General features: G+C 71.1%; 62 protein-coding genes, 1 pseudogene and 1 riboswitch (1 of these 64 only partly in view). Of the genes and pseudogenes, 36 read left to right on the top strand and 27 right to left on the bottom strand.

What is annotated here, in order from left to right; translation table 11 throughout:
• From ACFY1S_RS28435 to ACFY1S_RS28405, 7 genes are all read left to right on the top strand, one after another.
• On the top strand, positions 1-201 hold the 3' portion of the coding sequence (locus ACFY1S_RS28435) for a DUF4240 domain-containing protein (RefSeq protein ID WP_387123874.1). The gene continues 336 nt to the left of window position 1, outside the view; 201 of the gene's 537 nt are visible here — the last part of the coding sequence; the start codon falls outside the window, past its left edge; the stop codon is at positions 199-201.
• 115 nt (positions 202-316) lie between these two features.
• Complete coding sequence (gene lepA, locus ACFY1S_RS28430; protein WP_364362265.1) at positions 317-2,194, top strand: translation elongation factor 4; 1,878 nt, start codon at positions 317-319, stop codon at positions 2,192-2,194.
• Between the two features lie 446 nt (positions 2,195-2,640).
• Positions 2,641-2,925, top strand: a complete 285-nt coding sequence (locus tag ACFY1S_RS28425; protein ID WP_151488701.1) for a GlsB/YeaQ/YmgE family stress response membrane protein — start codon at positions 2,641-2,643, stop codon at positions 2,923-2,925.
• Between the two features lie 408 nt (positions 2,926-3,333).
• Positions 3,334-3,618 (top strand): GlsB/YeaQ/YmgE family stress response membrane protein, encoded by a 285-nt coding sequence (locus ACFY1S_RS28420; RefSeq protein ID WP_387123872.1) that lies wholly within the window; start codon positions 3,334-3,336, stop codon positions 3,616-3,618.
• A 223-nt stretch (positions 3,619-3,841) separates the two neighbouring features.
• On the top strand, positions 3,842-5,128 hold the full coding sequence (locus ACFY1S_RS28415; RefSeq protein ID WP_364362267.1) for a sugar ABC transporter substrate-binding protein: 1,287 nt from the start codon (positions 3,842-3,844) through the stop codon (positions 5,126-5,128).
• A complete protein-coding gene (locus tag ACFY1S_RS28410; protein WP_364362268.1) occupies positions 5,125-6,111 on the top strand; it encodes a sugar ABC transporter permease in 987 nt (328 codons plus the stop codon). Before ACFY1S_RS28415 ends, ACFY1S_RS28410 begins: the two co-directional genes overlap by 4 nt.
• Positions 6,108-6,938 (top strand): carbohydrate ABC transporter permease, encoded by an 831-nt coding sequence (locus ACFY1S_RS28405; RefSeq protein WP_357993125.1) that lies wholly within the window; start codon positions 6,108-6,110, stop codon positions 6,936-6,938. The genes ACFY1S_RS28410 and ACFY1S_RS28405 overlap by 4 nt, the downstream gene beginning before the upstream one ends.
• A gap of 22 nt (positions 6,939-6,960) precedes the next feature.
• On the opposite strand, the gene ACFY1S_RS28400 is transcribed toward ACFY1S_RS28405, so the two are convergent.
• Genes ACFY1S_RS28400 through ACFY1S_RS28390 form a run of 3 tightly spaced genes read right to left on the bottom strand, consistent with a single transcriptional unit; the run spans position 6,961 to position 9,340 of the window.
• On the bottom strand, positions 6,961-7,740 hold the full coding sequence (locus ACFY1S_RS28400; RefSeq protein ID WP_387123868.1) for a MerR family transcriptional regulator: 780 nt from the start codon (positions 7,738-7,740) through the stop codon (positions 6,961-6,963).
• 44 nt (positions 7,741-7,784) lie between these two features.
• A complete protein-coding gene (locus ACFY1S_RS28395) occupies positions 7,785-8,546 on the bottom strand; it encodes an ABC transporter permease (RefSeq protein WP_387123866.1) in 762 nt (253 codons plus the stop codon).
• Positions 8,543-9,340 (bottom strand): ABC transporter ATP-binding protein, encoded by a 798-nt coding sequence (locus ACFY1S_RS28390; protein ID WP_387123864.1) that lies wholly within the window; start codon positions 9,338-9,340, stop codon positions 8,543-8,545. The genes ACFY1S_RS28395 and ACFY1S_RS28390 overlap by 4 nt, the downstream gene beginning before the upstream one ends.
• Before the next feature lie 72 nt (positions 9,341-9,412).
• On the opposite strand from ACFY1S_RS28390, the gene ACFY1S_RS28385 reads away from it, so the two are divergent.
• Positions 9,413-10,054, top strand: coding sequence for an MOSC domain-containing protein (locus ACFY1S_RS28385; protein WP_387123862.1), 642 nt, complete (start codon positions 9,413-9,415; stop codon positions 10,052-10,054).
• 50 nt (positions 10,055-10,104) lie between these two features.
• Here the strand turns inward: ACFY1S_RS28385 and ACFY1S_RS28380 are convergent, their stop codons facing one another.
• From ACFY1S_RS28380 to ACFY1S_RS28370, 3 genes are all read right to left on the bottom strand, one after another.
• A complete protein-coding gene (locus tag ACFY1S_RS28380) occupies positions 10,105-11,007 on the bottom strand; it encodes a phytanoyl-CoA dioxygenase family protein (RefSeq protein WP_088988074.1) in 903 nt (300 codons plus the stop codon).
• Between the two features lie 220 nt (positions 11,008-11,227).
• Positions 11,228-12,079, bottom strand: a complete 852-nt coding sequence (locus ACFY1S_RS28375) for a hypothetical protein (protein ID WP_387123860.1) — start codon at positions 12,077-12,079, stop codon at positions 11,228-11,230.
• Between the two features lie 218 nt (positions 12,080-12,297).
• Positions 12,298-13,098 carry an enoyl-CoA hydratase-related protein gene (locus ACFY1S_RS28370; protein ID WP_387123858.1) on the bottom strand — a complete coding sequence of 267 codons (801 nt, stop codon included), beginning with the start codon at positions 13,096-13,098 and terminating at the stop codon, positions 12,298-12,300.
• A 19-nt stretch (positions 13,099-13,117) separates the two neighbouring features.
• Here ACFY1S_RS28370 and hemW point away from each other — a divergent pair, with 19 nt between their 5' ends.
• Positions 13,118-14,341, top strand: coding sequence for a radical SAM family heme chaperone HemW (gene hemW / locus ACFY1S_RS28365; protein WP_387123957.1), 1,224 nt, complete (start codon positions 13,118-13,120; stop codon positions 14,339-14,341).
• Between the two features lie 66 nt (positions 14,342-14,407).
• On the opposite strand, the gene ACFY1S_RS28360 is transcribed toward hemW, so the two are convergent.
• Positions 14,408-15,049, bottom strand: coding sequence for a DUF4870 domain-containing protein (locus ACFY1S_RS28360; RefSeq protein ID WP_387123856.1), 642 nt, complete (start codon positions 15,047-15,049; stop codon positions 14,408-14,410).
• Between ACFY1S_RS28360 and ACFY1S_RS28355 the strand changes: the two genes are divergently transcribed.
• From ACFY1S_RS28355 to ACFY1S_RS28340, 4 genes are all read left to right on the top strand, one after another.
• Positions 15,048-15,191: a hypothetical protein gene (locus tag ACFY1S_RS28355; RefSeq protein ID WP_387123854.1), complete on the top strand. Its 144-nt coding sequence runs from the start codon at positions 15,048-15,050 to the stop codon at positions 15,189-15,191. The two genes, ACFY1S_RS28360 and ACFY1S_RS28355, sit on opposite strands and share 2 nt — an antisense overlap.
• An 86-nt stretch (positions 15,192-15,277) precedes the next feature.
• Positions 15,278-16,300, top strand: a complete 1,023-nt coding sequence (gene hrcA, locus ACFY1S_RS28350; RefSeq protein WP_387123852.1) for a heat-inducible transcriptional repressor HrcA — start codon at positions 15,278-15,280, stop codon at positions 16,298-16,300.
• Between the two features lie 73 nt (positions 16,301-16,373).
• Positions 16,374-17,519, top strand: a complete 1,146-nt coding sequence (dnaJ, locus tag ACFY1S_RS28345; protein WP_192580165.1) for a molecular chaperone DnaJ — start codon at positions 16,374-16,376, stop codon at positions 17,517-17,519.
• A gap of 1 nt (position 17,520) precedes the next feature.
• Entirely contained in the window at positions 17,521-18,255 is a 735-nt protein-coding gene (locus ACFY1S_RS28340) for a 16S rRNA (uracil(1498)-N(3))-methyltransferase (RefSeq protein ID WP_387123850.1), read from the top strand.
• 4 nt (positions 18,256-18,259) lie between these two features.
• Here ACFY1S_RS28340 and ppk2 read toward each other — a convergent pair whose 3' ends face one another.
• A complete protein-coding gene (gene ppk2, locus ACFY1S_RS28335; protein ID WP_387123848.1) occupies positions 18,260-19,171 on the bottom strand; it encodes a polyphosphate kinase 2 in 912 nt (303 codons plus the stop codon).
• A 58-nt stretch (positions 19,172-19,229) separates the two neighbouring features.
• Positions 19,230-19,991, bottom strand: coding sequence for an SDR family NAD(P)-dependent oxidoreductase (locus tag ACFY1S_RS28330; protein WP_387123846.1), 762 nt, complete (start codon positions 19,989-19,991; stop codon positions 19,230-19,232).
• A 43-nt stretch (positions 19,992-20,034) separates the two neighbouring features.
• On the opposite strand from ACFY1S_RS28330, the gene ACFY1S_RS28325 reads away from it, so the two are divergent.
• The 8 genes from ACFY1S_RS28325 to ACFY1S_RS28290 all read left to right on the top strand — a co-directional run bounded on the left by ACFY1S_RS28325 (position 20,035) and on the right by ACFY1S_RS28290 (position 27,454).
• Entirely contained in the window at positions 20,035-20,394 is a 360-nt protein-coding gene (locus ACFY1S_RS28325) for a histidine triad nucleotide-binding protein (protein ID WP_387123844.1), read from the top strand.
• Positions 20,391-21,767, top strand: a complete 1,377-nt coding sequence (locus ACFY1S_RS28320) for a serine hydrolase domain-containing protein (protein WP_387123842.1) — start codon at positions 20,391-20,393, stop codon at positions 21,765-21,767. The genes ACFY1S_RS28325 and ACFY1S_RS28320 overlap by 4 nt, the downstream gene beginning before the upstream one ends.
• Positions 21,768-21,899: 132 nt before the next feature.
• Positions 21,900-22,958 (top strand): PhoH family protein, encoded by a 1,059-nt coding sequence (locus ACFY1S_RS28315; protein ID WP_364362282.1) that lies wholly within the window; start codon positions 21,900-21,902, stop codon positions 22,956-22,958.
• 15 nt (positions 22,959-22,973) lie between these two features.
• The gene (gene ybeY, locus ACFY1S_RS28310; protein ID WP_355009276.1) at positions 22,974-23,447 is read left to right on the top strand and encodes an rRNA maturation RNase YbeY; all 474 of its coding nucleotides are present in this window, start codon (positions 22,974-22,976) and stop codon (positions 23,445-23,447) included.
• Complete coding sequence (locus ACFY1S_RS28305) at positions 23,423-24,838, top strand: hemolysin family protein (protein ID WP_364365904.1); 1,416 nt, start codon at positions 23,423-23,425, stop codon at positions 24,836-24,838. Before ybeY ends, ACFY1S_RS28305 begins: the two co-directional genes overlap by 25 nt.
• On the top strand, positions 24,831-25,214 hold the full coding sequence (locus ACFY1S_RS28300; protein ID WP_387123840.1) for a cytidine deaminase: 384 nt from the start codon (positions 24,831-24,833) through the stop codon (positions 25,212-25,214). Before ACFY1S_RS28305 ends, ACFY1S_RS28300 begins: the two co-directional genes overlap by 8 nt.
• Positions 25,215-25,219: 5 nt before the next feature.
• Entirely contained in the window at positions 25,220-26,116 is an 897-nt protein-coding gene (gene era, locus ACFY1S_RS28295) for a GTPase Era (protein WP_387123954.1), read from the top strand.
• Positions 26,117-26,281: 165 nt separating this feature from the next.
• Positions 26,282-27,454: an acyltransferase gene (locus tag ACFY1S_RS28290; RefSeq protein ID WP_387123838.1), complete on the top strand. Its 1,173-nt coding sequence runs from the start codon at positions 26,282-26,284 to the stop codon at positions 27,452-27,454.
• On the opposite strand, the gene ACFY1S_RS28285 is transcribed toward ACFY1S_RS28290, so the two are convergent.
• Positions 27,441-28,247 (bottom strand): DUF4097 domain-containing protein, encoded by an 807-nt coding sequence (locus ACFY1S_RS28285; RefSeq protein WP_387123836.1) that lies wholly within the window; start codon positions 28,245-28,247, stop codon positions 27,441-27,443. The two genes, ACFY1S_RS28290 and ACFY1S_RS28285, sit on opposite strands and share 14 nt — an antisense overlap.
• Before the next feature lie 102 nt (positions 28,248-28,349).
• Here ACFY1S_RS28285 and recO point away from each other — a divergent pair, with 102 nt between their 5' ends.
• The 5 genes from recO (at position 28,350) to ACFY1S_RS28260 (ending at position 31,420) form a co-directional block, all read left to right on the top strand.
• A complete protein-coding gene (gene recO / locus ACFY1S_RS28280; protein WP_364362287.1) occupies positions 28,350-29,225 on the top strand; it encodes a DNA repair protein RecO in 876 nt (291 codons plus the stop codon).
• Complete coding sequence (locus ACFY1S_RS28275) at positions 29,225-30,037, top strand: isoprenyl transferase (RefSeq protein ID WP_387123952.1); 813 nt, start codon at positions 29,225-29,227, stop codon at positions 30,035-30,037. The genes recO and ACFY1S_RS28275 overlap by 1 nt, the downstream gene beginning before the upstream one ends.
• A 64-nt stretch (positions 30,038-30,101) precedes the next feature.
• On the top strand, positions 30,102-30,287 hold the full coding sequence (locus ACFY1S_RS28270; RefSeq protein WP_387123833.1) for a hypothetical protein: 186 nt from the start codon (positions 30,102-30,104) through the stop codon (positions 30,285-30,287).
• A gap of 147 nt (positions 30,288-30,434) precedes the next feature.
• Positions 30,435-30,662 (top strand): thioredoxin reductase, encoded by a 228-nt coding sequence (locus tag ACFY1S_RS28265; protein WP_364362288.1) that lies wholly within the window; start codon positions 30,435-30,437, stop codon positions 30,660-30,662.
• Positions 30,659-31,420 carry a pirin family protein gene (locus ACFY1S_RS28260; protein WP_357994322.1) on the top strand — a complete coding sequence of 254 codons (762 nt, stop codon included), beginning with the start codon at positions 30,659-30,661 and terminating at the stop codon, positions 31,418-31,420. The genes ACFY1S_RS28265 and ACFY1S_RS28260 overlap by 4 nt, the downstream gene beginning before the upstream one ends.
• A 110-nt stretch (positions 31,421-31,530) precedes the next feature.
• Here ACFY1S_RS28260 and gndA read toward each other — a convergent pair whose 3' ends face one another.
• Together gndA and ACFY1S_RS28250 are read right to left on the bottom strand one after the other, a co-directional pair.
• Positions 31,531-32,973, bottom strand: coding sequence for an NADP-dependent phosphogluconate dehydrogenase (gene gndA, locus ACFY1S_RS28255; RefSeq protein ID WP_387123830.1), 1,443 nt, complete (start codon positions 32,971-32,973; stop codon positions 31,531-31,533).
• A gap of 121 nt (positions 32,974-33,094) precedes the next feature.
• The gene (locus ACFY1S_RS28250) at positions 33,095-33,391 is read right to left on the bottom strand and encodes an MTH1187 family thiamine-binding protein (protein ID WP_364362291.1); all 297 of its coding nucleotides are present in this window, start codon (positions 33,389-33,391) and stop codon (positions 33,095-33,097) included.
• 289 nt (positions 33,392-33,680) lie between these two features.
• Here ACFY1S_RS28250 and ACFY1S_RS28245 point away from each other — a divergent pair, with 289 nt between their 5' ends.
• Positions 33,681-34,103: a hypothetical protein gene (locus ACFY1S_RS28245; RefSeq protein WP_387123827.1), complete on the top strand. Its 423-nt coding sequence runs from the start codon at positions 33,681-33,683 to the stop codon at positions 34,101-34,103.
• A 187-nt stretch (positions 34,104-34,290) separates the two neighbouring features.
• Here ACFY1S_RS28245 and ACFY1S_RS28240 read toward each other — a convergent pair whose 3' ends face one another.
• The 3 genes from ACFY1S_RS28240 to ACFY1S_RS28230 all read right to left on the bottom strand — a co-directional run bounded on the left by ACFY1S_RS28240 (position 34,291) and on the right by ACFY1S_RS28230 (position 37,243).
• Positions 34,291-35,091: an energy-coupling factor transporter transmembrane protein EcfT gene (locus tag ACFY1S_RS28240; protein WP_139581956.1), complete on the bottom strand. Its 801-nt coding sequence runs from the start codon at positions 35,089-35,091 to the stop codon at positions 34,291-34,293.
• The gene (locus ACFY1S_RS28235) at positions 35,088-36,518 is read right to left on the bottom strand and encodes an ABC transporter ATP-binding protein (protein ID WP_387123825.1); all 1,431 of its coding nucleotides are present in this window, start codon (positions 36,516-36,518) and stop codon (positions 35,088-35,090) included. The genes ACFY1S_RS28240 and ACFY1S_RS28235 overlap by 4 nt, the downstream gene beginning before the upstream one ends.
• A gap of 137 nt (positions 36,519-36,655) precedes the next feature.
• Positions 36,656-37,243 carry an ECF transporter S component gene (locus ACFY1S_RS28230; RefSeq protein ID WP_139587406.1) on the bottom strand — a complete coding sequence of 196 codons (588 nt, stop codon included), beginning with the start codon at positions 37,241-37,243 and terminating at the stop codon, positions 36,656-36,658.
• A gap of 73 nt (positions 37,244-37,316) precedes the next feature.
• A riboswitch (TPP riboswitch) is annotated at positions 37,317-37,421 on the bottom strand.
• 74 nt (positions 37,422-37,495) lie between these two features.
• Between ACFY1S_RS28230 and ACFY1S_RS28225 the strand changes: the two genes are divergently transcribed.
• The 4 genes from ACFY1S_RS28225 (at position 37,496) to ACFY1S_RS28210 (ending at position 41,848) form a co-directional block, all read left to right on the top strand.
• A complete protein-coding gene (locus ACFY1S_RS28225) occupies positions 37,496-38,326 on the top strand; it encodes an alpha/beta fold hydrolase (protein WP_387123823.1) in 831 nt (276 codons plus the stop codon).
• A 29-nt stretch (positions 38,327-38,355) separates the two neighbouring features.
• Complete coding sequence (locus ACFY1S_RS28220) at positions 38,356-39,105, top strand: sugar isomerase domain-containing protein (RefSeq protein WP_387123821.1); 750 nt, start codon at positions 38,356-38,358, stop codon at positions 39,103-39,105.
• A 122-nt stretch (positions 39,106-39,227) separates the two neighbouring features.
• A complete protein-coding gene (locus tag ACFY1S_RS28215; protein WP_357985988.1) occupies positions 39,228-39,731 on the top strand; it encodes a DUF6328 family protein in 504 nt (167 codons plus the stop codon).
• Between the two features lie 119 nt (positions 39,732-39,850).
• The gene (locus ACFY1S_RS28210) at positions 39,851-41,848 is read left to right on the top strand and encodes an acyl-CoA dehydrogenase family protein (RefSeq protein ID WP_387123819.1); all 1,998 of its coding nucleotides are present in this window, start codon (positions 39,851-39,853) and stop codon (positions 41,846-41,848) included.
• Between the two features lie 170 nt (positions 41,849-42,018).
• Here the strand turns inward: ACFY1S_RS28210 and ACFY1S_RS28205 are convergent, their stop codons facing one another.
• The 3 genes from ACFY1S_RS28205 to ACFY1S_RS28195 form a co-directional block, all read right to left on the bottom strand.
• Positions 42,019-42,186 (bottom strand): hypothetical protein, encoded by a 168-nt coding sequence (locus tag ACFY1S_RS28205; RefSeq protein WP_387123817.1) that lies wholly within the window; start codon positions 42,184-42,186, stop codon positions 42,019-42,021.
• 118 nt (positions 42,187-42,304) lie between these two features.
• Positions 42,305-42,448, bottom strand: a complete 144-nt coding sequence (locus tag ACFY1S_RS28200; protein WP_387123815.1) for a hypothetical protein — start codon at positions 42,446-42,448, stop codon at positions 42,305-42,307.
• A gap of 200 nt (positions 42,449-42,648) precedes the next feature.
• On the bottom strand, positions 42,649-43,542 hold the full coding sequence (locus tag ACFY1S_RS28195) for a LysR substrate-binding domain-containing protein (protein ID WP_387123813.1): 894 nt from the start codon (positions 43,540-43,542) through the stop codon (positions 42,649-42,651).
• Positions 43,543-43,672: 130 nt separating this feature from the next.
• On the opposite strand from ACFY1S_RS28195, the gene ACFY1S_RS28190 reads away from it, so the two are divergent.
• Complete coding sequence (locus tag ACFY1S_RS28190) at positions 43,673-44,575, top strand: DMT family transporter (protein ID WP_387123811.1); 903 nt, start codon at positions 43,673-43,675, stop codon at positions 44,573-44,575.
• Here the strand turns inward: ACFY1S_RS28190 and ACFY1S_RS28185 are convergent.
• The 8 genes and pseudogenes from ACFY1S_RS28185 to ACFY1S_RS28150 all read right to left on the bottom strand — a co-directional run.
• A pseudogene (locus tag ACFY1S_RS28185) lies at positions 44,522-44,731 on the bottom strand (hypothetical protein); the annotation flags it as partial. The gene ACFY1S_RS28190 and the pseudogene ACFY1S_RS28185 overlap by 54 nt on opposite strands.
• Before the next feature lie 98 nt (positions 44,732-44,829).
• A complete protein-coding gene (locus ACFY1S_RS28180; protein WP_364362300.1) occupies positions 44,830-45,438 on the bottom strand; it encodes a hypothetical protein in 609 nt (202 codons plus the stop codon).
• Between the two features lie 39 nt (positions 45,439-45,477).
• Positions 45,478-45,876, bottom strand: a complete 399-nt coding sequence (locus ACFY1S_RS28175) for a Fur family transcriptional regulator (protein ID WP_357985976.1) — start codon at positions 45,874-45,876, stop codon at positions 45,478-45,480.
• Positions 45,873-46,172, bottom strand: coding sequence for an ArsR/SmtB family transcription factor (locus ACFY1S_RS28170; RefSeq protein ID WP_387123809.1), 300 nt, complete (start codon positions 46,170-46,172; stop codon positions 45,873-45,875). Before ACFY1S_RS28170 ends, ACFY1S_RS28175 begins: the two co-directional genes overlap by 4 nt.
• 43 nt (positions 46,173-46,215) lie before the next feature.
• Positions 46,216-47,082 carry a metal ABC transporter permease gene (locus ACFY1S_RS28165; protein WP_387123807.1) on the bottom strand — a complete coding sequence of 289 codons (867 nt, stop codon included), beginning with the start codon at positions 47,080-47,082 and terminating at the stop codon, positions 46,216-46,218.
• Positions 47,083-47,085: 3 nt separating this feature from the next.
• Positions 47,086-47,847 carry a metal ABC transporter ATP-binding protein gene (locus ACFY1S_RS28160; protein ID WP_387123805.1) on the bottom strand — a complete coding sequence of 254 codons (762 nt, stop codon included), beginning with the start codon at positions 47,845-47,847 and terminating at the stop codon, positions 47,086-47,088.
• On the bottom strand, positions 47,844-48,794 hold the full coding sequence (locus ACFY1S_RS28155; protein ID WP_387123803.1) for a metal ABC transporter substrate-binding protein: 951 nt from the start codon (positions 48,792-48,794) through the stop codon (positions 47,844-47,846). Before ACFY1S_RS28155 ends, ACFY1S_RS28160 begins: the two co-directional genes overlap by 4 nt.
• A 54-nt stretch (positions 48,795-48,848) precedes the next feature.
• Positions 48,849-49,106 carry a hypothetical protein gene (locus ACFY1S_RS28150; RefSeq protein ID WP_364362304.1) on the bottom strand — a complete coding sequence of 86 codons (258 nt, stop codon included), beginning with the start codon at positions 49,104-49,106 and terminating at the stop codon, positions 48,849-48,851.
• Positions 49,107-49,135: 29 nt separating this feature from the next.
• Between ACFY1S_RS28150 and ACFY1S_RS28145 the strand changes: the two genes are divergently transcribed.
• The 3 genes from ACFY1S_RS28145 (at position 49,136) to ACFY1S_RS28135 (ending at position 51,476) form a co-directional block, all read left to right on the top strand.
• On the top strand, positions 49,136-49,477 hold the full coding sequence (locus tag ACFY1S_RS28145) for an antibiotic biosynthesis monooxygenase family protein (RefSeq protein WP_387123801.1): 342 nt from the start codon (positions 49,136-49,138) through the stop codon (positions 49,475-49,477).
• Positions 49,478-49,501: 24 nt separating this feature from the next.
• Complete coding sequence (locus tag ACFY1S_RS28140; protein WP_387123799.1) at positions 49,502-49,981, top strand: hypothetical protein; 480 nt, start codon at positions 49,502-49,504, stop codon at positions 49,979-49,981.
• Between the two features lie 115 nt (positions 49,982-50,096).
• On the top strand, positions 50,097-51,476 hold the full coding sequence (locus ACFY1S_RS28135) for a glycine--tRNA ligase (protein WP_387123797.1): 1,380 nt from the start codon (positions 50,097-50,099) through the stop codon (positions 51,474-51,476).
• Between the two features lie 139 nt (positions 51,477-51,615).
• On the opposite strand, the gene ACFY1S_RS28130 is transcribed toward ACFY1S_RS28135, so the two are convergent.
• A complete protein-coding gene (locus ACFY1S_RS28130) occupies positions 51,616-52,590 on the bottom strand; it encodes a type IV toxin-antitoxin system AbiEi family antitoxin domain-containing protein (protein WP_387123795.1) in 975 nt (324 codons plus the stop codon).
• A gap of 177 nt (positions 52,591-52,767) precedes the next feature.
• Between ACFY1S_RS28130 and dusB the strand changes: the two genes are divergently transcribed.
• Complete coding sequence (dusB, locus tag ACFY1S_RS28125) at positions 52,768-53,940, top strand: tRNA dihydrouridine synthase DusB (RefSeq protein WP_387123793.1); 1,173 nt, start codon at positions 52,768-52,770, stop codon at positions 53,938-53,940.
• Positions 53,941-54,375: the final 435 nt, after the last annotated feature.

The raw sequence follows: 54,375 nt of genomic DNA, 5'->3' as shown, positions 1-54,375 counted from the left end.
GGGGAGGAGTTCTCCGCCGAGCAGATGCTGGCGGTGCCCTGGGACGCGTACCGCAAGGCCACCGCGACGGAGCTGCCGGCGGACCGCGACCCGGTGCGGACCCCCGACCTCAACGACTTCTGGGACTTCGACGACGAGGAGGAGGCCCGCCGACGACTGCCCCGGCTGGCCGCGCTCTTCGTGGAGCCGCCGCCGGAGTGAGGGTTCCCCGGCCGATCCGTCGCCCGCGCAGCGGGCGTACCCCGGCGGCGTGGGAACATGGAGGGGGTCGGCGGCGCGCCGGCCTGTTCACGTCAGCCGACCAGAACGGACCGCTGTGCCACCGAAGCTCGATCCCGGCGCGAACGCCCCTGGTGCCACCGACCCCGGTCGCATCCGGAACTTCGGCATCATCGCCCACATCGACCACGGGAAGTCGACCCTGGCCGACCGGATGTTGCAGCTCACCGGTGTGGTCGACCCACGGCAGATGCGCGCGCAGTACCTGGACCGGATGGACATCGAGCGCGAGCGCGGCATCACCATCAAGAGCCAGGCCGTCCGCATGCCGTGGACGATCGCCGAGGGTGAGCGGGCCGGTGAACACGCCGTCCTCAACATGATCGACACCCCGGGGCACGTGGACTTCACCTACGAGGTGTCCCGGTCGCTGGCCGCCTGCGAGGGTGCCGTGCTGCTCGTCGACGCCGCGCAGGGCATCGAGGCGCAGACCCTGGCCAACCTCTACCTGGCCCTCGAGAACGACCTGCGCATCATCCCGGTGCTCAACAAGATCGACCTGCCGGCCGCGCAGCCGGAGAAGTACGCCGAGGAGCTGGCCCACCTGATCGGCGGTGACCCGGCCGACTGCATCCGGGTCTCCGGCAAGACCGGTGAGGGAGTGCCGCACCTGCTCGACGAGATCGTCAGGCAGTTCATTCCGCCGGTCGGCGACGCCGAGGCACCCGCCCGGGCGATGATCTTCGACTCGGTGTACGACGTGTACCGCGGCGTCGTCACGTACGTCCGGGTCATCGACGGGCGGATCAGCGCCCGCGAGCGGATCAAGATGATGTCCACGGGCGCGGTGCACGAGCTGCTGGAGATCGGTGTCATCTCACCCGAGATGGTCAAGGCCGACGCGCTCGGCGTCGGCGAGGTCGGCTACCTGATCACCGGTGTGAAGGACGTCCGCCAGTCCCGGGTCGGTGACACGGTCACCATCAACAGCCGGCCTGCTGCCGAGGCGCTGGGCGGCTACAAGGACCCGAAGCCGATGGTCTACTCCGGCCTCTACCCGATCGACGGGTCCGACTACCCCAACCTGCGTGAGGCACTGGACAAGCTCAAGCTCAACGACGCCGCCCTGGACTACGAGCCGGAGACCTCAGGCGCGCTCGGGTTCGGCTTCCGCTGCGGCTTCCTCGGCCTGCTCCACCTGGAGATCATCCGGGAGCGCCTCGAGCGCGAGTACAACCTCGACCTCATCTCCACCGCGCCCAACGTGGTCTACCGGGCCATCCAGGACGACGGCGCCGAGATCGTCGTCACCAACCCCAGCGAGTACCCCACCGGCAAGATCGCTGAGGTGTACGAGCCGGTGGTCCGTGCCACCGTCCTGACGCCGAACGACTACGTGGGCGCCGTGATGGAGCTGTGCCAGGGCCGGCGCGGCACCCTGCTCGGCATGGACTACCTCTCCGCCGACCGGGTGGAGCTGCGCTACACGCTGCCGCTCGCGGAGATCATCTACGACTTCTTCGACCAGTTGAAGAGCCGTACCAAGGGCTACGCCTCGCTCGACTACGAGCCCTCCGGCGAGCAGGCGTCCGACCTGGTGAAGGTCGACATCCTGCTGCACGGCGAGCCGGTGGACGCGTTCAGCGCCATCGTGCACAAGGACAAGGCGTACAACTACGGCGTCACCATCGCCGCGAAGCTGCGCACCCTGATCCCGCGCCAGCAGTTCGAGGTGCCGATCCAGGCGGCCATCGGCAGCCGGGTCATCGCCCGCGAGACGATCCGGGCGATCCGCAAGGACGTGCTCGCCAAGTGCTACGGCGGTGACATCAGCCGTAAGCGCAAGCTGCTGGAGAAGCAGAAGGAGGGCAAGAAGCGGATGAAGATGGTCGGCCGGGTCGAGGTGCCGCAGGAGGCCTTCATCGCCGCCCTCTCCTCCGACTCCGGCGACGGCAAGGCCGCCGGAAAGAAGTAGTCCCGGCGCTGGTGGGCCTCACCGGGTCATCAGGATCCGCGCACCTTCGGGGGTGCTGGTGCCCGCGACCACGTCGAGGCACCTGCTTCCCTGTCGTCGCGCGGATGCTGTCGTGTCGCCTGCCGGCGTGGCGGACCGCCCCCAGGCGGGTGCCCGCGCCCCCTCGTCGTGGTCGCCGGCGTGGTGTGGACGTCCGGTGGGGTGCTGGCGTCCGGTGGTGTGGAGAGATTTTTCGGCAGCCGCCGAGGGAGTGGCGGTCCCGGCGAGAAGGCCTCCCACCTGTGCGGATGCGTGTGTCGCCAATCGACGCAGTCCTCGGGCATTGACGGCGGGCGCTGTCTTTTGCCATGAGTCGGTTTGGATTTTTGACCCGTCGGGCACTTAGCGGTCACGACAGGAAACACACACAACACCGTGTGGCAGACATTCTTCGAAGGAGGGCGACCGTGGAGCTCACCGTGTGGGGCATCATCACTGCGCTCGTTGTTGGTCTCATCGTCGGCGCGCTCGGCCGCCTGGTCGTCCCGGGCCGGCAGAACATGCCCATGTGGCTGCACATGCTGATCGGTGTCGGTGCGGCCCTGCTGGGCACCGTGCTGGCGCGGGCGATCGGCATCGCCACCGAGACCAACGGCATCGACTGGGGCGAGCTGCTGGTGCAGGTCGTCGTGGCGGCCATCGCGGTCGCGCTGGTGGCTGGCGTGGGTCGCCGCCGCAGCGTCACCCACTGACACCCGCATCACAGGTAACACCGCGACATCTCGATGGGCGCCCGACCGACAGGTCGGGCGCCCATCGGCGTTCCTGCGGCGCCAACCCCCTGGAGCCACGCCAGAGAGCCGTACGGGAGGGCGGCCGACGGGGGCGCGACCCGGCTGACGATCGTGCTGGAACCCTGAAGTAGTGGCCTCGGTGGATGGACGAGGCCACTACTTCCGTGTTCGAGCGCGATCTTGGGCGGTGACCAGAACGGCGCGTCCAGGCGTCCGCACGGCGAGCGCGGAACCTGCGCAGGTAGACCAAGTCGTGATCGTCTGGTGGAGAAAGTCGGTTTGGTTTTTCGGCCGGTCGGGCACTTAGCGGTCACGACAGGAAGCACACAACTTCGTGTGTCAGACATTCTTTGGAGGAGGGCGACCGTGGAGCTCACCGTGTGGGGCATCATCACTGCGCTCGTTGTTGGTCTCATCGTCGGCGCGCTCGGCCGCCTGGTCGTCCCGGGCCGGCAGAACATGCCGATCTGGCTGCACCTGCTGATCGGTGTGGGCGCGGCCCTGCTGGGCACCGTGCTGGCGCGGGCGATCGGCATCGCCACCGAGACCAACGGCATCGACTGGGGCGAGCTGCTGGTGCAGGTCGTCGTGGCGGCCATCGCGGTCGCGCTGGTGGCTGGCGTGGGTCGCCGCCGCAGCGTCACCCGATAACAACCCGGTATCACCTGGTTGCACAGCACCGCTTGGAAAGAGCGCCCGGCCATCGGCCGGGCGCTCTTTCGTGCTGGAGTGCCCGACTTCGGCCCGGTGCCACGCCGTCCCGGCTCCGGCGGCTGCGGTACGGTCGCGGCACCTCCCACTGTCGTAAAGGAATTCTTCGTACTAAGGTGCGGCGGAGAAGGTTAGTTCCAGGCGGCGCGAGGGGAGAACTGGCGTGAACAGGTGGAAGCGGCTGGCCCCGGTCACCGCCATGGTGGCCTCGGCCGCGATGGTGCTGACCGGCTGCGGAGGCTCCGGTGACGAGGCGTCCGACGACAGCAAACTCACGGTCTGGATGATGGGCGAGGGCGGCGACGCCCAGAACAAGTTCCTCGACTCCGTCGAGACGGAGTTCCGCCAGAAGCACCCCGACACCGACGTGGTCGTGCAGTACATTCCCTGGCTCGAGGCGCCCAAGAAGTTCCAGGCCGCGCTCGCCGGTGGCGAGGGGCCGGACATCACCGAGCTGGGCAACACCGAGACCCAGGGCTGGGCGGCCCAGGAGGCGCTCGCCGACGTGAGCGGCCGGATGGGCGGCTGGGCCGAGAGCAAGGACCTGCTGCCCGACCTCGTGAAGAACGCGCAGCTCGACGGCAAGCAGTACGGCGTGCCCTGGTACGCGGGCGTGCGGGCGATCTACTACCGCACCGACTGGTTCGCCGAGGCCGGCGTGCAGCCGCCGAAGACCTGGGACGACCTGGTCACCGTCGCGAAGACGGTGCAGGCGAAGAAGCCTGGCACGTACGGCATCGCGCTTCCGGGCAACTCCGAGCTGCCGTTCTACTCCTTCCTCTGGGGTGCCGGCGGGGAGATCGCCACCGATCAGGGCGGCACCTGGAAGTCCGGTTACACGACTCCTGAGGCGCAGCGGGCCGTCAAGTACTGGACCGACCTGGTGACCGTGCACAAGGTGGCGCCGCCGGCCGCCGCCGGTTGGAACGAGATCGACGCCCGCACCCAGTTCGCCACAGGCAAGGCAGCGATGGCGTTCGCCGGCAGCTGGCAGCAGGGCGCCATGAAGAAGGACAACCCCGAGATCGAGAAGGTCTGGGGTACGTTCCCGATCCCCGGCCCGGACGGCAAGGCCGCGCCCGGTTTCGCGGGTGGTTCGGACGTGGCGATCTGGAAGGACAGCGAGCGTCAGGACCTCGCCTGGGACTACCTGACCGTGCTGCTGAACAAGAAGAACTCGCAGGCCTTCGCCAGCAGCCTCGGCTTCTTCCCGGTCTACCAGGATCTGGTCGCCGGTGACACGTACGCCAACGACAAGGTGATGTCGGCGTTCGCCACGACCATGCAGAACACCAAGCTCACGCCGCTCAGCCCGAAGTGGGTGGAGGTCAGCCGGACCAAGACGGTGACCCAGGCGATGAACAGCTCGGTCATGAAGGGTCAGAAGACGGTCGAGAAGGCTACCGCCGATGCGGCCGGTGAGATGGAAAGCATCCTCAACGCCAAGTGACCACGCTGACCGAGGTGCCGGAGACGGCCGCCGCGCGGGAGAACCCCGCGCGGCGGCGTCGCCGGGTGGACCGCCTGCCCTACCTGCTGCTCCTGCCCGCCCTGGTGATCATCGGGGTGTTGCTGCTCTGGCCGCTCGGTCAGGTCGTGGCGATGTCCTTCTACCGCCTCAACAGCGTCCGGCAGTTGCGCGGCGACCGGGAGTGGCCGTGGGTGGGGCTCGGCAACTACACGGACATCCTGTCCGATCCGTTCTTCCTGACGGTGCTGCGCAACACGGTCCTGTTCGCCGCTGCGAACGTGCTGCTCACCATGGTCCTCGGCACCCTTGTCGGGCTGCTGCTCAACCGGCTGGGCCGCAAGATGGCCACCTTCGTGGCCAGTTGCGTGATGCTCGCCTGGGCCACCCCGGCGCTGACCGGCACGATCGTCTGGAAGTGGATTTTCGACGACACGAGCGGTCTGGTCACCTGGCTGTTCAACGCGCTGCCGGACGGCCTGTCCACCTCGCTCTTCGGCCGTAGCGACTGGACCGGCTACGGCTGGTTCAACTCGCCGTTGCTGTTCTTCGCGATCCTCACCCTGGTGGTGGTCTGGCACTCGTTCCCGTTCATCGCGGTGAGCGTGCTCGCCGGCCTCAAGAGCGTGCCGAGCGAGTTGCACGAGGCGGCCCGGGTGGACGGCGCGAGCCCGTGGCGCGTCTTTTGGAAGATCACCTTCCCGCTGCTGCGCCCGGTCTTCGGGATCCTGATCGTGCTCTCCACCATCTGGGACTTCAAGGTCTTCACCCAGCAGTTCGTGCTGGCCGGCGGCACACAGGACCGGCCGACGTTCATGCTCTCCATCTACTCGTACGCCGAAGCCTTCTCGCCGCCGCCGAAGTACGGGCTCGGCGCGGCCATCGCGGTGATCCTCACGCTGATCCTGCTGGTGGTCACCGGCTTCTACGTACGGATGGTGCTCAGGCAGGAGGACGAGTCGTGAAGAAGATCGCCCTCAACGGCGCCGGGCTGCTGGTCGCGCTCTTCGCGGCGTTCCCGGTCTACTGGATGATCTCCACCTCGCTGAAGCCGAGCAGGGAGATCTTCTCGTCCACTCCGCAGCCGGTCCCGGCGCACCCGACGCTTGAGCACTACCGGGAGATCCTGACCGGCAACCTGATCCCGGGCGTGAGTTTCCTCGACTTCTTCGTCAACAGCGCGATAGTCGCGGTCTCGACTGTGGTGCTCAGCGGCCTGGTGGCGCTGCTCGCCGCGACCGCTGTGGCCCGGTTCCGCTTCAAGTTGCGGACCAGTTTCCTGATCATGCTGCTGGTGGTGCAGATGATCCCGTTGGAGGCGCTCGTCATCCCGCTCTTCCTGATGATCCAGCGACTCGGGCTCTACAACACGCTGCCCAGCCTGATCCTCACGTACCTCGGATTCTCGCTGCCGTTCGCGGTGTGGATGCTTCGTGGCTTCGTCGCCGCGGTGCCCAAGGAACTGGAGGAGGCGGCGGCGATCGACGGAGCGAGCCGGGCCCAGACGTTCCGGCGGGTGCTGTTCCCCCTCGTCGCGCCGGGCCTGGTGGCGACAAGCATCTTCTCCTTCATCACGGCCTGGAACGAACTGATCTTCGCGTTGACGTTCATCAACGACCAGGGCCGCTACACGCTGCCGGTGGCGATGACCTTCTTCTTCGGCCGCGACGACACCAACTGGGGGCCGGTGATGGCCGCCTCCACCCTGTTCACCCTGCCGGTCATCATCTTCTTCCTGCTGGTGCAGCGACGGATGGTCTCCGGTCTGGTCGCGGGCGCCGTCAAGGGCTGACGGTGCGCGGGAAGCCCGTCGGTCAGGCGGGCGGCTCCGCCAGCCGCTCCATCCGGTTCCAACCGGACCAGCCGCGCTCGCGCATCAGCTCCCGCAGCCGCTCCACCCGCGGGTCGGACTCGACGGCGAGCGCGTCGAGCAGGTCGTGGGGGAGATCATCGTCGGCCTCCTCACCGACAATGACCTCACCTGCGGCGTACGCCTGCTCTGCCAGGCACGCCATGATGTCGGCGGCCTCCGCCAGCCGCGGGTCGTCCTCCACGTCGTCGTCGAAGATCTCCGACAGCACCCGGTAGAGCCGGGCGACCTTCGGATCGTCGAGTTCGGCGACCTTCCCGGGCATCCATTCGACGATGCGCTCGGGCCAGCGCGCGGCAACCAGGATCCAGCCGTCCCGTTCGGCCTCCACGATCCGCTCCGACGCCCCCATGCTCCGGAGCCGATCGAGATAGGAGGCCACCTCCGGTGGGAGCGCCAGACTGTCCCCTGCGGTGAGCTGAGCGATGTGTCGGCGGCTGGTCTCCAGCCGTTCGATCTCGGCGCGCAGGTGGTTGTCGATGGTCCGAATGGCTTCGGCGAAGGCTGACGCGTCGGCTTCGAGCAGCCGACTGATCTGCGACAGCGGTACGCCGGCGTCGGCGAGGGTGCGGATCTTGATGAGGGACACGGCAGCCGTCGCGCCGTACCGTCGGTAACCCGAGGCATCCCGTTCCGGCTCGGGCAGGAGCCCGATCTGGTGATAGTGCCGCACCGCCCGCACGGTGACGCCGGCGTACGCCGCCAGTTGACCGATCGTCAGCATGCTCTGATCCTGCCCGTGATCCGCCCAGCTCCGGTCGACACCGTTCAGGAGATCCTGCGACGGTAGGTGGTGATGGCGAACAGGTAGGCGAGCACGAGGATGCCGACGCACCAGGCGAGGGCGATCCAGATGTCGGTGCCGATCGGCTGCCTGGCGAACAGGTCCCGTATCGCGTTGACGATGGAGGTCACCGGCTGGTGCTCGGCGAAGGCCCGCACCGGGCCGGGCATGGACTGGGTGGGCACGAAGGCCGAGCTGACGAACGGCAGGAAGATGAGCGGGTAGGAGAACGCGCTCGCGCCGTCCACGGACTTCGCGGTGAGGCCGGGGATCACGGCGATCCAGGTCAGCGCCAGGGTGAACAAGAGCAGGATGCCTGCCACCGCCAGCCACCCCGTCACGCCCGCTCCGGAACGGAAACCCATGAGGAGCGCGACGAGGACGACGACGACGAGCGAGATCAGGTTGGCGACGAGCGAGGTCAGGACATGCGCCCACAGCACCGAGGATCGGGCGATCGGCATGGACTGGAACCGCTCGAAGATGCCGCCCTGCATGTCCAGGAAGAGCCGGAATGCGGTGTAGGAGATGCCCGAGGCGATCGTGATGATCAGAATGCCGGGCAGCAGGTAGTTCACGTAGGAGTCCGACCCGGTCTCGATCGCGCCACCGAAGACGTAGACGAACAGCAGCATGAAGGCGATGGGCATGATGGCGGTCGTGATGATGGTGTCCGGGCTGCGGGCGATGTGTCGCAGGGATCGTCCCAGCAGGATGGCGGTGTCACCGAGGAAGTGCTTGTTCATCCTTGTTCCTTGTTCGTTCGGGCGCCGACGAGGGTGAGGAAGACGTCCTCGAGGCTCGGCTGCTTCTCGACGTACTCGATCTCTGCGGGTGGGAGGAGTTGCTTGAGCTCGCCGAGGGTGCCGTCCACGATGATGCGGCCCTCGTGGAGGATCGCGATCCGGTCGGCGAGCTGCTCGGCCTCGTCGAGGTACTGGGTGGTGAGCAGCACCGTTGTCCCGCCCTCGGCCAGCTCCTTGACGGCCTGCCACACCTCGATGCGTGCCTCCGGGTCCAGGCCGGTCGTCGGCTCGTCGAGGAAGATCACCGGGGGATTCCCGATGAGACTCATCGCGATGTCCAGACGGCGTCGCATGCCACCGGAGTACGTCGCCACCCTCCGGGTGCCCGCCTCGGTCAGCGAGAAGCGCCTCAGGAGGTCGTCCGCGATCGCACCCGGGGATCTGAGGTGTCTGAGCCGGGCGACCAGGACGAGGTTCTCCCGCCCGCTGAGGACCTCGTCGACCGCCGCGAACTGCCCGGTGAGACTGATGGACTCGCGTACGCGGGCGGCCTGCGCCATGACGTCGAAGCCGTTGACCCGCGCGGTCCCCGCGTCGGCCCTGAGCAGCGTGGACAGGATTTTCACCACGGTGGTCTTGCCCGCCCCGTTGGAGCCGAGCAGGGCGAAGATGCTGCCCCGTGCCACGTCGATGTCCACGCCGCGCAGCACCTTCACATGCTTGAACGACTTCTCCAGGCCCCGCACGTGGATCACGGGCTGCTCGATCTGATCGGTTGTTGGCGGGATGCTCATGGCAGACAGCATGGAGGGCTGACGCAGCGTCAAGGTCAAGCCCGCAGCGCGGATTCACCTAGGCTGACGGTCATGACGGGCAGGGTGGCGGCGGTGAATCTCGGGATCGTGACCGAGGCGGACTGGGCCGGCGACGCGAGCGGTCGTAGCGGCATCGACAAGCGGCCGGTCGACGGCCCGGTGGCGGTGCTCGCCGAGGGCCTCGCCGGCGACTTCATCGGCGAGCGGGCCGTGCACGGCGGGCCGGACAAGGCTGTCTACGCGTACGCCGAGGAGGACGCCGCGTGGTGGTCGGCCGAGATCGGCCGGTCGATCCGTCCGGGGGGCTTCGGCGAGAACCTGACCACCTACGCGGTGGACGTGACAGAGGCGGTCATCGGCGAGCAGTGGGCGGTCGGCACGGCGGTGCTCCAGGTGACGATGCCGCGTACGCCGTGCACGACGTTCGCGGGCTTCTGGGGGGTTCCGGACCTGATCCGGCGGTTCACCGTCCGCGCCTCACCGGGGGCGTACCTGCGGGTGCTGCGCGAGGGCGAGGTGGGTGCCGGCGATCCGGTCGAGGTCATGGAGCGGCCCGCGCACGGGGTGACCATCGGGGAGGTGTTCCGGGCGACAAGCCTGGAGCCGGAGTTGCTGCCCCGCCTGCTCGACGCGGACGACCTGCCGGAGCCGATCCGGGACAAGGTCCGCCGCCGACTCGCCGGTCGACGCTGAGAACGAGGAAGGCCCCCTGCGCACAGGGGGCCTTCCACACGGGTGACTGATCAGCGCAGCCAGGGGATGTTGCGGTCGAGCAGACCGCGCTCCTTGAGCTCCTTGCGCAGCGGGATCTCGTCGTCGACGTACCCGTCCCAGTTGATGCCCCAGTAGTTGGCGGTGTGGGTGCCCTCACCGATCAGCTGGCGCTGCACGGGCGTGCGGTTGCGGTACCACTCGCCGTTCACGTCGGGGTGCAGCTCGTCCAGCGGGCGGATCCACCGGTAGGTGTAGCCGACGAACAGCATCTTGCGGGTGATCGTCGACAGGTTCGTCGACCGGGAGTGCCACTGCCGGCGGTCGAAGATGAAGGCGTCGCCCGGGTTCGCGGTGATCTCCACCGTGCCCTCCGGGTCGGGGTTGTGCACGCTGAGGTCCTTGGGTCGGTCCAGCGAGTTCCACAGGTGGCTGCCCGGGATGACCTTGGTGGCACCGCGGCCGGTCTCGGAGAGGTCGGACAGCACGTACGCGACCTTCAGCGAGAACATCGGGCGGGGCAGGTTCGGGTCCATCGTCTCCGGGTCGGAGTTCTGCCGGTACCCGTCCTGGTGCCAGCCCCAGTAGGGCTTCTCCGGCTCGGCGGCCGGCGGGGTGACGTCCAGGTGGTTGTGGTGGGTGTAGATGTTCCAGCCGGCCAGCCCCCACATGTACGGGAAGGCGATCGGGTGGGTCAGCAGCTCACCGAAGAGCTCGTCGCGCTCCAGGAAGCCCAGCAGGTGCAGGGTGCCGTCCTTCTTGGTGGTGCCCTTGGCCTGCTCCTCCGCGTAGACGCGGTCGACAGCCGCCTCCAGCGCCGCCCGGTGGTCCTCCGTCAGGACGTTGCGCAGCAGGAGGAAGCCCTGCTCGTGGAACTCCTTGCGGTCAGTGTCGCTGATCGGTTCGTAGCCGGTCCGGTCGCCGTAATCGAACACCGTGTCGTACCCCTCCCCATGAGGTGAAACCATTTCTGGCACAGGCCGCCGATCGTAACGCGACTGTCCAGACATCGGGGAGGGCGTACGACGCGGGCGGACCCGGGTCGGACCTTGTGCAGCGGCACTACTGCGAAGAGTGACATCCCTATGATCAATTGGGCGTTACGTAGCGCGATGCCCGATTGTGCGGTGACTGCCGGTTAGGAGATCCGGGCGCTCACCCCTCGGCGAAGACCTCCGCGAGCACCTGCCCGGCCGGCCCCTGCTCGCCGTCCACCGGCCCCCACGTGCCGTTGCGGGCCGTCCACTCCCGGCCGCCGAAGCGGACCCGCTTCACACCGTGATCCTGGGCGTGCGAAACCAGCCAGTGCGCGTACCGCCAGCCGTCGCGCTGGTCGGCAGCCGGCACCGTCAGCCCGGTCAGGTCGGCCGCGTCAGTGCCGGACAACCCCCAGTCCAGCTTCAGGTTGTGGGTCAACTGCGCGGCAGCGGCCGCGCCCCGCATCACCGGGGTACGCCCCACCGTGCAGGCGACCGCGCTGGTGGCCTCGCCCAGCAGTGCCCGGCTGAGCACCTCTGACTCGTCGGCCCACTTCTGGTACGCCTCGGGGAACGCCGAACGCTGCACCCGCTGGGCGGCGTCGGTGACCCGCATCTTCTCCCAGCCGCGCACCTTCTTCAGCGCCGCGTAAAAGCGGCTCGCCGCGTACCGGGGGTCGCGGATCTGCGCCTGGGTGCCCCAGCCCTGGCTCGGCCGCTGCTGGAACAGGCCCACCGAGTCCCGGTCGCCGTCGGCGAGGTTGCGCAGCCCCGACTCCTGGTACGCGGTGGCCAGCGCGACCACCACGGCCCGCTCGGGCATGCCCCGCTGCGCTCCGATCGCCGCGATGGTCGCGGCGTTGGCCATCTGGTCGGCGTCCAGCGCCACCCGGCCGTCGGCCTGGACGGTGCACTTGCGGGCCAGGGGCAGTTGCAGACGGTCCCCGGCCTGTCGTACGACGAGCCAGATTCCGATCACGGCGACAAGGATGAGCACCACTCCACCCGCCACGGCTGCCCGAGTTCGCACTCACACCCCCCTGGTCGACACAGTTCGACAAGCCTACGTCCCGGTGGTGCCGTCCGGGTCGTCCGACCGGTTCGGGGTCGGCCCTGCCGGCGCGTACCCGATCGGGAAATTCCCTGTTCCGCGCGGATCTCACCTGCCCCGCCGGCCTGTCTGCCGCATCACCGGGCCCCTGGTCCCGGGACGCCACCACTCGCGGCGGCGTCCCGGACGGGCAGGTCCTAGCCGGCGTGATCGCCGTCCGCGGCGGGCACCCAGCTCGCCAATCGCTTCTCCCGGAAGGCCATGATCCCCTCGCGCCCCTCGTCGGAGAGGAAGAAGCCGGTCGAGAGGGCGGAGAGCCGGGCCAGTTCGGCGCGCAGTTCGGCGGCGCCCGGCCGGCGCAGCAGCTCCTTCGCGCCGGCCAGCGCGGCGGGGGCGCCACGGACCAGCGAGTCGCAGTAGCGCCGTACCGCCTCGTCCAGCCCGTCCGCCGGCACCGAGGCCGTGACCAGGCCGACCTCGGCGGCCCGCCGCCCGTCGAAGGTGTCCCCGGTCAGGTACAGCTCGGCGGCGGCACGCGGGTGCAGCCGGGGCAGCACGGTCGCCGAGATCACCGCCGGGATCACCCCGATCCGCACCTCGGTGAACGCGAACGTCGCCTCGTCGGCGCAGACCGCCAGATCGGCAGCGGCGATCAGACCCAGCCCACCGGCCCGCGCCGGACCGCCCACCCGCGCCAGCACCGGCTTCGGGCAGTCCCACAGCGCGGCGAGCACGTCACCAAGCATCGCGGCGGGGACCGTTCCGCTGGCGTACGCGGCGGCGGTCTCCTTCAGGTCGGCCCCCGAGCAGAAGACCGGACCGGCGTGGTCGAGCACGATCGCCCGGACCGCGTCGTCGGCGACGGCGTCGGCCAGCCCCGCCAGCAGTTGGGTCATCAGGGCCGTGGAGAGCGCGTTGCGGTTGTGCGGGCTGTCCAGGGTGAGGGTGGTCACCCCGCGGGCCGTGGCGACCCGCACGAGGACGTCGGGAGAGGTCATGCCGGGCACACTAGTGGCCATGCCCGGCGTCCTTCCAGATGGTGAGACCGTCCCCGTCGACGGATCGCTGCCCGCCACCGCCACCACCGCTGTCGGTCAGCGCGGTTTCGGGGTGTACGTCCACGTCCCGTTCTGCGCCAGTCGCTGCGGCTACTGCGACTTCAACACGTACACGGCTGCCGAGCTGGGCGGCGGCGCCAGCCGCGAGGGGTACGCCGACACCGTCCTGACCGAGCTGGCGCTCGCCGCCCGGGTGCTCGGCGACACCCCGCCGCCCCGGGTCGACACGGTCTTCGTCGGCGGCGGCACGCCCACCCTGCTCCCCGCCGACGACCTGGCCCGCATCCTCGACGGCATCGACAGCACCTGGGGGCTTGCCGCCGACGCCGAGGTGACCACCGAGGCCAACCCCGAGTCGGTCACCCCGGAATCGTTGAAGCTGCTGCGCAACGCCGGCTACACCCGGATCTCGCTGGGCATGCAGTCCGCCTCCCCGGGGGTCCTGGCGATCCTGGACCGCAGACACAGCGCCGGCCGGGCCACCGCCGCCGCCCTGGAGGCACGCGACGCCGGGTTCGAGCACGTGAACCTGGACCTGATCTACGGCACCCCGGGGGAGCGGGCCGAGGACTTCGCCGCCTCGCTGGAACAGGTCGTCGCCGCCGGGGTGGACCACGTCAGCGCGTACGCCCTGATCGTCGAGGACGGCACCCGGCTCGCCGCCCGGATGAGGCGCGGCGAGCTGGCGTACCCCAGTGACGACGTCGCCGCGGACCGCTACCTGGCCGCCGAGGCCGCCCTCGACGCGGCAGGCCTGTCCTGGTACGAGGTCTCCAACTGGGCAAGCGGCGAGGACGCCCGGTGCCGGCACAACCTGCTCTACTGGACCGGCGCGGACTGGTGGGGGCTGGGACCGGGGGCGCACAGCCACGTCGGCGGGGTGCGCTGGTGGAACGTCAAGCACCCCTCGGCGTACGCCCAGCGGCTGGCCGCCGGCGCGTCGCCCGGCCTGGCCCGGGAGGTGCTCACCCCCGGCGAAGCGCACATGGAGGACGTCATGCTCCGGCTGCGGCTCGCCAGCGGCCTGCCGCTGGCGGTGCTCGACGCCACCGGGCGGGCCGGCGCGGAACGGGCGTTGGCCGACGGTCTGCTCGACGCCGGGAGGTACGCGGCAGGTCGGGCGGTGCTCACCCTGCGTGGCCGGCTGCTCGCCGACGCCGTGGTCCGCGACCTGCTGCCCTGAGCCGGAGCGCGGCCCCGGCCGGCGGAGCCGTGCGACGGGCCGGCCGGGGGAGCGGCCGGCCCGGCGTCACTTGATGAAGCTGGCGGAGAGCGGGTAGCGGTAGAACTGCCCCTCGTTTGCCTTGATGCCGGCGATGATGCCGAACACAGCGCCGAGGATCACGGCCGCCGCGACCGGGATGAACCCGATCACGATGCAGGACAGCACCCAGCCGACCAGGCCGATGATCGACCAGAGGAGCTGGAAGTTGAGCGCCGCCACGGCGTGCGTACGGACCGTGGGGGACTGGTTGCCCCGGGCCAGCAGCGCCACCAGCGGGCCGATCCAGCCGAGCACGCCACCGCTGACGATCATCCCGGCGGCCCCGCCGAAGTGAGCGACGAGCGCCCAGGTCTTGTCCTCGTTGTTGGCGTAGCCGCCACCGAGGCCGCCGTAGGCGCCACCGGTCGGATAGCCGCCAGCGGGGTTGCCTCCGGCCGGGGGATAGCCCCCGGGCGGGTAGCCACCCGGCGGAGGGTAGCCGCCCGACGGCGGTTGGTCACCGGTGGGCGGCGGATAGCCACCGGCCGGGGGATAGCCGCCCGGGCCGGGTGCCCCGGACAGTGGTGCGGTGGGTGGCTCGGCCGATGAGGGCGAGCTTGGTGAGGTCGGCTCCGGCGGGTAGTTGCCGGGGTCTCCCGCTCCGGGAGGGCGAGGAGGTTCAGTCATGGGTGTCACGGTAGGTGCCGTTGGCAACGCCGCACCAGAGCGACACCGCCCGGCCGGCCGGGCCGATCGGACCGAGCCGGGTGGTACGCACCGCACCGACGAGCTGTCGTTGATCATCGCGCTGGCGGGGGCGCCGACGTAGACTGGCACTCGTTACAGTCGAGTGCCAGGACGGTCCGCCGGCTTGAGGTCACGCCGGCGGCCGACGTGCGACAGGAGGTGCGGAGGATGGGTCTCGACGACCGAAAGCTCGCCGTGCTCCGCGCCATCGTCGAGGACTACGTCTCCACCCAGGAGCCGGTCGGCAGCAAGGCGCTCGTCGAGCGGCACCAGCTCGGGGTCTCCCCGGCCACGGTCCGCAACGACATGGCCGTGCTGGAGGAGGAGGGCTACATCCGCCAGCCGCACACAAGCGCGGGGCGGGTGCCCACCGATCGCGGCTACCGGCTCTTCGTCGACAGGCTGTCCCGGGTCAAGCCGCTCAGCCCGGCCGAGCGGCGGGCCATCGAGCGTTTCCTCGTCGGCGCGGTCGACCTCGACGACGTGGTGCACCGCACCGTACGGCTGCTCGCCCAGCTGACCCGGCAGGTGGCGGTCGTGCAGTACCCGAGCCTCGCCCGATCCTCGGTGCGGCACCTGGAGTTGGTGCCGATCTCCACGACCCGGCTGATGCTCGTCATGATCGCCGACACCGGTCGGGTGGAGCAGCGGCTCGTGGAGCTGCCCGGGCCGGTGCCCGCCGACGACGTCACCGACCTGCGTCGACTGGTGAACGAGAAGCTCGCCGGCGCCCGCCTGTCGGACACCCCACCGCTGGTGCAGGCGCTTGTCGAGGAGGCGTCGTCCGAGCTGCGCCCCGCGATGACCACGCTCTCCACAGTCCTGCTGGAGACGCTCGTCGAGCGGCACGAGGAACGCATCGCGTTGGCCGGCACCGCCAACCTCACCCGGGGCGGCCTGCTCGACTTCCAGGGTTCGCTGCGGCCCATCCTGGAGGCCCTGGAAGAGGAGGTGGTGCTCCTCAAGCTGATCGGCGAGACCGAGCCGAGCACGACCCGGGTGCTGATCGGCGACGAGAACGAGTTCGACAACCTCCGGGCCGCCTCGGTGGTCAGCACCGGGTACGGCCCGGGCGCCACGATCGTCGGCGGCCTGGGGGTGCTGGGGCCCACCCGGATGGACTACCCCGGCAATATCGCCATGGTGCGCGCCGTGGCACGCTACGTGGGCGAGCTGCTGGCCCAGAACTGACCAGTCAGGGCCGACGGCCGGCTGCGGCCGCCGGTCGGCGTAACGCGAGACGAACATGAGGACACGGAACGCAGTGGCCAGGGACTACTACGGCATTCTCGGTGTGAGCCGGGAAGCCTCCGATGACGAGATCAAGCGCGCCTACCGCAAGCTGGCGCGCCAGTTCCACCCGGACGTCAATCCGGACCCGGAGGCTCAGGAGAAGTTCAAGGACATCAACGCCGCGTACGAGGTCCTCTCGGACGACCGCAAGCGGCAAATCGTCGACCTGGGTGGCGACCCGCTCGCCCCGGGTGGCGGTGGCGCAGGCGGTCCGGGTGGTCCCGGTGGGGCCGGCCCGTTCGTCGGTTTCCAGGACATCATGGACGCGTTCTTCGGCGGTGCGGCGGGTGGCGCCCGTGGCCCGCGTCCGCGTACCCGGCCGGGCGCCGACGCGATCCTGCGACTCGAACTGGACCTGCACGAGACGGCGTTCGGTGTCGAGGCGCCGATCACCGTCGACACCGCGGTGCTCTGCACCACCTGCTCCGGCGCCGGCACGGCCGCCGGCACCCACCTGGCCACCTGCGAGGCGTGCGGCGGCCGGGGCGAGGTGCAGTCGGTGCAGCGCACCTTCCTCGGCCAGGTCGTCTCGGCCCGCCCGTGCACCGTGTGCCAGGGCTACGGCACCACCATCCCGCACCCCTGCCCCACCTGCGCCGGCGACGGCCGGGTGCGGACCCGCCGCTCGCTGACCGTCAAGATCCCGGCCGGCGTCGAGGACGGCATGCGGATCCGGCTGGCCCAGCAGGGCGAGGTCGGCCCGGGTGGCGGCACCGCCGGCGACCTGTACGTGGAGATCCACGAGCGCCCGCACGACGTGTACTCCCGCAAGGGCGACGACCTGCACTGCCGGGTCACCGTGCCGATGACCGCGGCGGCGCTTGGCACCCGACTCACCATCAAGACGCTTGACAGCGAGGAGACCGTCGACGTCAAGGCTGGCACCCAGCCGGCCAGCACGCTGCGGCTGCGTGCCCGGGGCGTGCCGCACCTGCGCGGCACCGGTCGGGGCGACCTCTACGTGCACCTGGACGTCCGCACGCCCACCAAGCTCGACCCGGACCAGGAGAAGATGCTTCGCGACTTCGCCAAGACCCGTGGTGAGGAGGTCGCCGAGCTGTCCAAGCAGGGCGGCTTCTTCTCCCGGATGCGCGACGCGTTCAACGGGCACGCCTGAGGTGTCCGCGCCGCTGTTCCTGGTCGAGGCGCTGCCCACCGGCGACGCACTGACCCTGGACGGCCCGGAGGGGCACCACGCCGCCACAGTGCAACGGCTGCGCGTCGGCGAGGAGCTGCTGCTCGCCGACGGGCGGGGAGGCACGGCCGCCGCCGTGGTCACCGCCGTCGGCCGGGGCAGCCTGGAGGTCACCGTCACCTCCCGGGGGTACGCGGACGCGCCCGTACCCCGGATCGTCACCGTGCAGGGCATCGCCAAGGGAGATCGGGGCGAGTTGGCCGTGCAGGCGATGACCGAGGTCGGGGTGGACGAAATCGTGCCCTGGGCGGCGTCCCGCTCGGTGGCGCAGTGGCGAGGTGACCGGGGCGTACGGGCCCGGGAGAAGTGGGTGGCCACCGCCCGGGAGGCCGCGAAGCAGGCTCGCCGGCCGTGGCTGCCGGTGGTGGCCGGTGCGCCTGACGAGTCCACCGCGACCGTGGCCCGCCGGATCGCCGGCGCCGCCGCCGCGTTCGTGCTGCACGAGGAGGCCGAGGAGCGGCTGACCACCGCCGAGCTGCCCACCGCCGGGGAGATCGTCCTGGTGGTCGGCCCGGAGGGCGGCATCGCCCCGGCCGAGCTGACCGCCTTCCGCGAGGCCGGTGGTCGGCCGGTACGTCTCGGGCCGGCGGTGCTGCGTACCTCGACGGCCGGGGTGGCGGCGCTCAGCGTGCTCGCCACCCGCCTCGGCCGCTGGTGACCGTTCAGGGCCTCGGGAAGACCGGCACCACCTCTTCCTCCGGCCCCAGGTCCAGCCCGGCCGGCCCGATGATCTGCGGGTCCGGTGTGCCGACCACCTCGGGGTCCTTGCCCGTGTAGTCGAAGCGGTGCAGCACGTGCCGCATCGCCTCGATGCGGGCCCGCTTCTTGTCGTTGCTCTTCACCACCGTCCACGGCGCGTCGGCCGTGTCGGTCCAGAAGAACATCGCCTCCTTGGCCTCGGTGTACTCGTCCCACCGGTCGAGCGAGGCGATGTCCATGGGGGACAGCTTCCACTGCCGCACCGGGTCCACCTGGCGGATCGCGAACCTGGTGCGCTGCTCGTTCTGCGACACCGAGAACCAGAACTTGACAAGCCTGATGCCCGAGCGCACCAGCATCCGCTCCAGCTCCGGGGCCTGGCGCAGGAACTCCAGGTACTCCTTGCGGGTGCAGAAACCCATCACCCGCTCGACGCCGGCCCTGTTGTACCAGGACCGATCGAACAGCACCATCTCGCCGGCCGCCGGCAGGTGCGCCAGCCACCGCTGGAAGTACCACTGGCCTGCCTCGCGCTCGTCCGGCTTGGCCAGCGCCACGACTGAGGCGCCGCGCGGGTTGAGGTGCTCCATGAACCGTTTGATGGTGCCGCCCTTGCCGGCCGCGTCCCGGCCCTCGAACAGGATCACCAGCCGCTCGCCGGACTCCTTGATCCAGTCCTGGAGCTTGAGCAACTCGATCTGGAGCAGCCGCTTGTGGTGGTCGTACTCGTCGCGGTCCATCCGTTCGTCGTACGGGTAGTCCTCACGCCACGTCTCGACGGGGGTGCCGTCGGGGCGGAGCAGGACCGGATCGTCGTCGTGCCCGTCGACCACCCGGTAGTCGGCGGCGAGGTCCAGCAGCGTGGAGTCGGCCATGCCGCAGACACTTACCCGCCGATGGCGGCAACCACCCTCGCCGGGCCGACGATTCCGGTCAGCTGCGCAGGTAGGAGGCGCCGTTGAGGTCGACGATGGTGCCCGAGGCCCACTCGGCTTGCGGCGAGGCCAGCCAGTGCACGGCTGCGGCGATCTCCTCCGGCCGGGCCACCCGGTCGAACGGGCTCTGCGCCCGGATCGCCGCGCCCTGCTCGCCGCGCAGATGCTCGGTGACCATGTCGGTCGCCACGAAGCCGGGTGCGACGGTGGCCACCGCGATGCCGTACGGCGCGAGTGCCACGGCGAGGGACTGGCCCAACGCGTTCAGCCCTGCCTTGCTGGCCCCGTACGCCGGCTGCTCGGGCTCGCCCCGGAACGCGCCCCGCGACGAGACGTTGACGATCCGACCGCCGCGCCCGCGCATGTGCTGCGCGGCGCACCAGGTGACGTTGCCGGCGCCGGTCAGGTTGGTCTCCAGCACCTGCCGCCAGCGCCGCTGCCACTCCTCGTAGGTGGCGCCGAAGATCGGGTGCGGGTCGTCCCGGTCGCCGTACATCCCGGCGTTGTTGACAAGCACGTCGAGCCCGCCGAGCAGTTCGGCCGCCCGGTCGACCATCACCCGGACCGCGTCCGGGTCGGTGAGGTCCGCGCGGACCACGACGTGCCCCGTGCCGGGCAGGTGGGCGCGGACCTGCTCGGCCGCGTCGGCGGAGTCGCGGTGGTGGATCGCCACCCGGTCCCCGCTGGCCGCGAACGCCTCCGCCACCGCCCGGCCGATGCCGCGCGAAGCTCCGGTCACGAGTACCGCTCGATCCGTCATGCCGGCCATCCTGCCGTAGCCGTTTCCTCCTTACACTGCCCGGATGGGATCCGACTGCCTGTTCTGCCGCATCGTCGCCGGGGAGATCCCGGCCACCGTGGTCCGGGAGACCGCCACCACCCTCGCCTTCCGCGACATCACCCCGAAGGCCCCGGTGCACATCCTGGTCATTCCGAAGGAGCACTACGCCGACGTCGCCACCCTCGCCCAGGGCGACCCGGGACTGGCAGGTGAGGTGCTTGCCACGGCCGCCGTCGTCGCGGACGACGAGGGGCTGCTCGGGGACGGTTTCCGGTTGATGTTCAACACCGGGACGTACGGCGGGCAGGAGGTTTTCCACGTGCACGCACACCTGCTCGGTGGGGCGCCGCTCGGACCCATGCTCGCCCGGGATCTGTCGTGACGGCAGGCCCCAACCCGTTGGACCGACTGGTCCGTCGGGTGCAGGCCGACGCCCGGGTGCCCGCCGTGTCGGCGGCGCTGCACCGGGCCGACCGGCCGCTGTGGACCTGCACTGTCGGCGACACCGGCACCGACAGTCCGCTGGGGCCCGGCACCCAGTTCCGGATCGGCTCGGTCACCAAGACCTTCACCGCGGTGCTCACCCTCCAGTGCCGCGACGACGGCCTGCTGGACCTGGACGACCCGGTGGGCCGGCAGCTGGACCTGCCGGCGCACGGCGAGCTGACCGTGCGCCGCCTGCTGTCGCACACCGCGGGCCTGCAACGCGAGCCGTTCGGCGACGTGTGGGACTCCCTGACCGCGCCGGACGACGCCCGGCTGGTGGCGGAGCTGGACCGGGCCGAGCGGGTGCTGCCGACGGGCCGCCGGTTCCACTACTCGAACCTCGGCCTGGCCGTGCTCGGGCAACTGGTGGCCCGGCTGCGCGGCGGCACCTGGGCGCAGACGCTCGACGAGCGGGTCCTGACGCCGCTGGGGCTCGCCGACACCACTGTCGCCCCCGGGCCGGGCGCGGCCACCGGCTATCTGGTCGACGCGTACTCCGACGAGGCGCACCCGGAGCCGCCCACCGACTTCGGCGCGGTCGGCCCGGCCGCCCAGCTGTGGAGCACGGCGACGGACATGGCCCGCTGGGCCGCCTTCCTGGCCGACCCGGCGGCACTGGACCCGGCCGGCGTGGTGCTCGCCCCGGGCACCCTCGACGAGATGCGCTGGCCGGTGACCACCACCGACGAGACGCTCTGGGGAGCGGGCTTCGGGCTCGGGCTGATCCTCATCCCGCAGGGCGAGCGGGTGATGCACGTGGGGCACGACGGGGCGATGCCCGGTTTCCTCGCCGGCGTGTACGGCCGGCGGGGCGGCGACGGCACCGCGGGCGCGATGGGCGCCGCTGTGCTCGGCTCCTCCGGTACGGCGGCGGAGCTGTTCGAGCTGCCGCACCGGCTGCTGACCGAGGCGGTCGAGAACGACCCGGCCGACATCGAGCCGTGGCGTCCCGGCGCCCCGGCTCCGGCCGCCCTGCGGGGCCTGCTCGGCCGCTGGTGGGGAGAGGGCTCCGAGTACGTCTTCTCCTGGCACGACGGCACCCTCCGGGCGCGAGCGGAACGGGACCCGGCCGGGCGTCCGCCTGCGGTCTTCGCCCCGCTGCCGGACCGCCCCGACGTGTACCGCACGGTCTCCGGGCGGGAGGTCGGCGAGCTGCTGCGGCTTACTCGCGACGACGCCGGCACGGTGATCCGGATGCACTGGGCGACGTACCGTTTCACCCGCCACCAGGAGACGTTCGACAGGTACGACTTCCGGGCCGGGAGTTGATCGCGGCCAGCGGAAATGGGCGCGGTGCGGCACGCGTTGAACCGATACGATGGGTGGAACGTCCGCACGCCGTGCCAGCAGGGCCGGCACCGAGATCGAGAGCAGGTGGCGCAGGGCCCTTCGGCCCGACCTATGACCGGCACCCCACCTCCCGGCCCGCCCCGGGTGCAGACCAGGATCACCGTGCCCGACTCGAAGATCATGGTCAACCTCCTCGGCGCGGGCGACGAGATCCTGCGACTCGTCGAACGCTCGGTCACCAGTGACGTGCACGTTCGTGGCAACGAGATCACCATCACCGGCGCCCCGGCGGACAACGCCCTCGCCGAGCGGGTCTTCAGTGAGCTGCTCGAACTCATCGAGAAAGGCGAGACCCTGACCACTGACGCCGTCCGGCGTACCGTCGGCATGCTCGAGCAGGGCAGCGCCGAGCGGCCCGCCGAGGTCCTGACGCTCAACATCCTCTCCCGACGCGGGCGCACCATCCGCCCCAAGACACTCGGGCAGAAGCGGTACGTCGACGCGATCGACTCGAACACCATCGTCTTCGGCATCGGCCCGGCCGGCACCGGCAAGACGTACCTGGCGATGGCGAAGGCCGTCCAGGCGTTGCAGGCCAAGCAGGTCAACCGGATCATCCTGACCCGGCCGGCCGTCGAGGCCGGCGAGCGACTGGGCTTCCTGCCGGGCACCCTGAACGAGAAGATCGACCCGTACCTGCGTCCGCTCTACGACGCGCTGCACGAGATGCTGGACCCGGAGACGATTCCGAAGCTGATGGCCCAGGGGACGATCGAGGTCGCCCCGCTGGCCTACATGCGGGGCCGTACGCTCTCCGACGCGTTCATCATCCTGGACGAGGCGCAGAACACGACACCCGAGCAGATGAAGATGTTCCTCACCCGGCTCGGCTTCAACTCCAAGATCGTCGTTACCGGTGACGTCACCCAGGTGGACCTTCCCGGCGGGACGACAAGCGGTCTGCGGGTCGTCCGCGAGATCCTGGAGAACGTCGAGGACGTGCACTTCGCCCAGCTGTCCAGCTCCGACGTGGTCCGCCACCGGCTGGTCGGGGAGATCGTCGACGCGTACGCCCGCTGGGACGCCGAGCGGGAGAACCAGCAGGCGCAGGGCGTCCATGCCGTGCCCGGGCGACCCGCCCAGGGCGGCCGGGCCGGCCGCCGCCGCTAAAGCAGAGGAAAGCAGTTGTCCATCGAGATCGCCAACGAGTCCGGTGTCGACGTCGACACCGACGCCGTGCTCGCCGTCGCCCGGCACGCACTCGACGAGATGGGGGTAAACCCCCTCGCCGAGCTGTCCGTGCTGCTTGTCGACATCGACTACATGACCGAGCTGAACCACCGTTGGATGGGTGGCGACGGCCCGACCGACGTGCTCGCGTTCCCCATGGACGAGGGCAGCGTCGACCACGGCCCGGGCGAGAGCGCCCCGGCCGGTGGGGAGCCGGCCCTGCTCGGTGACATCGTGCTGTGCCCCGAGGTGGCGGCCAAGCAGGCAGCCACCGCCGGGCACGCCCCCGCGGACGAGCTGCACCTGCTCACCGTGCACGGGGTGCTGCACCTGCTCGGCTACGACCACGCGGAGCCGGAGGAGGAGCGGGAGATGTTCGCGCTCCAGGCCCGGCTGCTGTCGAGCTGGCGGTCGACCCGCACCCAGTGATGTCCACTCCTCCGTTACTCGCGGCCGGCCCCACCGCCGGCCTTCCCGATGTGCAGCTGATCGTCTTCGCGGCCGGTCTGGTCGTGTTGGCCGGAGTGATCGCGATGACCGAGGCGGCGCTCGCCGCCGTCTCCCCGGCCCGGGCCGCCGAGCTGGCCCGGGACGGCGTACGCGGCGCCCGCACCCTCCAGACCGTGGCCGGGGACGTGGTCCGGCACCTCAACCTGCTCCTGCTGTTGCGGCTGCTCGCCGAACTGACAGCCACCACGCTCGTGGCGCTCGTCGCGGTGGACAGCTTCGGCGCCGGCTGGCGGGCCGCGCTCGTCACCGCCGGCGCCATGACAGTGGTCAGCTTCGTGGTGGTCGGGGTCGCCCCGCGCACCATCGGCCGGCAGCACGCGTACGCGGTGGGTCGGGCGGTGGCGCCGCTGGTCCGCTGGCTGGGCCGGGCGCTCAACCCCCTCGCGTCGCTGCTGATCCTCATCGGCAACGCGGTCACCCCGGGCCGTGGCTTCCGGGAGGGCCCGTTCGCCACCCAGGTCGAGCTGCGGGAGCTGGTCGACCTGGCCGAGCAGCGCGGCGTGGTCGAGCACGGCGAACGCCAGATGATCCACTCGGTCTTCGCGCTCGGCGACACCATCGCCCGTGAGGTGATGGTGCCGCGTACGGAGATGGTTTGGATCGAGGAGGGCAAGACGCTCGCGCAGGCGCTGGCGCTCTTCCTGCGGTCCGGCTTCTCCCGCATCCCGGTGATCGGCGAGAGCGTCGACGACGTGCTGGGCGTGCTCTACCTCAAGGACCTGATCCGGCGCTCGCGCGGCGGTGACCCGCAGGCCGAGCAGTTGCCGGTGGCCGAGCTGATGCGCCCGGCGACATTCGTACCGGAGTCCAAACCGGTGGACGACCTCCTGTCGGAGATGCAGGCCGCCCGCAACCACCTGGTCATCGTCGTCGACGAGTACGGCGGCACCGGCGGCCTCGTCACCATCGAGGACATCCTGGAGGAGATCGTCGGCGAGATCACCGACGAGTACGATGTCGAACGCCCGCCTGTCGAACGCCTGCCCGACTCGTCGGTGCGGGTCACCGCCCGCCTGCCGGTGGAGAACCTGGGCGAGCTGTTCGACACCGACCTGCCCACCGACGAGGTGGAGACGGTCGGCGGTCTGCTCGCCCAGTCGCTCGGGCGGGTGCCGATCCCCGGCGCCGAGGCCGAGGTCGCCGGTCTCCGACTGGTCGCCGAGGGCACCACCGGCCGGCGCAACCGGATCGACACCGTCCTGGTCAGCCGGGCCGAGCCGGGCGACGAGCAGGACACCGCGGGGCACACCGGCCCCGGAGACGACCAGGGTCACAACCGAGACGAGGAGAGGCAACCCGCCGATGCCTGACACACCCGCCGCGCCCGCGCAGCCCACAGCCACCGCGCCGGCCCCGCTGAGCGCCGAGGACGCCAAGTTGGTGGTCCTGGCCCGGGGAGCCCGCGGGCGGGTCGCCGCCGTGGAGGGGGCCGCCGTCCGGGACCAGGACGGCCGGACGTACGCGGCGGCCAGTGTCGCCCTGCCCTCGCTGACCCTCACCGCGTTGCAGTTGGCGGTGGCCTCGGCGGTGGCGGCGGGGGCGAGCCGGCTGGAGGCGGCGGTCGTGGTGACCGAGGCGTCGACGCTCGACGGCGCCGGGCACGCGGCGGTCCGTGACCTCGCCGTGGACGCGCCGATCCACGTGGCCGCGCCGGACGGCACGGTCCTCGGTACGGTGACCGAGTGAGCGCGGTGCGGGATCCGCAGGCGCCTGCGTACCGGGCGGGGTTCGGTTGCTTCGTCGGGCGTCCCAACGCCGGCAAGTCCACGCTCACCAACGCCATCGTCGGCACCAAGATCGCGATCACGTCGAACAAGCCGCAGACCACCAGGCACGTCATCCGTGCCGTGCTGCACCGTCCGGACTCGCAGCTGGTCCTGGTCGACACGCCTGGCCTGCACCGTCCCCGTACGCTGCTCGGCGAGCGCCTCAACGACCTGGTCCGCTCGACCTGGACCGAGGTCGACGTGATCGGCCTCTGCATCCCGGCAGACGAGCCGGTCGGGCGCGGTGACCGGTTCATCTCCGGCGAGCTGGCCGAGTTGAAGGCGACAGTGCTGGCCGTGGTCACCAAGACCGACCTGGTGGACAAGCGCCGGCTGGCCGAGCAGTTGCTCGCGGTCAGCGAGATGGGGGAGTTCGCCGAGATCGTGCCGGTGAGCGCTGTCTCCGGGCACCAGGTGGACACGCTCGTCGACGTGATGACCAGGTACCTGCCGCCGTCGCCGCAGCTCTACCCGGACGACATGCTCACCGACGACCCGGAGCAGGTGCTGGTCGCGGAGCTGATCCGGGAGGCCGCGCTGGAGGGTGTCCGCGACGAGCTGCCGCACTCGATCGCGGTGGTGGTCGAGGAGATGATCCCCGAGGGTCAGGTCATGAAGATCTACGCCGACCTGTACGTGGAACGGCCCAGCCAGAAGGCGATCGTGCTCGGCCACAAGGCGAGCCGGCTCAAGGAGGTCGGCACCACCGCCCGCCGCCAGATCGAGGAGCTGCTGGGCACCCGGGTCTACCTGGACCTGCACGTGCGGGTGGCGAAGGACTGGCAGCGCGACCCGAAGCAACTGCGCAAGCTGGGCTTCTGACCCATCTCGTGGGCCCGGCCGGGCGTCCCGTTCGGGCCTTCCATGATCCTTTTCGGTCGTACCGATGGCCGGATTCACGTCTGGGCGGGGTGCCCGCCGTTTGGCTTCGGTGCCGCGCAGGGTAGGGGAGGTACACCCCCGCTTCCCCGACCCAGATGCAGGCTGATGCGCAACAGGTATCTCGATCTGCTCCGCTTTCTGGCCATCGTCCGAGTAGTCGTCTACCACGTCACCGGGTGGGCGACCCTCACCCTCGTGTTCCCCGCCATGTCGGTGATGTTCGCGCTTGCCGGCTCGTTGATGGCCGCGTCGCTCACCCGGTCCGGGCCGGCGGCGGTCGGTCGCCGGCTGCGCCGGCTGCTGCCGTCACTGTGGGTGCTGGCGGCGGTCTTCGTCCCGGCCATGCTGTTCAGCGGGCTGACCGCCAGCCCTCGCCTGCTGCTGTGGCTGTTCCCGATCGCGGACCCGCCCGCCAACAACTGGGGCGCCCTGGCGCTGAGCATCATCTGGTACCTGCGCGACTACCTGTGGTTCGTGCTCGCCTCGCCTGTGGCGTTCTGGCTGTTCCGCAGGGCGCCGCTGCCCACGGTGCTCGCCCCGTACCTCCTGCTGGTGGCCATCGAGGTGGGGATCTATCAGGCGCCCCCGCCGGTGCTGCGGGAGTTCGGCCTGTACTTCGGCGCGTGGCTGCTCGGGTTCGCCCACCACGCCGGGATGCTGCGCCGGCTCGCCGGCCGGGTGCTGTACCCGTTGGCGCTGGCGCTCGCGGTGACAGGCGGCGCGTGGATCGTCGCGCATCCCGGCCCACGCGGGTACGACCTCAACGACAACCACCTCGGCAACGCCCTCTGGTCCGCGGCGTTCATCCTGGTCGTGCTCGGCCGGGCGCCGGCGGGGATCCCGTGGCTGGAGCGCAGCCGGCTGGCGGACCGCGCGGTCACCGTGCTCAACCGCCGCGCGTTGACCGTCTACCTCTGGCACATGCCGTTCGTGGTGGCGCTCACCCCGCTCGTCGACGTGGTCGGCTGGTCCCACCAGAACCTGCTGGGGCTGGCCATCCGGGTGGTGCTTGTCTTCGCGCTGGTGGGGGTCGTCACCCTGGCCGTCGGCTGGGTCGAGGACGTCGCCGCCCGGCGGCCACCGGAGCTGATCCCGGGCGCCCCGCCCGCGCCTACCCCGTCGGCTGCCCGGCCTGGTGCCGGGCCGGCTGCCCGGTCCGGTGCGCCGCCGCCCGTTCCGGCCGGTGGACCGGGCGGCGTTCCGGCCGGTGGGCCGGCCTTCGTGCCGGCGCAGCGGGTGGCCGGGGAGGCGGCCACCGTCGACCTCAACGCTGGCTGATGGTGACGTTGCCGCTGCCGGCCGACCCGTCGAGCACCAGGGACGCGGCCGGATCGTCGGCGACGGTGACCCGGGCGTCGCCGGAGCCGGTGCTGGAACGCACCCGGTAGCTGCCCTGCGGCACCAGCAGCGTCACGTCGCCGCTGGACGCGTGCGCGCGTGCCGCCGCCGGCGTGTCCAGTTCGATTGTGACGTTGCCGGAGCCGGCCTCGGCGTCCGTCGCGCCACCGAGCCGCCGGGCCGTGATGTCACCGGAACCGGCGCGCAGGCGCACCGCCGCGCTGGCCTCGCTGACCTCGATGTTGCCGGAGCCGGTCTCCACCCCTACCGCTCCCGTGGCGCCGACGATCCGCACGTCCCCCGAACCCAGCCGGAGGTCGACCGTGCCGATCTTGCTCAGGTCGACGTCACCCGAACCGGACTCGCCCTGCACGGTCACGCCCTCCGGCACGGTCACCTCGTAGGAGACGGTGCACCTGTTGCCGCAGTCGCTGTCCAGGACGAGTTCGCTGCCCTTGATCTCGTACCGGGCCTTGGGCTCACCCCCCTGGTAGCGCACCACCCGTTTGATCCGCGCCTCACCCGCCGGGCCGGTGCCCCGGACCACCATGTCGCCGGAGCCCCCCAGCATCCGGATCGTGGTGATCTTCACCGCCTCGGTGTCGTCGTAGTCGAGCCGGCGGAACGAGAGGTTGTCGCACCCGGCGAGCAGGATGAGGGTGGCGGTCATCCCCAGCGCGACGGGGGCCGTGACGCGACGGCGGACGGCTGCGGTGGTGTCGAGCAGTGCCATGGCCAGCACGCTACGGCCGGGCACGAGCCGGGCGCATCGGGGTTCTTCCGCGCGTCCACCCCGAAGCGACCCTGATTTCACACCCCGAGGGAGAATGGCCCGATGGCCGGGTATCGCCGACAGCTCTACCGCGACGACGCGGTGGTGCTGCGTGTGCAGAAACTCGGCGAGTCCGACCGGATCATCACACTGCTCACCCGCCGGCACGGCCGGCTGCGCGCGGTGGCCCGCGGGATCCGCCGCACCACGAGCAAGTTCGGGGCGCGGTTGGAGCCGTTCGGCCACGTCGACCTCCAGCTCGCCGGCGACCCGAAGGGCAACCACGGCAGCTCGCTGCACACGGTCAGCCAGGTCGAGGGCATCGACCTGTACGGCAAGCGGTTCCTCGGCGACTACCCCCGCTACACGGCAGCCAGCGCGATAGCCGAGACCGCCGAGCGGCTCACCCCTGTCGAGCGGGAGCCGTCGCTGCGGCTGTTCCAGCTCACCGTCGGCGCGTTGAAGGCACTGTCCCGGGGCGAGCACGACACCACACTCGTGCTCGACGCGTACCTGCTGCGCGGGATGGCCCTCGCCGGCTGGGCGCCGGCGCTTGTCGCGTGCGCGGTCTGCGGCACCCCCGGCCGGCACCGGGCGTTCTCCGTACCGGCCGGCGGCGCCGTCTGCCCGGACTGCCGCCCGCCCGGCGCGGCCCACCCCGCCCCGGCCACCATCGACCTGATGTCCGCGCTGACCACCGGCGACTGGGTGGTCGCCGACGCCACCGACACCGGCGTACGCCGGGAGTGCAGTGGGCTCGTCGCGGCTCACCTGCAGTGGCACCTGGAGCGCGCGCTACGCTCGCTGCCGCTGGTCGACCGGGGTTCCCCGGCCGCCGGCACGGCCCCGCCGCCCGGCGGCGGTGGGGCTGCGATGCTCAGGCCACGCGGCGACGTCGAGGCCGGGGCGGACGGTGCGAGCAGGGAGAGAGCCGAGTGATCCGACGATCCACCAGGGCCGGCCGGCGTGAGCCGACACCGCCGACACCCCACCCGTCCGGCGCCCGGCCGCCGGCGCTGCCCAGCGAGGCGGTGCCGCGGCACGTGGCAGTGGTGATGGACGGCAACGGGCGGTGGGCCAAGGACCGCGGGCTGCCGCGTACCAAGGGTCACGAGGCGGGGGAGCACAGCCTCTTCGACACCATCGAAGGCGCCATCGAGATGGGCATCCCCTACCTGTCGGCGTACGCGTTCTCCACCGAGAACTGGCGGCGTTCACCGGACGAGGTCCGGTTCCTGATGGGCTTCAACCGGGATGTCATCCGCCGCCGCCGCGACCAGCTGGTCGATCTCGGCGTCCGGGTGGTCTGGGCGGGCCGGCCCGGCCGTCTGTGGAAGAGCGTCATCTCCGAGTTGCAGACCGCCGAGGAGATGTCCCAGGGCAACTCGACGCTCACGCTCCAGTTCTGCGTCAACTACGGCGGTCAGGCGGAGATCGGCGACGCCGCCGCCGCGATCGCCCGCGATGTCGCTGCCGGTCGGCTCGACCCGGCGAAGGTCACCGAGAAGACGGTGGCGAAGTACCTCTATCATCCGGAGATCCCGGAGGTGGACCTGTTCCTGCGCCCGTCGGGCGAGGAGCGGATCTCCAACTTCCTGCTCTGGCAGACCGCGTACGCCGAGCTGGTCTTCCTCGACACGCTCTGGCCCGACTTCGACCGCCGTCACCTGTGGTACGCGTGTGAGCTGTACGCCCAGCGCGACAGGCGGTTCGGTGGCGCGCTGCCCAACCCGGTCGCGCCGACGGTCTGAGGCTTACCAACCGGTCACGCTGGGTACCAGAGACGTCAGAAGCCACTGACGGAGGTGAACCCACATGATCCAGAAGCGCATTGCCCAGTGGGCGGTGATGGCGGTCGCGGTGCCGCTGGCCGCCGCCGGAGCCCGCAGGCTCAGCCACACCCTGGAGGCCCGGCGTGGTCCCTCCGGTGTGACCCGGCTGCTGACCAAGGGCGCGGACCTGATGCGTCCCCAGAAGGCCAAGCGCCGCCGGTTCTGGTGATCCCCGATTCGCCGACGCCGCCCGCATCCGTGCGGGCGGCGTCTTTCGCTGTCCGGGTCCGCGCCGGCGTCTCAGTTGTTCGCGGGTGGTGGGTGAGGGGCGGCGGGTAGGGTCCGGAGGTGGCGGGACTCGGTGGTGGGGGTGGGTGTGCGGGATCTCCGGTACAAGATGATCATGGCGTTGAACGCCGCCGATCTGGGCGACCCCCTCTGCGAGCAGGTGGCCGACATCTGCGCCGAGATCGCCGAGCAGCACTGCGCCGAGTTCGGCCACACGCCTGCGCTGCGGACCGGTGAGATCGCCGAGCTGGCCACCGGCGAGCCGGCGCTGACCTGGGCGCCGTCCACCCCCGACGCCGGGCAGCGTGCCTGGTGACCGCCCCCGCTCCGGCGGTCGACGTACGCCGCGCCGAGGATCGGTTCGCCACCCGGATCTCGTGGCTGGACTCCAAGCACTCCTTCTCGTTCTCCAGGCACTACGACCCGGCGAACACCCACCACGGGCTGCTGCTTGTCAACAACGACGACGTGGTCCGGCCGGGCGCCGGCTTCGAGACCCACCCGCACCAGGACATGGAGATCGTGACCTGGGTGCTGCGGGGCTCGCTCGTGCACCAGGACTCCACAGGCCACTCGGGGGTGATCTACCCGGGGCTGGCGCAGCGGATGAGCGCCGGCACCGGCATCCTGCACTCGGAGAAGAACGACGCCTGGCGACTCAACAACCAGGAGCCGCACAGCGACCCGGTGCATTTCGTGCAGATGTGGGTGCTCCCCGACGAGGAGGGCGTCGACCCCGGGTACGAGCAGCTGGAGATCGAGGACGAACTGCTCCGCGGCGGCCTGGTGCCGATCGCCTCCGGCATGGAGCGTTACGACGGCGCGTCCGCGATCCGGATCCGCAACCGGTACGCGACCCTGCACGCCGCCCGGCTCGCCCCCGGTGACGAGGTCACCATCCCCGACGCGCCCTTCGTGCACCTCTACGTGCCCGACGGGACGGTGAACCTGGAGGGCGTCGGCCCGCTCGGCACCGGCGACGCGGCCCGACTCACCATGACCGGCGGCCGGCGGGTCACCGCCGACGAGCCGGCCGAGATCCTCGTCTGGGAGATGCACGCCACAGTCGCCTGAGGCCCGTCGTCTCCGATGATCACGCCGAACGTGGATGTGGGTGGCCTCCCGTCGTCGGGAAGGCCACCCGCATCCGTGATCGAGCACGACCCTGCCGTGCGTCCCTTTGGTCAGGCGGGGGATTCGGTGCGGTCGCCGGCCCAGGTGGTGTGGAACGAACCCTCGCGGTCGACCCGCTGGTAGGTGTGCGCGCCGAAGTTGTCCCGCAGACCCTGGATCAGCGCGGCGGGCAGCCGCTCCGCGCGCAGCGCGTCGAAGTACGCGAGCGACGACGAGAACGCGGGCGTCGGCACCCCGGCCCGCGCCGCGTCGGCCACGACCCGCCGCCAGCTCGGCACGCCCGCGCCGACCGCCTCGGCGAAGTACGGTGCCACAAGCAACGTCGGCAGGTCCGGCTGCTCGTCGTACGCCTCGCGGATGCGGTTCAGGAAGCGCGCCCGGATGATGCAGCCGCCCCGCCAGATCGTCGCCGTGCCGCCGAGGTCGATGTCCCAGTCGTACTCCTGGCTGCCGGCGCGGATGTGGTCGAAGCCCTGCGCGTACGCGACGATCTTGGAGGCGAGCAGCGCCCGGCGGACGTCCTCGACGAACGCGTCCCGGTCGGCGACCTGCCACTTCTCACCGGCGTCCGGGAACGCCCGGCGGGCCGCCTCGCGCTGGTCGACGTGCCCGGACAGCGAGCGGGCGAAGGTCGCCTCGGCGATCCCGGTGATCGGGATGCCCAGGTCCAGAGCGCTCTGCACGGTCCACCTGCCGGTGCCCTTCTGCTCGGCCCGGTCCTGCACGATGTCCACGAACGCCCGGCCGGTCGCCGCGTCGGTGTGCGCGAGCACGTCGGCGGTGATCTCGATGAGGAACGACCCCAACTCGCCGTCGTTCCAGTCGCGGAAGATCTCCGCGATCTCCGCCGGCGTCGCGTCCAGGCCTGCCCGCAGCAGGTCGTACGCCTCGGCGATGAGCTGCATGTCGGCGTACTCGATGCCGTTGTGCACCATCTTGACGAAGTGCCCGGCGCCGTCCGGCCCGACGTGCATGCAGCACGGCACACCGTCCACCTGCGCGGCGATCTTCTCGAACATCGGCCCGAGCTTGGCGTACGACTCGTCGGAGCCGCCCGGCATGATGCTCGGACCGAGCAGCGCGCCCTCCTCGCCGCCGGAGACCCCGGTGCCGCTGAAGTGCAGCCCCTGCGCGCGCAGCGCCTCCTCACGACGACGCGTGTCGGCGAAGTGGGCGTTGCCGCAGTCGACGATGATGTCGCCCTCATCCAGCAGCGGCACCAGCTCGTCGATCACCGCGTCGGTGGGCGCGCCGGCCTTGACCATGACGATCACCGCGCGTGGCCGTTCCAGCGACGCCACGAAGTCCGCAATCGTCTCGCCGGGCACGAACGTGCCCTCGTCGCCGTGCTCGGCGATGAGGCTGCGGGTGCGCTCCGGTGACCTGTTGTGCACCGCCACCGTGAAGCCGTTGCGGGCCAGGTTGCGGGCCAGATTGCGGCCCATCACCGCCAACCCGGTCACACCGATCTGCGCCGTCGCCTGCTCAGCCATCCGTGCCGCCACCTTTCACCGCTGCTATTGACCTGAACCTATCGCGGTACGCGCCAGTACGTACCGGTGATCCACACTGCGATACGCCTGGTGGCCGCCGTGTTGCCGACAGTGGCGCCGGTCAGCCCTCGGCGAGGCGGGCTTCGATCCGTGCGACCTTCCCGGTGAGCGCATCGGTGACCCCGGGGCGGACGTCGGCCTTGAGCACCACACTCACCCGGGGCGCCTGCGCTGCCACCACGTCGACCGCCCGCTTCACCACCGCCATCACCTCGTCCCACTCGCCCTCGACAGTGGTGAACATGGCGTCGGTCCGATTGGGCAGGCCGGACTCCCGGACCACCCGCACCGCCTCGGCGACCAGATCGCCCACGGAGTCGTCGCCGCCCAGCGGGGTGATCGAGAACGCGATGAGCATGTGCCGATCGTGCCAGTAAATCGGGTGCGCGTCCCGCCGGGCGGTGGTTACCGTACGGGCATGCGCAACTGACGCCCCACTCTCCGAGCCGGCCCGCCGCCCCGCGTCGCGGTCCGTGCGCTCCCGGGCGTCCCGCGTTCTCCACCCGCCGTGCGGCGGTGCTGGCGCTGCCGATCCCGGTGAGCAGTCCCTTCCCGATTCGACTGTCGCGCTGCGACGGTCACCAGTCGAGCCGACCGGCCCCGGAGCGCGGGACCGGCAGTGACGGTCGGCACCGAAGGAGGCCCGGATGCCCGCGAAGCGCAAACCGAAGAGGTCCCGTACCGCCACACCGACGCCCGCCGGCACGGACCCGGCGGCCGGCCATGACGCGCTCCTACCAACCCGCTCCGACGTGGATCTCGCGGTCGAGCCGGCGCTCCTGGTCGAGCCGGCACTTCCGGCAGCGTTGGGTGAACCGGTGCTGGTCGAGCCGCCGCTGCCGGCGGTGCTGAGCCGGTCGGCTCTGCCGGCGGCGGTGCCGGGTGAGCTGGCGCCGCCGGTCGACGTGCCGGCAGTGGTCGACGCGCCGGTGGTGGCAGACCTGCCGAAGGTGGCCGGGCGACCGAAGGCACCGACGGCCGGCCCGCCGCAGGGTGGCGGGACGCGATCGAGCGGCGGGCGTGGCCGACAGGCTGGCCAGAGCCGCCGGTACGCCTTCCGGCGCAGCTGACCGACCCCGCACCCACCCGGCCGCGCTGTTCCGGCGGTGCGGGCGGTGAGGCTGCACCCATGAGGATGGTGCAGCCTCACCGCCCAGCGATGCAGCACCATCCTCGACGCGGTGCGCATCATCCCGGCGTGGCGGGGAGGTGAGGCGCGGGAAGACGCCGATCGGCGCGCTGCAGGAAAGCGGCGACTCAGCCGATCAGCGGCCGGAAGGCGCCGGTGAGAATGCTCGTGGTGAGGGCCGCGCCGGCCAGGGCGACCGACCCGGCGATCAGGAGGGCGTCGGCGCGGGTGAACGGCTGGCGGCGGGCGACCGTTCGTGGTGTGCCGGCGTCGAAGCCCCGCGCGTCCATCGCCACCGCGAGCCGCGTGCCGCGACGGATCGCCCCGACCAGCAGCGCGAACGCGGTGGAGGTGAACAGCCGCAGCTTCGCCACCGGGTTGCGTCCGGCGTCGACACCCCGCGCCCGACGGGCCATGCTGATCATCTGCCATTCCTGACCGAGCAGCGGCACCAGCCGGAACGCGGCAAGGGCGCCGATGGCGAACCGAGCCGGCGCCTTCGCGTTCTGGATCAGCGCGTCGGCCAGGTCGGTGGGGTCCGTGGTGGCGAAGACGATCACGCCGGGCAGGGCCACCGCGAACACCCGCAGCACCAACCCGAGCGCGGTGAGCAGGACGCCGGTGCTCACCAGCACCGGCCCCGCGTCCAGCAGGACCCGGCCGGACCTGTCGGCGGCGAACAGCACCAGGGTGACCAGGATGCCTGCGGCGCTGAGCAGCAGCGGCAGGGCCCGCCGGGCCAGCACCCGGTAGCGAATGCCGAACAGCGGCAGCAGGGCGAGTTCGCACGCGATGGCGATGGCGGGGGCCACCGGGTCCAGGGTGGCCAGCAGGATGAACGAGAAGATCAGCGCGGCGGCCACCTTCGCCACCGGGTTGCGGCGGGCCAGGGGAGCGTCGGGTGCGGCCACCGGCTCGATGCTGATCATCGGTGGTCGTCCGGGGTGGGGTGAAGTGTGACCGTGCGGTCGGCGAGTGCCGTGACGAAATCCGCGTCGTGGGTGACGGTGACCACGCCGTGCCCGGCGTCGCGCAGGTCGGCGAAGAGATCCACCAGCTCCTGCCAGGTCCGCCGGTCCTGACCGTAGGTCGGTTCGTCGCAGATCAGCAGGCGCGGCGCGGTGGCCAGGGCCGTCGCGACGCTGAGCCGCCGCGCCTCCCCACCGGAGAGGGTGTACGGGTTGGCCGCCGCGAGCCGCGCCAGCCGCAGCCGGTCCAGCAGTTCGGTGACGATGACCTTGACGGCTGTCTCGGTTTGGCCGGTGCGGCGCGGGCCGAGGGCCAGCTCGTCGAAGACGCTGCCGGTCACGAACTGGTGCTCCGGGTCCTGGAAGACCGACCCGATCCGCCGGGCCAGCGCGGGCGCGCGCCAGCGGTGCGGGGGAGTGCGGTGATCCGATCCGGCCAGCTCGCCGGACGCGGTGACCCGGCCGGTGCCCGGCTTCAGCAGCCCGCCGAGCAGCAGGGCCAACGTCGACTTGCCGGCACCGTTCGGCCCCCGCACGGCGAGCGCCTCGCCGGCGCGTACCGCCAGGTCGGTGGGGCCCAGCCGGGGTGGCAGGCCGAGCCGTTCGGCGGTGAGCAGCACCTCGCCGGGGCCGGTGGTGGCCGGCCGGGGTGTGACGGGGTGACCGGGCACCCAGACGCCCTCTGCGGCGAGGGCGGCGCCGTGTGCGGCGAAGACCGCCTCCGGGGGCCCGTCGGCGCGGACCCCGCCGCCGGGTTCCAGGACTACCACCCGGTCGACGAGCGGCAACGCCTCGGCGACCCGGTGCTCGACGAGGATCAGCGTGGTGTCGGCGTCCAGCGCTCCGGCCACCGCCTGCCGGACCAGTGTGGCGCCGGCCGGGTCGAGGTTGGCTGTCGGCTCGTCGAGCAGCAGCAGGCCGGGCCGCAGGGCCAGCGCGCCGGCTAGGGCCAGGCGCTGCTGCTCACCGCCGGAGAGAGCTGCCGTGTTGCGATCCCGGCGGTACGGGAACCCGACCCGGCGCAGCGCCTCGTCGACGCGGGGCCAGATCTCGTCGGTGGGTACGCCCCGGTTCTCCAGCCCGAACGCCACGTCGTCGCCGCTGCGGGCCATCACCAGTTGCGTCTCCGGGTCCTGGAAGACGATACCTACGCGCTCCCGAGCCTTGCGGGGGTCGAGTCCGTCGATCTCGACGGTGCCCTCCTGCTCGCCGGAATCGTCGGGCAGCAGCCCGGCCAGCGCGCTGAGCAGCGTGCTCTTGCCGGCTCCGGAGGGACCGAGCAGCAGGACCCGTTCGCCGTCCTCGACCAGCAGGTCGACGCCGCGCAGGGCCCAGGCACGCCGCCCCGCGTGCCGCCACCCGAACCCGCGCAGCAGTACCCCGCCCACCAACCCCACCCCCCATCCCGTCCTTCACCCGGTGATCAAGAGGTTCGCGTCAGAAAACCGCGCCGCGGTGACGCGAACCTCTTGATCGACCCGCGCGGGCGCGTGGCCCTGTGCGGGCGCCGCCCTGTGCGGGCGTTTCAGATGAGGGCTCGTTCCTGGGCTACCGGGAAGCGGTCCAGGGCGCCGGTGTTGGCCAGGGCGCGGGTCAGCAGCCAGCCGCCGGCGCCCGCGATCACGGTGGCGCTGACGATGGTCAGCAGCGCGTACGGGATGCGGTAGTCGCCGAGCGCGTAGTCCACGTTCCAGACGAAGAAGTCGAACAGCGCGGCGCTCAGGCCGGTGAGCGCGCCGGCCAGTACGGCTGTCGGCAGGCGGAACGACCGGTACCGGAAGGCGGCGAACGCCAACTCGGCGCCGATGCCCTGCACGATGCCCTGCGGGATCACCGTGCCTGCCCACTGGCTGCCCAGCAGCGCGGAGAGGACCGCCGCCACGGTCTCGCAGTAGAGTGCGGCGCCGGGCTTGCGGATGACCAGGCCGCCGATGACTGCCGGCATCAGCCAGACTCCGTAGAGCAGGGTCTGCGCCGGCGGGAAGAAGGCGAACGCCCCCTCGGTGGCGCTCCAGACCAGGCCCCAGGCCCAGAAGATGACGCCGAAGGCCACCGCGATCACCGAGGCGACCACGATGTCGATGGTCCGCCAACGGTTTGTGGTGTTGTCCATGCTGTGCTCCCAGTTCACGAAAGAGAACCAGGCAAGACGCACGCCGCGTCCGGTGGCACCGGACGGCGGCGCGGCTGGAGGTCGACCGAACTCCCTGCGCTGGCATTACCCAGATCAGGTTCGAGGGTCTGCGGGCGTACCCGCACTCTCAGCGCTGTGCGCTCCCCTGTCGGATATGAAGTTGTCTCGCTGACGCTAGCACCGACCAGGCGTACCAGCCCAGCAGGGCGTCGGCTGGGTAGGGTGACGATCATGCGGGTAGATGCACGAGGTCTCACGTTCGAGGTACGCGCCGGTGGACCGCCGGCCGGTGAACCCGTCCTGCTGCTGCACGGCTTCCCCCAGCACAGCGGCGAGTGGGACGACGTCGTGCCGGCCCTGCACGCGGCCGGGCTGCGCACGTACGCGCTGGACCAGCGTGGCTACTCGCCTGGTGCCCGGCCGGAGGCGGTGCCCGCGTACCGGATCCCCGAACTGGTGGCCGACGTGGTGGCGGTGCTCGACGTGCTCGGTCTGGACGCCGTCCACCTGGTCGGTCACGACTGGGGCGCGGTCGTGGCCTGGGCGGTGGCCGCCGGGCATCCCGAGCGGGTCCGCACGCTCACGGCGGTGTCAGTGCCCCATCCCGCGGCGATGGCGCACGCCCTGCGTACCGACACGCAGCAGAAGGCGCGCTCGTCGTACATGGCGCTGTTCCGGATGCCGGGCAAGGCGGAGAAGGTGCTGCTGGCCCTCAACGCGACGGCCCTGCGCAAGATGCTCGGCGGCGTGGGGGACGCGTCCCGGGTGGCCCGTTACGCCGATCCGATGCGGGAGCCGGGCGCGCTCACCGCCGCCCTGAACTGGTACCGGGCGATGTCCGGCTCCGACCTGGCCGGCGTCGGTCCGGTAGGCGTGCCCACCACGTACGTGTGGAGCGACAGGGACGTCGCGATCGGCCGCGCCGCCGCTGACGCGTGTGCCGCCAACGTCACCGGCGACTACCGCTTCGTACAGCTGACCGGGGTGACCCACTGGATCCCGGACGCCGCCCCCGGCCCGCTCGCCGAGGCGATCCTGGCCCGGGCCGGCGGAACTGCCTGAGCTGGCCGCAACCGGACGACGGAGGACGCATGAGTGTGAGCGCCGAGGACTACCTGGCCGTGGTGACCGAGACGATCGGCCGGGTGGCCGCCAGTCAGCGGGAGGCGGTGGGGCGGGCCGCCGACCTGATCGCCGACGCGGTAAGCGCCGACGGCGTGGTGCACGCGTTCGGTACCGGCCACTCGGAGGCCCTGGCCATGGAGATCGCCGGGCGGGCGGGCGGCCTGGTGCCGACGAACCGGATCGCGCTTCGCGATCTCGTGCTGCTCGGCGGCGAGCCGGCCGACCGGCTCGGTCCGCTGCTGGAGCGGGACCCGGCGGTGGCGCACCGGCTGTACGAGTTGGCCCCGGTGCGGCCGACCGACGTGTTCGTGCTGGCCTCGAACTCGGGGGTCAACGGCGCGATGGTGGAGTTCGCCGCCCTGGTGAAGGATCGCGGTCACGGCCTGGTGGCGATCACCTCCGCGCAGCACTCGGGCCGGATGACCTCCCGGCACCCGTCCGGTCGCAAGCTGGCCGATTTCGCCGACGTGGTGCTCGACAACGGCGCCCCGTACGGCGACGCGACGTTGCCGCTGCCCGGCGGCGGTGCGGTGGGCGCGGTCTCCTCGATCACGGCGGCGCTGCTGGCCCAGCAGGTCACCGTGGAGGTGGTGGCCCGGTTGCTGGCGGCGGGGGAGCGGCCCCCGGTCTACCTGTCGGCGAACATCCCGGACGGCGACGCGCACAACAACGAGTTGGAGGCCCGGTACGCGGGGCGGATCCGGCGCGGCTCCTGAGGTCGGTCCCGTCGAGCGCGTCCGGGCTGTCGTGAACTTGTTTCGCGCTCCGGCGGGTGGGGCATTTGCGTTGCTGCCGACGGCTCGAGCCGTCGGCAGTAGCGTCTCAACGGAGGTAGCGCGTGTCGAAGGAGACCGAGAAGCAGCGTTGGCAACGCAACTTCGCCGACCTGTTGCAGGAGTTGCGGGTCGCCCAGACCGGCGTGCAGATCCTCTTCGCATTCCTGCTCACGCTGCCGTTCAGCAACGGGTTCACCAGGACCAGCGAATTCCAGCGTGACGTCTACATCGTGGCGTTGCTCGCGGCGGCCGCCGCCACCGCCATGATCATCTCGCCGGTGGCGTTCCACCGGGCACTGTTCCGGCAGGGGCGTAAGCCGGAACTGGTGCGGTTCGCCCACCGGATGGCCACCGGCGGTCTCGCCTTCATGCTCATCGCGATGGTCAGCGCGGTGCTGCTGATCACCGACTTCGTGCTGGACCGGCCGATCGCCTTCCTGCTCAGCGCCCTGACCGGGCTGTGGTTCCTCATGTTCTGGATGATCCTGCCGTTCGCACGGCGCAACTGGGGTGAGGACGACATCGACGACGAGGACGACGACCCGGACGAGATCGCCGGTCGCTGAACGGACGCGTACGGCCAGAAGCCGATCTTCACGCAGCGCTACCCCTGGGTAACACCCGGGGGTAGCGTGGCGTTGAGGCGTACGCCGACGCAGCCGCATCGAGGTTCGAGGGGGCAGCCGTGACCACGACGCAGGACGGCCGACCGGCACCGGACGGCCCCGACTCCGAAGCCGCACCCGGCACCGCCGCCCCGTTGCCGGCAGAAATCGGGCAGGTCTCCGAGAAGGAGGCCCGGCAGGTCGCCGAGGCGGCCCGCGAGTCCACCTGGGACCGGCCGAGCTTCGGCAAGGAGTTGTTCCTCGGTCGATTCCGGCTCGACCTCATCGACCCGTGGCCCCGCTCCGACCCGGACGACGTGGCCCGCGCCGAGGAGTTCCTCGGCCGGTTCCGCGCCTTCCTCGACTCCGAGGTGGACGGCGCGGCAATCGAACGCGACGCGTCCATTCCGGACGCCGTGTTCCACGGCCTGGCGGACCTCGGCGCGTTCGGCATGAAGATCGACAGGCGGTACGGCGGGCTGGGGCTCAGCAACCTGCACTACTGCCGGGCGCTGATGCTTGCCGGCTCGGTCAGCCCGGCGATCGGCGCGCTCCTCTCGGCGCACCAGTCGATCGGGGTGCCGCAGCCGCTGAAGATGTTCGGCACCGCCGAGCAGAAGCAGCGGTTCCTGCCCCGACTCGCCGCCGGCGAGGTCTCCGCGTTCCTGCTCACCGAACCGGACGTCGGCTCCGACCCGGCCCGGCTGGCCACCACCGCCGAGCCGACCGAGGACGGCACCGGCTACCGGCTCAACGGGGTGAAGCTCTGGGCCACCAACGGCATCGTCGCCACCCTGCTCGTGGTGATGGCCCGGGTGCCGGCGGGCGAGGGCCGGCGCGGCGGGATCACCGCGTTCGTGGTGGACGGCGACAGCGCCGGCATCACTGTCGAACGACGCAACGAGTTCGTCGGCCTGCGCGGCCTGGAAAACAGCCTCACCCGGTTCCACGACGTGTTCGTGCCCACCGAGAACGTCATAGGCGGCGAGGGCAAGGGCCTCAAGATCGCGCTCACCACGTTGAACACCGGTCGGCTCTCGCTGCCGGCGATGTGCGTGGGTGCCGGCAAGTGGGCGTTGAACGTGGCCCGGGGGTGGGCCGCCGACCGGGTCCAGTGGGGTCGGCCGGTGGGCGAGCACGAGGCGGTCGCGCAGAAACTCTCGTTCATCGCCGCCACCACGTACGGCATGGAGACCATGCTGGACCTGTGCTGCCTGCTCGCCGACGACGACCGCAACGACATCCGGATCGAGGCGGCGCTTGTCAAGCTGTACGCCAGCGAGATGGCCTGGAAGATCGTCGACGAGCTGATCCAGATCCGGGGCGGCCGCGGGTACGAGACGGCAGACTCGCTGGCCGCCCGTGGCGAACGTGCCGCCGCCGTCGAACAGATGATGCGCGACCTGCGGATCAACCGGATCTTCGAGGGCTCCACCGAGATCATGCACCTGCTGATCGCCCGGGAGGCCGTGGACGCCCACCTGTCGGTGGCCGGCGACATCATCGACCCGGACGCGGGGCTCGGCCGCAAGGCCCGCGCCGGCGCCCGAGCCGGGGCCTTCTACGCGAAGTGGCTACCGACCCTTGCCGTCGGCCGAGGTCAGAGCCCGTCGGCGTACGCCGAGTTCGGGCCACTGGCCGCTCACCTGCGTCAGGTGGAACGGTCGTCGCGCAAGCTGGCCCGGTCGACGTTCTACGCGATGTCGCGCTGGCAGGGAAAGATGGAGCGCAAGCAGGCGTTCCTCGGCCGGGTGGTGGACATCGGCGCGGAGCTGTTCGCGATGTCGGCGGTCTGCGTCCGGGCGGTCGCCGAACGGGACACCCGTCCGGAGAACGTCGAGCTGGCCGACCTGTTCTGCCGGCAGGCGCGGGTGCGGGTGGACGCCCTGTTCGCCGCCCTGTGGGACAACACCGACTCGGTCGACACCGCCGCCGCGAAGCGGATCCTCGCCGGCCGTTACGCGGGTCTGGAGGACTGGGTCATCACCCCGTCCGACGAGCTGCCCTGGGTGGCCCGCTGGTCGCCCGGCCCGTCCACCGCCGAGGACGTCCGCCGCCGCATCCCGCCGAAGCCGTAGCCCTCCCCGTCAGCGCCCCTGTGCCGCGCCGGCCGTGCTGCCGCGCGGGTGCGGCGCATGATCACGCTAGATCCTGAATCTAGTGGCATCCGTCCGACCACGAGGCCACTACTTCCTGGTTCGAGCACGATCTTGAGGTGTGGCGTGGTGTGGCGTGGCACCGAGCGCTGTCAGCGGGCGACCGCCCAGGCGAGCACCCCCGCCAGGATCAGACCGTTGAGCACGGCCATGCCCAGGTATGCCGCCGGTGGGATCCGCCTGCCCCGCCGCAGGAAGGAGACCAGGACGGCGGCGTAGACGAGCAGCAGTACGGCGATGGCGACCAGGAAGTAGAACACCCGACGACCTTAGCGGCCCCACCCCGCAACCCTGGGACGCAGCCACGTAGCCACGCAGCCATGCCGCCCGTAACCTGTCGGCCGCGCCGGGCTTACCCCGGCGCGGCCTGGCCTTCTATCAGGCGGACGCGAGGGTGGCCTGTCCGGTTCCGGGCCGGCCGCGGAGGGTGTGCAGCGCTTCGCTCCACGAGATCAGCTCGGCAAGCATGGTGCGCACGCTCTGCTCCTGGAAGTTCCGGGGCCGGAACTCCGTGTAGTTCACGCGTTCGAGCGCCAGTACGGCGTACCACCAGGCCGGTACCGAGGAGACGCACGTCTGTTGCTCAGAATGAGTACCCGTTCGAGGCCGACCGCGAAGCGGGGCAGCGACTGAGAGCCGGCTCCCGCACTGGCGGATCGCCCCTCACCTCGATCTTCGGTCAACCACTTCGCCAAGTGGTCACTGCACTGGAAAGTTGTGTCTCACGCCTTCGCGGCATCCACGAGGGCGTCGACCAGCGTCCGCAGCGCGGCCTGATCGAGTGAGATCTCCCGGACCGCGGCGTAAATCGTCCTCACCGGCTCAGGGCGGCGGACCGGGCGAATGGTCACGCCCGGGTGCCGGGTGCCGAGACCGAGACGGGGGATCAGGCTGATGCCAAGGCCGGCCGCGACGAATCCCTGAGCCGTGGCGTAGTCCTCCGACGTGGCCACGAAGTCGGGGCTGAAGCCCGCCGCGGCGCAGGCGTCGGTGATGGCCTCCAGGCAGGGCCCCGGCGGCTCGCTGCCGACCCAGCGTTCGCCGGCGAGGTTGATCAGGTCGACCATCCGTCGCCCGCCGAGTGGGTGCCCGATGGGCAGCACGACCTGGTACGCGTCGTCGAGCAGAGGCATCACGCGGATGCCCTGGCGGCTCTCGTCGCTCGTTCGGCGGACCACGATGGCCAGGTCGGCGCTTCCCTGCTCCACGTCCAGCAGTGGATCGTTCGGATTTGCCAGCTTGGGCTCGATCGTCACGTCGCCGTACTCGCGCCGGAGTCGGGCGATGGCGGGCGCCAGCAGTGTCGGGCCGACGGATGCGACATAGCGGATCGTCAGCCGGCCGGTACGCCCGGCGCGCAGATCGGCCAACGCGGTCTCGGCCGCGGCGACGTGCTGGCTGATGATGGCGGCGTGCTCGGTGAGCAGACGTCCCGCCGCAGTGGGCCGTATGCCCCGGCCGACGCGTTCGAGCAGCGCGATGTCGCACTCCTTCTCAAGTGCCGCCACCTGCTGGCTGACGGCGGAGGGGGTGTAACCCAGGTGCGCCGCCGCCGCGGTCACCGATCCGCTGGTGACCACCGCCCGCAGCACCTGCATTCGCCGCACGTCAATCATGTAGCGCACCTTAACGTACGTGCAGAACCTTTCGCTTGTTCTTCCGGGTCGGAATAGGCACCGTTCATGCAGAGAGATCGAGGAGACCACGGTGGACGGTGTGGCGGTCAAGGCATGGGCGTGGGCGCGGGTGGGCGGGCTCGCCCTGCTGTGGGGATCGACCTTCCTCTGGATCGAGCTGGCCCTGAACGCCCTGACCCCGGTCCAGGTCACCCTCAGCCGCTGCGTACTCGGGGCAGCCACCCTGCTGGTCGCATGCCTCGGCTCGGGGCGCCGGCTGCCTCGGGGCAGGGCGATCTGGGGTCACCTCGTCGCGGCCGCCTTCTTCTGCAACGCCCTCCCATTCGCCATGTTCAGCATCGGCCAGCAAACCATCGACTCCGGGGTGGCCGGCGTGCTGAACGCGACCACTCCGCTGTGGTCCCTGCTCATCGGCGTCGCCATCGGCGCTGAACGGGGACTCCGGCCGGTCCGGCTGGGCGGACTCCTGCTCGGGTTCACCGGGGTTGTGCTGATCTTCGCGCCATGGCAGACGACCGGGCCGGTCGGCTGGGGCGCCGTCGCCATCGTCGCCGCTGCCGCCAGCTACGCCGTCGGGTTCGCGTACATGGGCCGCAACCTTACCGGTAGGGGTGTTCCCGCCATCTCGCTGTCCGCAGCGCAGCTCATCGCGGCAACCGGCCTGACCTCGCTGACCCTGCCTGCAGGTGGCCTGACACCTGTCGAAATCGACCCGAAGACCGCGATTGCCGTCGTGGTCCTGGGCGTCGTCGCCACCGGGGCCACCTTCCACCTCACCTACCGGATCATCGCTGCCGAAGGCGCCACCAACGCCGCGACGGTCGGCTATCTCCTGCCGGTGGTCTCGGTGGCACTGGGAGCCATCGTGCTCAATGAGCCCTTCAGCCCCCGGGTCGCCGCCGGGATGGTGGTCGTGCTCGTCGGGGTCGGCCTGACCCGCCGACACAAGCGAGCCCCGTCACCAACGGCGTCGACGGATCTGGTTTCGGCATCGATCGCGCCAAGAGTGTGAGCCCAGTTCCGCCGGAACCGGACAGACCCGGCCGAAGAGCTGTGCGGTGGCGCGGCCTGGACAGCAGTGCAACTCGGTCAGGAGTTTCCAGGTCTTGACTGTGGCGAGGGCGCGTTCGCCGACAGCGCGGATCGTGGCATGAGAGCGGTTGACCTCGCGCATGGATTCGGGCAGTGTCGGCTCGACGCCTACCACTTCACCGACCTGCTCGGCCGGACCACGGGACGGTCGGTTGACGCGAAACGCGCTCTCAGTCAGCGGCCACGGCCGCGCAGGCCGAGTTGACGCAGCTCCAGCGCGGCGAGGGCGTCGACGGTCTCGTCGTCGCCGCGCCGCCACGCCTCGGCGACGTCCGGGGCGATCCGGGTGAGCCGGCCCAGCGGCTGGGTAGCCAGCGCGCGCAGGGCGAGCAGATCCCGCCCGGCCGGTCCGGCGGCCAGCTTCGCTGCCGATCCGGCCCGGCGCATCCAGCGCACCCGCAGCGGCAGCCAGCCGAACAGCACGATGCCGAGCGGGAAGATCAGTACCGCGATGGCGAGCGCCAGGGCGAGCTGGTCGACGAGGTGCTGCTGGTCGCGGCCGGCGTCGGCGAGCCCACGGGCGGCGTCGGCGGCCCGCCGGAAGGGGGCGGTCAACTCGTCGCCGACCAGTGGCACCCGGCCGACCTTGCCGCCGGCATCACCCAGGTTGTCGGCGAGCCCGCTACCCGCGCCCTCCAGTTTCTGCCCCGGTACGGCGAGCTTCTGCACCAGGTCGTGCAGCCACAGCGCGCCACGGATCGCGACGTACACCCAGGCGACGACGAGAAGGTCGGTGAGCAACTGGCGGGCGGCGGTCGGAAAGCGATCGGCGTAGATTTTCACGCCGGACAGCGTGCCACGAACGCCCTCAGCCCGACACCCTCAGCGGACGCAGGCCGGGCAGGTGCCGAAGATCTCCAGGGTGTGGCTGACGTCGGCGTACCCGTGCTGCTCGGCCACCCGGTCGGCCCAACTCTCCACGGCCGGGCCGGCCACCTCGACGGTACGGCCGCAGGCCCGGCAGACCAGGTGGTGGTGGTGTCCCTCGCTGCACCGGCGGTAGAGGTGCTCGCCGCCCGGCGGTCGCATCACGTCGATCTCGCCCGCGTCGGCGAGGCCTTGCAGTGTGCGGTAGACGGTGGTGAGACCGACCCGCTCACCGCGCTGGCGCAGCATCGCGTGCAGGTCCTGGGCGCTGTGGAAGCCGTCCATCTCGCCCAGCAGTGCGCTCACCGCCGAGCGCTGCCGGGTGTTGCGCACGGCGGCGCCGCTCTCGCTCATGATCCCTCCCCGGCGTGGCTTACCGCGTCCGCGACAATGTGCGCGACGTGCTCGTCGACCAGGTTGTACGCGATTTCCCGACCTCGACGCGAGCCCCGCACGACGCCCGCGCCCCGCAGTACCCGCAGGTGCTGGGAGACCAGCGGTTGTGCGGCGCCCAGCTTCTCCACAAGCTCGTGGACGCACCGTTCACCGTCGGCCAGCTCGCTGACGATGGCCAGCCGGATGGGGGCCGACAGGGCGCGGAGCAGTTCGCTGGCCCCGTCGAACGCCTCATAGCCCGCTGCGCCGTTCATCCTGCAACGGTAACGAATGCCGCAGGCGTCCCGCTGATCCGTCTCAGCGCAGCACGACCTCGTGCGGTTCCGGCGCCGGAACGGAGGACGGTGTGACCCGGCGGCGCAGCACCCGCCAGATGCCCCCGGCCACGGCCACCACCAGGAAGGACGCGATCGCCACAAGCACCACCGAGGCGCCCGGGGCGGTGTCCGCCGTCGCGGCCACCCAGACGCCGGTGCCGGCCGCGAAGACCCCGAGCGCCATCGCGGCGGTCATGGTGCTGCGAAAGCCGCGGGTGACCTGCTGGGCGGCGGCCACCGGGACCACCATGAGCGCGCTGATCAGCAGCACCCCCACCGCGCGCATCGCGATGGTCACCGTGACAGCGGTGGTGACCGCGATCAGCAGGTTGAGGGTGCGCACCGGCAGGCCGGAGACGCGCGCGTACTCCTCGTCGTGGCTGACCGCGAAGAGTGCCGGCCGCAGCGCGATCATGGCGACGAGGATCGCCGTGCCGAGCACCGCGATGGTCGTCAGGTCGGCTGGCGAGATGGTGGTCAGCGACCCGAACAGGTAGGCGTTGAGGTTGGCGCTCGTCGCGTCGGAGAGACCGACCAGCAGCACGCCGCCGGCGATGCCGCCGTAGAAGAGCAGGGCCAGGGCCAGGTCGCCGGAGGTACGCCCGCGGGAGCGGACCACCTCGATGGTGACCGCGCCGATGGTCGCCACGATCACCGCCACCAGCACCGGCGAACGGTTGAGCAGCAGGCCGGCGCCGACGCCTGTCAACGCCACGTGCCCGATGCCGTCGCCGATCAGCGTCAGCCGGCGCTGCACCAGGTAGATGCCGAGCGCCGGCGCGGCCAGGCCGATCACCAGCGCGGCGATCAGGGCCCGCTGCATGTACGGGTACTGGAAGAGTTCCATTGCTCAGCTGCTCCACAGCCCGGCGGGCTCGTCGGGACCGTGCGGGTGCACGTGGTCGTGGTCGGGCTCCGCGTGATGGCCGGCCGGGTCCGGCACCGGGCCGTCGTGGCAGATGCCACCCTCGTGTACGACGACAGCCCGGCTGATGACCGGCCGCAGCGGGCCCAGCTCGTGGGCCACCAGCAGCACCGTTCCGCCATCGCCGACGAAGTCGCGCAGCGCGCCGGCGAACGCCTCCTGGCTGGCCGCGTCCACCCCGGCGGTGGGCTCGTCGAGGATCAGCAGCTCCGGTCGGCCGGCCAGTGCGCGGGCGATCAGGGTGCGCTGCTGCTGGCCACCGGAGAGGGTGGCCACCGGGTCGGCGGCCCGGTCGGCGAGGCCCACCGCGCGCAGCGCGTCGTCGACGGCGGTGCGGTCGGCCGCGCCCGGAGGGCGGAGCAGACCCCGGCGGGCCAACCGGCCGGAGGCCACCACCTCGCGCACGGTGGCAGGTACGCCGCCGCCGGCGCCGAGGCGCTGCGGGACGTACCCGATGCGCTGCCACTGCCGGAACCGGCGCAGCGGCTGGCCGAAGAGGGTGATCGCGCCGGTGCTCAGCGGCACCAGGCCGAGCACCGCGCGGATCAGCGTGGACTTGCCGGAGCCGTTGGCGCCGAGCACCGCGACGACCTCCCCGGCGGTCACGGTGAGCGAGACGTCCCGGAGAACGGGGCGGCCGTCGTAGCCGACCGCCCCGTGCTCGACGGTGATGACGGGTGTGCTCACGAGCAGCTCAACGCCGTTCGCAGGGCCTGGAGGTTGGTACGCATCACCGAAAGGTAGTCGGCGCCGTCGCCGGCGGCGAGCCCTTCGATCGGGTCGAGCACTGCGGTCTTCGCGCCCACCTGACCGGCGATGGTCTCGGCGACCTTCGGGCTGACAAGCGTCTCGAAGAAGATCGTGGTGGTCCGGTGTTCCCTGGCCTCCTCGATGACCTGCGCCAGCCGCCGCGGGGAGGGTTCCACGTCCGGGCTCAGGCCGGTGATGCCGACCTGGTCGAGCCGGTACCGGTCGGCGAGGTAGCCGAACGCGGTGTGGCTGGTCACGATCTCCCGCCGCTGGCAGGTCGCCAGGCCCGTGGTGAAATCGCCGTCAAGCGCCGTCAGGTCGGCGCGCAGCGCGGAGGCGCGGGCGGTGTAGTCGCCGGCGTGGTCCGGGTCGGCCTTGCCGAGCCGCTGGGCGAGCTGGTCGCCGATGGTGGCCAGCCGGGTCGGGTCGAGCCAGACGTGCGGGTCCTTGCCGCCGGTGTCCTCCTCCTCGGCGTGCTCGCCCGCACCCTCGTGGTCGTGCCCGGCGGCCGTCGCGTCCAGCAGTGGTTGCACGGTCGTCACGTCGAACGTCCGGTCACCGCCGTTCTGCGCGACGGCGTCGTCCACCGCCGGCTGGAAGCCCTTGAGGTAGACGATCAACTCGGCCTCGCTGACCTGGCCGACCTGCTTCGGGCTGAGTTCCAGGTCGTGCGGCTCGGCGCCGGGCTTGGCGAGGTTGGTCACCCGGACCGCGTCACCGCCGATCCGCTCGGCGAGGAACTCCAGGGGGTAGAACGCGGCCACCACGTCGACTCGTTGCGGGTCGGCACCGGCGGCGCCGCCGGTCGAACAGCCGGCCCCGGCGCCCAGGGCGAGCACTGCGGTCGCGGCGGCCAGGACGCGGGACGTGGTGCGGTTGGTCATGTCCCCAACTGTCCGTGGCAACGATAATGATTGTCAAAAACGCATGATTGCATGTCAGAGCAGCTTCGCCAGACCCACAGTTACCAGCAGGGTCAGCATCAGCAGCCGAATCAGCCGGGTCTGCGGCGACTGCACCGGCCAGGTCGTCGCCAACAGGGCGATCAGCACCGCCGCGAGCGCGAGCGTCAGCAGCCCACCGACGACACCTGGCGTGAAGAACGCCACAAGCACCACCACGAGGGTGAGCAGGAACACCGACGTCGGGTTCGCCCCGGCCAGACGCGCCAGCAGAGGGCGCTGCGTACGCTGCATCCCACAGACTCTACGAGGAGGAACCCCCGGTGCTGGTGACCAACCGGTTCGTGGTCGAGGTCGATGTCGCCGACGACTTCACCGAACGGGCGCACGCCGCCCTCACCGCGCTGGCCGCCCGACCCGGCTACCTGCGAGGACAACTGGTCCGGGCGCTGGACGACCCCCGGCACTGGACGCTGCTAACCGAGTGGGAGTCGGTGGGCACCTACCGGCGGGCACTGGGCGCCTTCGAGGTCAAGGTCAGCGCCGTGCCGCTGCTCGCCGAGTCGATCGACGAACCGTCCGCGTACGAGGCCCTGGCCAGCGCCGCGCCCGGCGGGGCCGTGGTGGTCGCCGAGAGTGATCGGGCTGCGGGTCCTTACCGCTGAGCCGGCGGACACTACGCTGCTCCTATGACCGCACCCGCCCCGCCGCCCGGTCCCGGTGTGGCTCCGCCGTTCGCCGCGCCGCCCACCGAGGGCCGCCGGACCCGGCTCTGGATCGGCCTCGGCGTCGGCGCTCTGGCCCTGCTGCTCTGCTGCGGCGGGGGAGGCACAGCTGTCGTGGGCCTGTTCGTCACAGGCGTGCAGGCCGTCCGGGAGCAGGGCCGCACGGTGACCAGCGACTACTACCAGGCCCTCGTCGAGCGAAACTACGGCCGGGCGTACGAGCAGCTCTGCGACGACGCGCAGCGGCGCGAGTCCCGCCCCGAGTTCGAACGGCGGGCGGCTGCCGAACCGCAGGTGAGCGCGTTCCGGGTGGGTGAGGTGGACACCACCAACCTGACCGTGCCTGTCGACGTGACACTCGAGGGCGGCGACCGGGAACAGCAGCAGGTCACCCTTGGCTCGGACAGCCAGACCGGTGGCATGGAGGTCTGCGGGGTGAGCTGACCGGCTCCCGGTATTCTGCTGGGTTCGGGGAGACGGTGACCGTACCGTTGGCCCGAACTGACCGTTCCATCCATATCTCGCCCCCCGCCGACCGCCAGCCGGCGTAGGAGGAAACATGCCAGTCGACCGTATCGACGCCGTCGTCAGCCTCGCCAAGCGCCGAGGCTTCGTCTTCCCCTCCAGCGAGATCTACGGAGGCACCCGATCGGCGTGGGACTACGGACCGCTCGGCGTTGAACTCAAGGAGAACGTCCGCCGGCAGTGGTGGAAGACCATGGTCCAGCAGCGCGACGACGTGGTCGGCCTCGACTCCGCCGTGATCCTGGCCCGCAGGGTGTGGGAGGCGTCCGGCCACATCGCCGAGTTCGTCGACCCGCTCACCGAGTGCCAGTTCTGCCACAAGCGTTTCCGGGCGGACCACCTGGAGGAGGCGTACGCCGAGAAGCACGGCAAGCCGCTGACCTCGCTCGCCGAGCTGAACTGCCCCAACTGCGGCAACAAGGGCACCTTCACCGAGCCGAAGATGTTCAACGGCCTGATGAAGACGTACCTGGGCCCGGTGGAGAGCGACGAGGGTCTGCACTACCTGCGTCCGGAGACCGCGCAGGGCATCTTCGTGAACTACAAGAACGTCGAGACGGTCGCCCGCAAGAAGCCGCCGTTCGGCATCGCGCAGACCGGCAAGTCGTTCCGCAACGAGATCACGCCCGGCAACTTCATCTTCCGGACCCGCGAGTTCGAGCAGATGGAGATGGAGTTCTTCGTCGAGCCGGGCACCGACGAGCAGTGGCACGAGTACTGGCTCCAGGAGCGCTGGAACTGGTATCTCGACCTCGGCCTGTCGGCTGACAACCTGCGCCTGTACGAGCACCCCAAGGAGAAGCTCTCGCACTACTCGAAGCGGACTGTGGACATCGAGTACCGCTTCCAGTTCGGCGGCACGGAGTTCGCCGAGCTGGAGGGTGTCGCCAACCGCACCGACTTCGACCTCTCCACGCACAGCAAGCACTCCGGCGTCGACCTGTCGTACTTCGACCAGAGCAAGAGTGAGCGCTGGATGCCGTACGTCATCGAGCCGGCCGCCGGTCTGACCCGCGCGGTGCTGGCCTTCCTGCTGGAGGCGTACGACGAGGACGAGGCGCCGAACACCAAGGGCGGCGTGGACAAGCGCACGGTGATGCGGTTCGACCCGCGGCTGGCCCCGGTCAAGGTTGCGGTGCTGCCGCTGTCGCGCAACGAGGCGTTGTCGCCGAAGGCGAAGGACCTCGCGGCGCTGCTGCGTAAGCGTTGGGTGGTGGAGTTCGACGACTCCCAGGCGATCGGTCGCCGCTACCGCCGGCAGGACGAGATCGGCACCCCGTTCTGCGTGACGGTCGACTTCGACACCCTGGACGACAACGCCGTGACGGTGCGCAACCGGGACACCATGGCCCAGGAGCGGGTCTCCCTGGACCAGGTCGAGCGGTACCTGATCGAGCGCCTCCCGGGCTGCTGAGGTGTAAGGAAGGGCCCCTTCCTAACGCCTCAGGTATAGGAGGGGTCCCTTCCTCACTCCGTTGCTCCGTGAGCTGAGCTGAGCGGTGCAGCGCAGCACGGAGCAGCGGGGCTGAGTCGCGTGGAGCGCCCGTACTCGATCAGGCCATTGCATGCTCCGGGCCGGCCGGATCGACGCGGACCCGGAGCGTGGCTCCGACACCCTGCCGGGACTCGTACGCGTCCTCGACAGTTCGTCGAATGCGGTTCGGGTGGCGCCGTAGCTGTGCCGGCGTGACGTGCAGAACCAGGACGCCGTGCCGACTCAACTCGTTGTGCCGCTCCAACGTCCGGGCCCAGTCGCTCGGGCTGAAGTGGTACTCCTGCGAATCGACCTCCAGCGCCACCGCCGAGTCGGTGAGATACCCGTCCGGCGTCGGCAGCGCCGCCCCGTCGAGCGTACGAAGGCGGGGATTCCACCGAATTTCCGGCAGGATCGGGCTGTCCGCCAGGCACTCGCGCAGCTCCGCCTCCGGAGCTGACCGGGTGCCGGCCACGACCTCCGCGTACGCCATCCTGATCAGCGCGGTGCGACTGCGCCGCGCCCGGCGGACCTCCTCGTCAAGCCTGCCTAGGTCGGTGAAACCGCGCTGGACGGACTCGGCGACGATGGCCCGCACCGGGCGAAGCTGCCGAAGGTCGCGAGCCGCGTCCACCACCGCCCGCGCCGGCGAGCAAACCGGGTAGGACGCGCTAGACCGCGGCCAGGCGTCCAGTGCCAGGGCTCGCCGAACAACGGCGTAGTCCGCCGACCGGCGCCGCGCGTGGTGCGGCACGACCAGGTGTACGTCGGTGTTACGCGGAATCTGCCGGAACCCGTACCAGGCGAGCGCGGCCAAGCTGGTGAGCTGCGCCTGCGGCCCGGCGTAGAGCGCTGCGGAGATCCGCCGTTGTTCATCGGTCAGTACGCCCGTGAACAGGGCGTACGTCGCCGGCAGGACGCGTTGCCACTGGCCGCGCCGGGCCTGGCGGTACAGGTACATGTCGTCGTAGCCGGCGGCGAGCAGCTGAGCTCGGGTGACGATGTGCTGTTGCCGCTCGGCCGTCGCCGCCAGCTCAGGTGGATGTTCACGCATGGCCGCAGCCTGGCCGCCGGAACCAGGCCCTGTCCTGCCCGTCGTTCGGCCTGTGGAAACTCCTGCCGGCTGTGGACAGCTCCGTCGATCATCGCCGGGTGTGATATGCGTCGTGTTAGGAAGGGTCCCTTCCTATGCACCAGGCGTTAAGCAGGGGCCCTTCCTTACACTTGTGCGGTGACTGCCTCGACCGTGCCCGCGCTGCGGCCGTTGACCCTCGGGCCGTACCAGGTGTGGCCGCCCGTGGTCCTTGCGCCGATGGCGGGGATCACCAACGTCGGGTTCCGTCGGCTCTGCCGGGAGCAGGGCGGCGGCATCTACGTCTGCGAGATGATCACCACCCGGGCGCTCGTCGAGCGGAACCCGAAGACGCTGCGCATGATCGCGTTCGGCGACGACGAGAAGCCCCGCAGCCTCCAGCTCTACGGCACCGACCCGGAGGTCACCGCCGCGGCCGTGCGCATCGTCGTGGAGCGCAATCTGGCCGACCACATCGATCTCAACTTCGGCTGCCCCGTACCCAAGGTCACCCGGCGTGGCGGCGGCGCGGCGTTGCCCTGGCGGCGCCGGCTCTTCGCCCGGCTGGTGACGGCCGCGGTCGCCGCCGCGTCGCCGGCAGGGGTGCCGGTCACCGTGAAGATGCGCAAGGGCATCGACGACGACCATCTGACGTACGTCGAAGCCGGGCTGGCCGCGCAGGAGGCGGGCGTCGCCGCGGTGGCCCTGCACGGGCGCACGGCCGCGCAGCGGTACTCGGGCACCGCCGACTGGGACGCCATCGCCACGTTGAAGCAGGCACTCGACGTGCCGGTGCTCGGCAACGGCGACATCTGGGAGGCGGACGACGCGCTGCGGATGGTCGCGCACACAGGTGTCGACGGCGTGGTGATCGGCCGTGGCTGCCTGGGCCGGCCGTGGCTCTTCGCCGACCTGGAGGCCGCCTTCAACGGCAGGCCCCAGCGGCGGATGCCGACCCTGGGCGAGGTGGCGGTGACAATGCGCCGGCACGCCGAGCTGCTTGTCGACCAGTTCGTGGCGGGCGCCCGCAACCCGGCCAGGGGCGAGCGGGACGGCTGCACCGACTTCCGCAAGCATGTCGCCTGGTACCTCAAGGGCTTCCCGGTCGGCGGTGAGCTGCGCCGGTCGCTGGCGATGATCGAGAGCCTGGCCCAGCTCGACGACCTGCTCGGCAAGCTCGACCCGACCGAGCCGTTCCCGGTGACCGCCCTGGGCCAGCCGCGCGGGCGGACGAACTCCCCCGGCAAGGTCTTCCTGCCGGACGGTTGGCTGGCCAGCCGGGACGACGACACGGTCCCCGAGGGCGCCGAGATGGACGACTCCGGCGGCTGAGCCCTCGGTCTGCGACGGGTCGCCATCGGGGGGCGAGTCTCTGCCGGGGTGCCGACCCGGTCCCGCCGGCCGCAGGGGTCGGACGTAGGTGGAGCCCATCCCACAACCAACGGGCCCGCGCCGGGTGCTCGTCGCCGAGATCCGCGCAACTTCGGGGATGTTGGTGTCTCCTGCGTGTCGGAAGCACCAACATCGCCAATGTTGTGAGGATCTTGGGCGCTGGGCGCTGGGCGCTGGGCGCTGGGCGCTGGGCGCTGGGCGCTGGGCGCTGGGCGCTGGGCGCTGGGCGCTGGGCGCTGGGCGCTGGGGCGGACCTGGACATGCCGAAGGGCCGGGCCCCTGGTGGGGTCCGGCCCTTCGTGTCGTGACGTGTCGGGGGTCAGCTGGTGGCGTAGCCGCGGGTGGCGATCCAGTCGGCGAGGTGCTCGACGGTCA

Origin of the sequence: Micromonospora sp. NPDC000663, from assembly GCF_042898105.1 — a bacterium.
GTDB lineage: Bacteria > Actinomycetota > Actinomycetes > Mycobacteriales > Micromonosporaceae > Micromonospora.
The sequence above is the reverse complement of the archived record's forward strand: the minus strand, read 5'-3'. Positions and strand labels throughout refer to the sequence as shown.

Excerpts from the sequence above, each read along its gene's own strand:
- ACFY1S_RS28400 (WP_387123868.1), bottom strand. The coding sequence starts at position 7,740 with ATGCTGACGATCGGTCAACTGGCGGCGTACGCCGGCGTCACCGTGCGG.
- ACFY1S_RS28395 (WP_387123866.1), bottom strand. The coding sequence starts at position 8,546 with ATGAACAAGCACTTCCTCGGTGACACCGCCATCCTGCTGGGACGATCC.
- ACFY1S_RS28390 (WP_387123864.1), bottom strand. The coding sequence starts at position 9,340 with ATGAGCATCCCGCCAACAACCGATCAGATCGAGCAGCCCGTGATCCAC.
- ACFY1S_RS28385 (WP_387123862.1), top strand. The coding sequence starts at position 9,413 with ATGACGGGCAGGGTGGCGGCGGTGAATCTCGGGATCGTGACCGAGGCG.
- ACFY1S_RS28370 (WP_387123858.1), bottom strand. The coding sequence starts at position 13,098 with ATGACCTCTCCCGACGTCCTCGTGCGGGTCGCCACGGCCCGCGGGGTG.
- hemW (WP_387123957.1), top strand. The coding sequence starts at position 13,118 with ATGCCCGGCGTCCTTCCAGATGGTGAGACCGTCCCCGTCGACGGATCG.
- ACFY1S_RS28355 (WP_387123854.1), top strand. The coding sequence starts at position 15,048 with ATGGGTGTCACGGTAGGTGCCGTTGGCAACGCCGCACCAGAGCGACAC.
- ACFY1S_RS28360 (WP_387123856.1), bottom strand. The coding sequence starts at position 15,049 with ATGACTGAACCTCCTCGCCCTCCCGGAGCGGGAGACCCCGGCAACTAC.
- hrcA (WP_387123852.1), top strand. The coding sequence starts at position 15,278 with ATGGGTCTCGACGACCGAAAGCTCGCCGTGCTCCGCGCCATCGTCGAG.
- ppk2 (WP_387123848.1), bottom strand. The coding sequence starts at position 19,171 with ATGGCCGACTCCACGCTGCTGGACCTCGCCGCCGACTACCGGGTGGTC.
- ACFY1S_RS28330 (WP_387123846.1), bottom strand. The coding sequence starts at position 19,991 with ATGACGGATCGAGCGGTACTCGTGACCGGAGCTTCGCGCGGCATCGGC.
- ACFY1S_RS28325 (WP_387123844.1), top strand. The coding sequence starts at position 20,035 with ATGGGATCCGACTGCCTGTTCTGCCGCATCGTCGCCGGGGAGATCCCG.
- ACFY1S_RS28315 (WP_364362282.1), top strand. The coding sequence starts at position 21,900 with ATGACCGGCACCCCACCTCCCGGCCCGCCCCGGGTGCAGACCAGGATC.
- ACFY1S_RS28300 (WP_387123840.1), top strand. The coding sequence starts at position 24,831 with ATGCCTGACACACCCGCCGCGCCCGCGCAGCCCACAGCCACCGCGCCG.
- ACFY1S_RS28290 (WP_387123838.1), top strand. The coding sequence starts at position 26,282 with ATGCGCAACAGGTATCTCGATCTGCTCCGCTTTCTGGCCATCGTCCGA.
- ACFY1S_RS28285 (WP_387123836.1), bottom strand. The coding sequence starts at position 28,247 with ATGGCACTGCTCGACACCACCGCAGCCGTCCGCCGTCGCGTCACGGCC.
- recO (WP_364362287.1), top strand. The coding sequence starts at position 28,350 with ATGGCCGGGTATCGCCGACAGCTCTACCGCGACGACGCGGTGGTGCTG.
- ACFY1S_RS28270 (WP_387123833.1), top strand. The coding sequence starts at position 30,102 with ATGATCCAGAAGCGCATTGCCCAGTGGGCGGTGATGGCGGTCGCGGTG.
- gndA (WP_387123830.1), bottom strand. The coding sequence starts at position 32,973 with ATGGCTGAGCAGGCGACGGCGCAGATCGGTGTGACCGGGTTGGCGGTG.
- ACFY1S_RS28250 (WP_364362291.1), bottom strand. The coding sequence starts at position 33,391 with ATGCTCATCGCGTTCTCGATCACCCCGCTGGGCGGCGACGACTCCGTG.
- ACFY1S_RS28245 (WP_387123827.1), top strand. The coding sequence starts at position 33,681 with ATGCCCGCGAAGCGCAAACCGAAGAGGTCCCGTACCGCCACACCGACG.
- ACFY1S_RS28240 (WP_139581956.1), bottom strand. The coding sequence starts at position 35,091 with ATGATCAGCATCGAGCCGGTGGCCGCACCCGACGCTCCCCTGGCCCGC.
- ACFY1S_RS28230 (WP_139587406.1), bottom strand. The coding sequence starts at position 37,243 with ATGGACAACACCACAAACCGTTGGCGGACCATCGACATCGTGGTCGCC.
- ACFY1S_RS28225 (WP_387123823.1), top strand. The coding sequence starts at position 37,496 with ATGCGGGTAGATGCACGAGGTCTCACGTTCGAGGTACGCGCCGGTGGA.
- ACFY1S_RS28220 (WP_387123821.1), top strand. The coding sequence starts at position 38,356 with ATGAGTGTGAGCGCCGAGGACTACCTGGCCGTGGTGACCGAGACGATC.
- ACFY1S_RS28195 (WP_387123813.1), bottom strand. The coding sequence starts at position 43,542 with ATGATTGACGTGCGGCGAATGCAGGTGCTGCGGGCGGTGGTCACCAGC.
- ACFY1S_RS28175 (WP_357985976.1), bottom strand. The coding sequence starts at position 45,876 with ATGAGCGAGAGCGGCGCCGCCGTGCGCAACACCCGGCAGCGCTCGGCG.
- ACFY1S_RS28170 (WP_387123809.1), bottom strand. The coding sequence starts at position 46,172 with ATGAACGGCGCAGCGGGCTATGAGGCGTTCGACGGGGCCAGCGAACTG.
- ACFY1S_RS28165 (WP_387123807.1), bottom strand. The coding sequence starts at position 47,082 with ATGGAACTCTTCCAGTACCCGTACATGCAGCGGGCCCTGATCGCCGCG.
- ACFY1S_RS28155 (WP_387123803.1), bottom strand. The coding sequence starts at position 48,794 with ATGACCAACCGCACCACGTCCCGCGTCCTGGCCGCCGCGACCGCAGTG.
- ACFY1S_RS28150 (WP_364362304.1), bottom strand. The coding sequence starts at position 49,106 with ATGCAGCGTACGCAGCGCCCTCTGCTGGCGCGTCTGGCCGGGGCGAAC.
- ACFY1S_RS28140 (WP_387123799.1), top strand. The coding sequence starts at position 49,502 with ATGACCGCACCCGCCCCGCCGCCCGGTCCCGGTGTGGCTCCGCCGTTC.
- ACFY1S_RS28135 (WP_387123797.1), top strand. The coding sequence starts at position 50,097 with ATGCCAGTCGACCGTATCGACGCCGTCGTCAGCCTCGCCAAGCGCCGA.
- ACFY1S_RS28130 (WP_387123795.1), bottom strand. The coding sequence starts at position 52,590 with ATGCGTGAACATCCACCTGAGCTGGCGGCGACGGCCGAGCGGCAACAG.